This is a genomic window from Nitratireductor sp. J20-h4, assembly GCF_056780505.1.
In genome coordinates, this window is record NZ_CM165557.1 from 4343595 (window position 1) to 4401265 (window position 57671).

At 65.4% G+C, this 57671-nt stretch carries 49 protein-coding genes and 1 other annotated feature (2 of these 50 cut by a window edge); of the genes, 19 read left to right on the forward strand and 30 right to left on the reverse strand.

Translation table 11 applies throughout. The annotated features are described in order from the left end of the window. A protein-coding gene (locus ACT2B0_RS21020) for a cyclase family protein (RefSeq protein ID WP_473466155.1) crosses the window boundary here: on the forward strand, window positions 1–819 show its 3' portion. It extends 9 nt beyond the left edge of the window; the window shows 819 of its 828 coding nt (coding positions 10–828); its start codon lies beyond the left edge, outside the window; the stop codon is at window positions 817–819. 56 nt (window positions 820–875) lie between these two features. Here ACT2B0_RS21020 and ACT2B0_RS21025 read toward each other — a convergent pair whose 3' ends face one another. The 10 genes from ACT2B0_RS21025 to ACT2B0_RS21070 form a co-directional block, all read right to left on the reverse strand. Further along, window positions 876–2249: a cytochrome P450 gene (locus ACT2B0_RS21025; RefSeq protein ID WP_473466157.1), complete on the reverse strand. Its 1374-nt coding sequence runs from the start codon at window positions 2247–2249 to the stop codon at window positions 876–878. A gap of 102 nt (window positions 2250–2351) precedes the next feature. Further along, entirely contained in the window at window positions 2352–3857 is a 1506-nt protein-coding gene (locus ACT2B0_RS21030) for an FGGY-family carbohydrate kinase (RefSeq protein WP_473460197.1), read from the reverse strand. Continuing rightward, window positions 3850–5325, reverse strand: a complete 1476-nt coding sequence (locus ACT2B0_RS21035; protein ID WP_473460198.1) for a xylulokinase — start codon at window positions 5323–5325, stop codon at window positions 3850–3852. The genes ACT2B0_RS21030 and ACT2B0_RS21035 overlap by 8 nt, the downstream gene beginning before the upstream one ends. Continuing rightward, window positions 5318–6247: an ABC transporter permease gene (locus ACT2B0_RS21040; protein ID WP_473460199.1), complete on the reverse strand. Its 930-nt coding sequence runs from the start codon at window positions 6245–6247 to the stop codon at window positions 5318–5320. The genes ACT2B0_RS21035 and ACT2B0_RS21040 overlap by 8 nt, the downstream gene beginning before the upstream one ends. Then, on the reverse strand, window positions 6244–7224 hold the full coding sequence (locus ACT2B0_RS21045; RefSeq protein WP_473460200.1) for an ABC transporter permease: 981 nt from the start codon (window positions 7222–7224) through the stop codon (window positions 6244–6246). The genes ACT2B0_RS21040 and ACT2B0_RS21045 overlap by 4 nt, the downstream gene beginning before the upstream one ends. After that, a complete protein-coding gene (locus ACT2B0_RS21050) occupies window positions 7221–8723 on the reverse strand; it encodes a sugar ABC transporter ATP-binding protein (protein WP_473460201.1) in 1503 nt (500 codons plus the stop codon). Before ACT2B0_RS21050 ends, ACT2B0_RS21045 begins: the two co-directional genes overlap by 4 nt. A 165-nt stretch (window positions 8724–8888) precedes the next feature. Then, window positions 8889–9965: an ABC transporter substrate-binding protein gene (locus ACT2B0_RS21055; RefSeq protein WP_473460202.1), complete on the reverse strand. Its 1077-nt coding sequence runs from the start codon at window positions 9963–9965 to the stop codon at window positions 8889–8891. 178 nt (window positions 9966–10143) lie between these two features. Next, window positions 10144–11010, reverse strand: coding sequence for a MurR/RpiR family transcriptional regulator (locus ACT2B0_RS21060; protein ID WP_106570419.1), 867 nt, complete (start codon window positions 11008–11010; stop codon window positions 10144–10146). 48 nt (window positions 11011–11058) lie between these two features. After that, the gene (locus tag ACT2B0_RS21065) at window positions 11059–11787 is read right to left on the reverse strand and encodes a creatininase family protein (RefSeq protein ID WP_473460203.1); all 729 of its coding nucleotides are present in this window, start codon (window positions 11785–11787) and stop codon (window positions 11059–11061) included. A 35-nt stretch (window positions 11788–11822) separates the two neighbouring features. After that, complete coding sequence (locus ACT2B0_RS21070; RefSeq protein WP_473460204.1) at window positions 11823–12737, reverse strand: phosphotriesterase family protein; 915 nt, start codon at window positions 12735–12737, stop codon at window positions 11823–11825. Between the two features lie 160 nt (window positions 12738–12897). Here ACT2B0_RS21070 and ACT2B0_RS21075 point away from each other — a divergent pair, with 160 nt between their 5' ends. Then, a complete protein-coding gene (locus tag ACT2B0_RS21075) occupies window positions 12898–13872 on the forward strand; it encodes a phosphotriesterase family protein (RefSeq protein WP_473460205.1) in 975 nt (324 codons plus the stop codon). Between the two features lie 16 nt (window positions 13873–13888). Here ACT2B0_RS21075 and ACT2B0_RS21080 read toward each other — a convergent pair whose 3' ends face one another. Together ACT2B0_RS21080 and ACT2B0_RS21085 are read right to left on the reverse strand one after the other, a co-directional pair. Next, window positions 13889–14533, reverse strand: a complete 645-nt coding sequence (locus ACT2B0_RS21080; protein ID WP_473460206.1) for a 2-dehydro-3-deoxy-6-phosphogalactonate aldolase — start codon at window positions 14531–14533, stop codon at window positions 13889–13891. A gap of 311 nt (window positions 14534–14844) precedes the next feature. Next, the gene (locus ACT2B0_RS21085; RefSeq protein WP_473460207.1) at window positions 14845–16059 is read right to left on the reverse strand and encodes an MFS transporter; all 1215 of its coding nucleotides are present in this window, start codon (window positions 16057–16059) and stop codon (window positions 14845–14847) included. Window positions 16060–16180: 121 nt separating this feature from the next. Here ACT2B0_RS21085 and ACT2B0_RS21090 point away from each other — a divergent pair, with 121 nt between their 5' ends. Then, window positions 16181–16957 carry an AraC family transcriptional regulator gene (locus tag ACT2B0_RS21090; RefSeq protein ID WP_473460208.1) on the forward strand — a complete coding sequence of 259 codons (777 nt, stop codon included), beginning with the start codon at window positions 16181–16183 and terminating at the stop codon, window positions 16955–16957. A gap of 278 nt (window positions 16958–17235) precedes the next feature. Next, window positions 17236–17935, forward strand: a protein-coding gene (locus ACT2B0_RS21095; RefSeq protein WP_481658431.1) for an IS5 family transposase whose coding sequence is annotated in 2 segments (ribosomal slippage) — window positions 17236–17564 and window positions 17563–17935 — 702 coding nt in all. Because the reading frame shifts where the segments join, the coding sequence is not laid out codon by codon here. A 36-nt stretch (window positions 17936–17971) separates the two neighbouring features. Here ACT2B0_RS21095 and ACT2B0_RS21100 read toward each other — a convergent pair. Next, a protein-coding gene (locus ACT2B0_RS21100; RefSeq protein WP_348193786.1) for an IS3 family transposase occupies window positions 17972–19194 on the reverse strand; the annotation gives its coding sequence in 2 pieces (ribosomal slippage) (window positions 17972–18906 and window positions 18906–19194; 1224 coding nt in all). Beyond that, window positions 18797–18913: a sequence feature (AL1L pseudoknot), on the reverse strand. (Overlaps the previous gene by 117 nt.) 130 nt (window positions 19195–19324) lie before the next feature. After that, entirely contained in the window at window positions 19325–20269 is a 945-nt protein-coding gene (locus ACT2B0_RS21105; protein ID WP_348193784.1) for an IS481 family transposase, read from the reverse strand. A 231-nt stretch (window positions 20270–20500) separates the two neighbouring features. Between ACT2B0_RS21105 and ACT2B0_RS21110 the strand changes: the two genes are divergently transcribed. The 3 genes from ACT2B0_RS21110 to ACT2B0_RS21120 are packed head-to-tail and all read left to right on the forward strand — an operon-like array spanning window position 20501 to window position 24050. Continuing rightward, window positions 20501–21058, forward strand: a complete 558-nt coding sequence (locus tag ACT2B0_RS21110) for a hypothetical protein (RefSeq protein ID WP_348054128.1) — start codon at window positions 20501–20503, stop codon at window positions 21056–21058. Beyond that, complete coding sequence (locus ACT2B0_RS21115; protein ID WP_348054126.1) at window positions 21055–23541, forward strand: N-6 DNA methylase; 2487 nt, start codon at window positions 21055–21057, stop codon at window positions 23539–23541. Before ACT2B0_RS21110 ends, ACT2B0_RS21115 begins: the two co-directional genes overlap by 4 nt. A gap of 5 nt (window positions 23542–23546) precedes the next feature. Further along, window positions 23547–24050 (forward strand): PIN domain-containing protein, encoded by a 504-nt coding sequence (locus tag ACT2B0_RS21120; protein ID WP_473460210.1) that lies wholly within the window; start codon window positions 23547–23549, stop codon window positions 24048–24050. A gap of 531 nt (window positions 24051–24581) precedes the next feature. Here ACT2B0_RS21120 and ACT2B0_RS21125 read toward each other — a convergent pair. The 4 genes from ACT2B0_RS21125 to ACT2B0_RS21140 all read right to left on the reverse strand — a co-directional run bounded on the left by ACT2B0_RS21125 (window position 24582) and on the right by ACT2B0_RS21140 (window position 30160). Beyond that, window positions 24582–25684, reverse strand: a protein-coding gene (locus tag ACT2B0_RS21125) for an IS3 family transposase (protein WP_473458804.1) whose coding sequence is annotated in 2 segments (ribosomal slippage) — window positions 24582–25423 and window positions 25423–25684 — 1104 coding nt in all. Because the reading frame shifts where the segments join, the coding sequence is not laid out codon by codon here. A 175-nt stretch (window positions 25685–25859) separates the two neighbouring features. Further along, on the reverse strand, window positions 25860–26963 hold the full coding sequence (locus ACT2B0_RS21130; RefSeq protein WP_473460211.1) for a mandelate racemase/muconate lactonizing enzyme family protein: 1104 nt from the start codon (window positions 26961–26963) through the stop codon (window positions 25860–25862). An 89-nt stretch (window positions 26964–27052) separates the two neighbouring features. Further along, the gene (locus tag ACT2B0_RS21135) at window positions 27053–29464 is read right to left on the reverse strand and encodes an FAD-dependent oxidoreductase (protein WP_473460212.1); all 2412 of its coding nucleotides are present in this window, start codon (window positions 29462–29464) and stop codon (window positions 27053–27055) included. Between the two features lie 72 nt (window positions 29465–29536). Next, window positions 29537–30160: a cupin domain-containing protein gene (locus ACT2B0_RS21140; protein WP_473460213.1), complete on the reverse strand. Its 624-nt coding sequence runs from the start codon at window positions 30158–30160 to the stop codon at window positions 29537–29539. Between the two features lie 69 nt (window positions 30161–30229). Between ACT2B0_RS21140 and ACT2B0_RS21145 the strand changes: the two genes are divergently transcribed. Continuing rightward, on the forward strand, window positions 30230–31402 hold the full coding sequence (locus tag ACT2B0_RS21145; RefSeq protein WP_473460214.1) for an aromatic ring-hydroxylating oxygenase subunit alpha: 1173 nt from the start codon (window positions 30230–30232) through the stop codon (window positions 31400–31402). 54 nt (window positions 31403–31456) lie between these two features. On the opposite strand, the gene ACT2B0_RS21150 is transcribed toward ACT2B0_RS21145, so the two are convergent. Beyond that, window positions 31457–32683, reverse strand: coding sequence for a M24 family metallopeptidase (locus tag ACT2B0_RS21150; protein WP_473460215.1), 1227 nt, complete (start codon window positions 32681–32683; stop codon window positions 31457–31459). Between the two features lie 197 nt (window positions 32684–32880). Beyond that, window positions 32881–34446, reverse strand: a complete 1566-nt coding sequence (locus tag ACT2B0_RS21155) for an ABC transporter substrate-binding protein (protein ID WP_473460216.1) — start codon at window positions 34444–34446, stop codon at window positions 32881–32883. Window positions 34447–34667: 221 nt separating this feature from the next. Here ACT2B0_RS21155 and ACT2B0_RS21160 point away from each other — a divergent pair, with 221 nt between their 5' ends. The 4 genes from ACT2B0_RS21160 to ACT2B0_RS21175 all read left to right on the forward strand — a co-directional run bounded on the left by ACT2B0_RS21160 (window position 34668) and on the right by ACT2B0_RS21175 (window position 39595). Further along, window positions 34668–35624, forward strand: coding sequence for an ABC transporter permease (locus tag ACT2B0_RS21160; RefSeq protein ID WP_106573060.1), 957 nt, complete (start codon window positions 34668–34670; stop codon window positions 35622–35624). Continuing rightward, the gene (locus ACT2B0_RS21165; RefSeq protein ID WP_473460217.1) at window positions 35621–36544 is read left to right on the forward strand and encodes an ABC transporter permease; all 924 of its coding nucleotides are present in this window, start codon (window positions 35621–35623) and stop codon (window positions 36542–36544) included. Before ACT2B0_RS21160 ends, ACT2B0_RS21165 begins: the two co-directional genes overlap by 4 nt. Beyond that, window positions 36531–38171, forward strand: a complete 1641-nt coding sequence (locus ACT2B0_RS21170; protein WP_473460218.1) for an ABC transporter ATP-binding protein — start codon at window positions 36531–36533, stop codon at window positions 38169–38171. Before ACT2B0_RS21165 ends, ACT2B0_RS21170 begins: the two co-directional genes overlap by 14 nt. 143 nt (window positions 38172–38314) lie before the next feature. After that, window positions 38315–39595, forward strand: coding sequence for an MFS transporter (locus ACT2B0_RS21175; RefSeq protein ID WP_473460219.1), 1281 nt, complete (start codon window positions 38315–38317; stop codon window positions 39593–39595). A 27-nt stretch (window positions 39596–39622) separates the two neighbouring features. Here the strand turns inward: ACT2B0_RS21175 and ACT2B0_RS21180 are convergent, their stop codons facing one another. The 6 genes from ACT2B0_RS21180 to ACT2B0_RS21205 are packed head-to-tail and all read right to left on the reverse strand — an operon-like array spanning window position 39623 to window position 45691. Continuing rightward, entirely contained in the window at window positions 39623–40729 is a 1107-nt protein-coding gene (locus tag ACT2B0_RS21180) for an alcohol dehydrogenase family protein (RefSeq protein ID WP_473460220.1), read from the reverse strand. Window positions 40730–40745: 16 nt separating this feature from the next. After that, a complete protein-coding gene (locus tag ACT2B0_RS21185; RefSeq protein ID WP_473460221.1) occupies window positions 40746–41852 on the reverse strand; it encodes a mandelate racemase/muconate lactonizing enzyme family protein in 1107 nt (368 codons plus the stop codon). Then, complete coding sequence (locus tag ACT2B0_RS21190; RefSeq protein ID WP_106573055.1) at window positions 41849–42229, reverse strand: carboxymuconolactone decarboxylase family protein; 381 nt, start codon at window positions 42227–42229, stop codon at window positions 41849–41851. Before ACT2B0_RS21190 ends, ACT2B0_RS21185 begins: the two co-directional genes overlap by 4 nt. 15 nt (window positions 42230–42244) lie before the next feature. After that, window positions 42245–43693: an aldehyde dehydrogenase family protein gene (locus tag ACT2B0_RS21195; protein WP_473460222.1), complete on the reverse strand. Its 1449-nt coding sequence runs from the start codon at window positions 43691–43693 to the stop codon at window positions 42245–42247. Beyond that, window positions 43686–44789, reverse strand: coding sequence for an aromatic ring-hydroxylating oxygenase subunit alpha (locus ACT2B0_RS21200; protein WP_473460223.1), 1104 nt, complete (start codon window positions 44787–44789; stop codon window positions 43686–43688). Before ACT2B0_RS21200 ends, ACT2B0_RS21195 begins: the two co-directional genes overlap by 8 nt. Further along, window positions 44786–45691, reverse strand: a complete 906-nt coding sequence (locus ACT2B0_RS21205) for a MurR/RpiR family transcriptional regulator (RefSeq protein ID WP_481658432.1) — start codon at window positions 45689–45691, stop codon at window positions 44786–44788. The genes ACT2B0_RS21200 and ACT2B0_RS21205 overlap by 4 nt, the downstream gene beginning before the upstream one ends. A 64-nt stretch (window positions 45692–45755) precedes the next feature. On the opposite strand from ACT2B0_RS21205, the gene ACT2B0_RS21210 reads away from it, so the two are divergent. The 6 genes from ACT2B0_RS21210 to purU all read left to right on the forward strand — a co-directional run bounded on the left by ACT2B0_RS21210 (window position 45756) and on the right by purU (window position 53534). Next, window positions 45756–48233: an FAD-dependent oxidoreductase gene (locus tag ACT2B0_RS21210; protein WP_473460225.1), complete on the forward strand. Its 2478-nt coding sequence runs from the start codon at window positions 45756–45758 to the stop codon at window positions 48231–48233. After that, on the forward strand, window positions 48226–49524 hold the full coding sequence (locus tag ACT2B0_RS21215; protein WP_245414189.1) for an aspartate aminotransferase family protein: 1299 nt from the start codon (window positions 48226–48228) through the stop codon (window positions 49522–49524). Before ACT2B0_RS21210 ends, ACT2B0_RS21215 begins: the two co-directional genes overlap by 8 nt. 38 nt (window positions 49525–49562) lie before the next feature. After that, complete coding sequence (locus ACT2B0_RS21220; protein WP_473460226.1) at window positions 49563–50801, forward strand: NAD(P)/FAD-dependent oxidoreductase; 1239 nt, start codon at window positions 49563–49565, stop codon at window positions 50799–50801. Window positions 50802–50826: 25 nt separating this feature from the next. Further along, on the forward strand, window positions 50827–51576 hold the full coding sequence (locus tag ACT2B0_RS21225) for an electron transfer flavoprotein subunit beta/FixA family protein (protein WP_473460227.1): 750 nt from the start codon (window positions 50827–50829) through the stop codon (window positions 51574–51576). Window positions 51577–51739: 163 nt separating this feature from the next. Further along, window positions 51740–52669 (forward strand): electron transfer flavoprotein subunit alpha/FixB family protein, encoded by a 930-nt coding sequence (locus ACT2B0_RS21230; protein WP_473460228.1) that lies wholly within the window; start codon window positions 51740–51742, stop codon window positions 52667–52669. 10 nt (window positions 52670–52679) lie between these two features. Continuing rightward, window positions 52680–53534, forward strand: coding sequence for a formyltetrahydrofolate deformylase (gene purU, locus ACT2B0_RS21235; protein ID WP_348345091.1), 855 nt, complete (start codon window positions 52680–52682; stop codon window positions 53532–53534). Window positions 53535–53696: 162 nt separating this feature from the next. On the opposite strand, the gene ACT2B0_RS21240 is transcribed toward purU, so the two are convergent. From ACT2B0_RS21240 to ACT2B0_RS21250, 3 genes are all read right to left on the reverse strand, one after another. Continuing rightward, complete coding sequence (locus ACT2B0_RS21240) at window positions 53697–54395, reverse strand: IS6 family transposase (RefSeq protein ID WP_348345090.1); 699 nt, start codon at window positions 54393–54395, stop codon at window positions 53697–53699. Window positions 54396–54493: 98 nt separating this feature from the next. Then, entirely contained in the window at window positions 54494–55162 is a 669-nt protein-coding gene (scpB, locus tag ACT2B0_RS21245; RefSeq protein WP_348345089.1) for an SMC-Scp complex subunit ScpB, read from the reverse strand. A 52-nt stretch (window positions 55163–55214) separates the two neighbouring features. After that, complete coding sequence (locus ACT2B0_RS21250) at window positions 55215–56231, reverse strand: DUF1403 family protein (protein ID WP_348345088.1); 1017 nt, start codon at window positions 56229–56231, stop codon at window positions 55215–55217. 125 nt (window positions 56232–56356) lie between these two features. On the opposite strand from ACT2B0_RS21250, the gene ACT2B0_RS21255 reads away from it, so the two are divergent. Next, complete coding sequence (locus tag ACT2B0_RS21255) at window positions 56357–57577, forward strand: site-specific integrase (protein ID WP_348345087.1); 1221 nt, start codon at window positions 56357–56359, stop codon at window positions 57575–57577. Window positions 57578–57625: 48 nt separating this feature from the next. Here the strand turns inward: ACT2B0_RS21255 and ACT2B0_RS21260 are convergent, their stop codons facing one another. Beyond that, window positions 57626–57671 carry the 3' end of a type II toxin-antitoxin system VapC family toxin gene (locus ACT2B0_RS21260; protein WP_348345086.1) on the reverse strand. It continues 368 nt past the right edge of the window, so only the last 46 of its 414 coding nucleotides appear in the window; its start codon lies beyond the right edge, outside the window; it ends in the stop codon at window positions 57626–57628.

A 57671-nucleotide genomic window follows, 5' to 3' on the forward strand; every position in this document is an offset into this window, starting at 1 on the left:
CATTGCGTGATCGACAGCGTCAAGGACCGCATGCTTTCCCGGCGCGACTTCTTCAAGGGCGGCGCGGTCGCCGGCGCGGCCGCGGCCGCCTCGCTCGCGGCGCCGGCGCCGCTATTTGCACAAAAGGCGATGCCGACCAAAGCCGAGGATCTGACCCACGAGCTGTTCGAGGCGTTCCCGACCTTCTTCAACGAGCAGCAATTGTTCAAGAAGGTGGTGTTCAACTACGCCGAGCACAAATTCAATATCAATGAATGGCGCTTCAACGAGCATACCGGCACGCATCTGGATGCGCCGCTGCATTTTTCCGCCGACGGCAAATCGGTAGCCGAAATCCCCGTGGCGGACCTGGTCTGCCCGCTCGCCATTATCGACATCCGCCAGAAGGCGGCCGACAATGCCGACGCCCAGGTGACGCCGGACGACCTCAAGGCCTGGACGGACGCTAATGGCGATCTGCCCGAAGGGGCGTGCGTGGCGATGCTGTCGGGCTGGGGCGCGCATCTGGAGACGGGTAAATTCCGCAATGTCGGCGAGGACGGCAAGACCATGCATTTCCCCGGCTTCCACATCGAGGCCGCGCAGATGCTGATGGAAGCGCCGTCGGTCAAGGGCATCGCGGTCGACACGCTGTCGCTCGATCACGGCCCGTCGCCCGATTTCGCCGTGCATTATGCCTGGCTGCCGTCGGGGCGCTGGGGACTGGAATGCGTCGCCAATCTGGAGAGCCTGCCAGCGAGCGGCGCGACCCTGGTGGTCGGCGCGCCGAAGCTGCGCGGCGGCACGGGCGGCCCCTCGCGCGTCATCGCCATGGTCTAGCCGGCGGCCGATTTCGATCAGCCCGGCCCTGGCGCCCGCGGTCCCCCCGTGCGGCGTCAGCGCCGGGAAACCCGCATCGGCAGCCCGCCCTCGGGCTGGGTGGTGAGTTTCTGCACCGGCCACGGTCTGGTTTCGGCGACCGTGTCGAAACGGTAGCGCGACAACAGCACGCCGAGCGCGATCACCGCCTCCTGCATGGCGAAGCTGGCGCCGATGCACACCCGCGGTCCGGCGCCGAAGGGCAGATATTGATAGCGGTCGATGCGCTCGCGGTTCTGCGGCAGGAACCGCTCCGGCAAAAAGGCCTCGGGCTGGTCCCACAGCTTGCGGTGGCGGTGGATCGTCCACGGCATGACCTGGATCTGCGCGCCCTTGACGATCTCCAGATCCTCGAAGCGGTCCGGCTCGACCGCCTCGCGGCTGATCGAGGCCGCCGGCGGGTAGAGCCGCATCGCCTCCTCGAAGGCGGCGCGGGTCGCCGGCATCCTGTCGAGCCACGCGGCCGGATCCGGCTCGGCGGCAAGCACCGCATCGATCTCCGCCTCGACCCTGTCGCGTTCCCAGGTCGCTTCGGCGAGGCAATAAAGCGTCCAGCCCAGCGCCCGGGCGGTGGTCTCGTGGCCGGCGCCGATGAAGGTGATGATGTTGTCCTCGATCTCGGCCGCGCCGAGACCGTCCGGCCCCTCGGCGCGCAGCAGCAAGGTCAGGAAATCGTTCGGCACGCCATCGGGATCGTCGGCCATGCGCTGCTTGCGCATCGCCATCGTCTCGGCGACGATCTGGCGGAAAAAGGCCATCGTCTTGCGGCCGCGAATGCGGGTGAAGCGCGGCAGCCAGTCGGGCGCGCCCAGAAGATCGAGCGGATCGACCCGGCCCATGGTCTCGAACAGATGGTCGACCTGGCGCGCGAAATTGTCGGGTTCGCCGGCGATCTCGCCCGAAAACAGCGTTTCGGCCAGAATGTCGTAGGTCAGCATCGTCATGTCGCGGGCGATGTCGACCGGCCCGGCAGTGTCCTCGTAGCGGGTGGCGAAGGCTTCGCTCCTGGCCAGCATCGGCGCGGCGAAGCCGTGGATGTGGCGCGGCGTGAAGACCGGCGCCATCGCCTTGCGCGAACGCCGCCAGACCTGGCCCTCGGCCGTCAGCAGGCCGTCGCGCAGGATCGGGCGCAGGATTTTCTGGCGCACCCGCGCCATCTTGTAGTTCTTGGCGTTGTCGACCAGCACGTGGCGAATGAGGCGCGGGTCGTTGGCGATCACCAGCGGCCCGCCGATACCGGTGGAAATCGAAATCCACTTCTCGTTGTAGGAGGGCTCGCCCCACAATTCGAGCGGGTTCTTGTAGACGATGCGCATCATCTGCAGCGTCGAGGGCGGCTTGGTGCGCGGCTTCGGCGCGGGCGGAATGAAGGGAGCCGGCTTGATGTCCATGGTCTGGTGTCCGGTGAGCATGCTGCGTATTTCTACGAGATCCAGCGCAGAGTAGACCAAAGTCAGGCCGAATCACATCGATTCCGGGGCGCGGGCGCCGGCTTAGCGCCCGGGCGCGCCCAACAGCCTGTCGCGCGCGGCGCGGTAGCGCTCCAGAGCCGGCATCAGCGCCGCGCGCCGGGCCGGCTCGGGCTCGAAGCGGCGGGCAAGGCCGGAAAAGGCGGCGGACGCGGCGTGGACGGTGGCGAACTCGCGGGCGGCGGTGGCGGCAAGCAGCGCCGCGCCGCGCGCGCCGAACTGCGAACCCCGCGGAACCTCGACCGGCCGCGCGACGAGATCGCAGATCATCTGCGCCCACAGCGGATTCTTGGCCCCGCCGCCGGTCAGAACCAGCCGCTCGCCGTCGAAGGACAGCGCCTCCAAGAGGTCGAGCATGGCGAAGGCCACACCCTCGACCACGGCGCGGAACAGACAGGCGCGGTCATGGCGCGGGGTCAGGCCGCTGAACTGGGCGCGCGCGGCGGGATCGACGCGCGGCGCGATGATGCCGCTGTCGGACAGATAGGGAAGATAGGTCAGGCCGTGCGCGCCGGGCGGCGTTGCCGCCAGCATGCGGTCGAGCGCGGCGAAACGGTCCGGGCGCGAAGCAAGCTCGGGCGCGAGCGTGGCAAAGGCCCAGTCGAGATTGAGCGTGCCGGCGACGTTGAGCATCGCCCGGTACCAGCGATCGCCGGGCAGGGTGAACAAAAGCCCGATATCGACCGGCTCGAACACCGGACGGTCATGGGTGACACCGACCATGCAGGCAGTGCCGAGCACGGCCGTGGCAGTGCCGGCGGCAAGCCCGCCCGCGCCGATCACGGTCGCCGCGACATCGCCGGCGCCGACGGCGACCGGCAGGCCAGGGCGCAGGCCGGTCAGGGCGGCGGCCTCGGCCGTCAGACCACCGAGAAAGGTCTCCGAATCGGCGACCGGCGGCAAGAGATGCGCATGGTCGGCCAGGCCGAACAGGGCGATCATCGCCTCGGAACGGTTTCGCTCGCGTGCCGAGCCCGGCACCACCGCCGCCTCGCTGCGGTCGGTGGCGATCAGGCCCGTCATGCGCAGCCTGAGATAGTCCTTGAAGCTCAGCACATGGGCGGCGCGCGCCAGGACGGCCGACTCGTGGCGGGCAAGCCAGGCCATCACCGGCAGGGTGCAGCCCTGCTGCATGACCGAGCCGGAAGAGGCGAAGATGCGGCTTAGAAAGGCCGGGTCGGCGGCGACGTGCTCGTCGATCAGCGCCTGCGCGCGGCTGTCTTCCCAGGTGATCGCCGGGCGCAGCGGGCGGCCCTGCCGGTCGAGCACCCAGCCGCCGACCATGGCGGCCGAAAGCCCGATGCCGCCGATCGAGCCGGGGTCGACGCCGCTGTCGCGCACGACGCCGGCGACGACCTCGGTCGCCGCCGCCCAGGCCTCGCCGGGATCGATCTCGCTCCAGCCCGGCCGCGGCCGCTGTACGGCGGTCGGCTTTTCCGCGACCGCCATTTCGCGCCCGTCGAGATCAAAAATGGCCGCCTTGGTCAGCGACGTGCCGGCGTCGAGGCCGATATAAAGCCGGCTATTCAACCGCCCCTCCCGCATGACGGCAAAAACGCCGCCAGGCCGCGTCCATCGCCACGCGATGGGCGGGCTCGGGCCGGTGGACGCGCTCGATACGCACCGACCGCGCCACGATCGCCGCCAGATCGGCCTCCTCGATCGCCGCGCGCGCCAGGATCGCGGCGCCGACCGCCGAGGTGTCGCGCTCGGCCACGACATGGACCTCGCGATCGAGCGCGTCGGCGATGATCTGGCACCAGGCGGGCGAGCTGGCGCCACCCTCGGCAAGATGGATGCGCGAGAGGCCGACGCCCGCCGCCTCGAACGCGTCGAGACAGGCGCGCACGTTGAAGGCCACACCTTCATAGACGGCGCGCACCAGCTCGGCCGCGCCATGGGTGACATTGAGATTGGCGAGGCCGGCCAGACGCAGGGGATCGTTCCATGGCGTGCCGGCGCCTTCCAGGAAAGGCAGGAACGTCGCTCCGGCCGACCCCGCAGGCGCGGCGGCAAGCAGGCGCTCCAGCGCCTCGAAGCCCGTCGCCGTGCCGCCGAAGCCGGAGGCCAGGTTGCGCAGCCAGGCGATCGACAGGCCGCCGGCCGGAATCAGCCCGAGCCAGAGCTCGCGGTCGGCGCTGACATGGGCCATGCGCCACAGCCCGTTGACGGCGCCCGGCCCGCGATTGGGTACCGCGGCCACGACATGGCCGGCAGTGCCCAGCGTGACGGCGGCGATGCCGACCTCGTAGGCGCCGCAGCCGACAGCGAGCGCGCCGGTGTCGCCGGAGCCCGGCACGACCGGCACGCCCGCGGGCAGGCCGGTTGCGCGCGCCGCGGCGTCGTGGACATGGCCGGCGACGGCTGCGGAAGGACGGATCGGCGGAAGCTGGGCCGGCGCAAGCCCGGCCAGGTCGACCAGATCGTCCACCCAGGCACGGCGGCCGAGATCCATCAGCAGCGTGGCGGAGGCCTCGTTCGCCTCGGTCGCGACCGCACCGGTCAGGCGCCACAAGATATAATCCTTGACCTGGAAAACCCGCGCCGTCCGCCGCAGGGTCTCGGGTTCGTGGCGGGCGAGCCATTGCAGCTTGGGCAGCACGGCGATCGGCGAGATCGGCGAGGACGCCGTCTTGGCGAGCCGGCCGGCGTGACGCGTCTCGAGTTCCGCCGTCTCTTCCGCGCAGCGCTGGTCGAGCCAGATCAGGCTCGGGCGCAGCACCGCGCCCGCCTTGTCGACAAGCACGATGCCGTTCAACTGGCCCGACAGGCCGATTGCGCCGATCCTGGCGGTGCCGATCGCGGCCATGACGGCGCGCGCCACTTCGCCGAGCGCCCGCCACCAGTCCTGCGGGTCCTGCTCGGCGCGGTCGGGCGCCGGTTTGGCCGTCTGGTAGGCGGCGCTGGCGAGCGCGTGGACGCCGCCCGCGGCGTCGAGCGCGACCGCCTTGACGGCGGAGGTGCCGAAATCGATCCCGAGCGTGAGTGTTTCAGCCACTGCGGCGGCCCTGCTGGTAGATCACGGCGGCGACGGCAATCACCAGCCCCTGCACGATCAGCTTGCCCGGCTGGTCGACACCGAAGACGGTCAGCAGGTTGAGCACCATCACCAGGAGCGCGGTACCGAGCATGGTGCCGATGGCGCCGCCGGCGCCGCCGCCGAAGACCGCGCCGCCGAGAATCACCGCTGCGATCGAGCTCAAGATATAATCTGCGCCGAGATTGAGCGAGCCGACGCCGACGAGGCCGGACAGGAGCAACCCGCCGCTGGCGGCGAACAGTCCGCTCAACACATGCGAAATCAGCAGTGTGGTGTTGACGGGAATGCCGGAATAGGTGGCGGCGGAGGGGTTGTCGCCGGCGGCGAAGATGTAACGGCCGAGAGTCAGCCGGCGCAGCAGGACGAAGGCAACGATACCGAAGGCGGCCCAGACCAGACCGGAGACCGGAACCATGCCAATACGGCCCCGGCCGAGCCATTTGATTATGTCCGGCATGGCGTTGCCGGGCGCCCCGCCCGAATAGATGAAGCCGATGCCGGTGATGATCGCCGCCGTGCCGAGCGTGACCACCACGGCCGATGCGCGCAGGACCGTGACAAGCACACCGTTGACCAGCCCGATGACCAGCCCGGCCGACAAGGCGATCGCGATGACCAGTGCCGGCGGGTAGCCGTTCCACATGGCATGGGCGACGATCAGGTTGACGAAGGCGATGGTGGCCCCGACCGACAGGTCGAGCGAACGGTTGGCGACGACGAAGGTCTGGCCGAGCGCGACGATGCCGAGCGGCGCCGCCTGGCGCAACAGGATCATCAGGAAGGGCAGCGACAGGAATTGCGGCTGGGTGAAGGCCGCGAAGACGCAGACCGCGGCCAGGCCCCACAGGGCCGGCGGAAGGGCGGTGAGGATACGTTTCAAAGCCCGGCCTCCTTGCGGCGGAACAGGCTGACGGCGAGCACCAGCATCGATCCCTTCACCACGAACTGGTAGTAGGGCGACACGCCCGCGAGATTGAGACCGTTGTTGAGCACGCCGATGATGAGCACGCCCGCGATGGTGCCGATCGGCCCGCCGACGCCGCCCGAAAGCAGCGTGCCGCCGAGCGCGGCGCCCAAGACGCTGTCGAGGCCGAGCGCGCTGCCGACATTGGGATCGCCGGAGGCGAGCCGGCCGGTGAGGTAGGCGCCGGCAAGCGCGGCCATCAGCGACGAGATGACATAGGTCAGGATGCGGATCCGCGGCGCCTCGATGCCGCTCATCCACGCCGCCTGGGGGTTCTGGCCGGTCGCGTAAAGACGCACGCCATAGGTCGTGCCGTGGACGAGCCAGATCGCGGCGGCCGTGCCGGCGACAATCCAGTAGAAACCGGCGGGCAGCCCCATGAACGTGCCGGAGGCCAGCTGGACAAGCAGGCCGGGCGCGGCCCCGCCAGGGGTCGGCAACAGGATCAGCGCCAGCCCCTGCACGATCGAGCTGGTGGCCAGCGTCATGATGATCGGATGGACGCGCAGATGGACACAGCCCCAGCCATTGACGAGGCCGACCGTTGCGGCGGCCGCGAAGGCGAGCGGTATCTTGATCGGATCGGCGAGGTCGAGTGTGAGGATCGCCGAGGACAGCGAGATCACCGCGCCAACGGACAGGTCGAACCCGGCGCCCAGCAGCACGAAGGTCTGGCCAAGCGAGACCAGAAAAAGCGGCGCGAGCTGGCCGGCGAGATTGGACAGGTTGGTCGCCGAATAGAAGGTTCCCGGAACGACGGCCGCCGCCAGCGCCAACATCGCGGCAAGCACCGCGAAGGACAGGACCGCGCCGCGCTGGCGATACCAGAAAGCGTCCTGGCGGAACCGCGCGAGCAAGCCGGCGCGGCGGGGTTCGGCGGGCAGCGCGCTCATGCCGCCTCGCTTTCGACAACCGGCAGCGCGCTGCGCAGCAGGTCGTCCTCGGTTGCCTCGCGCGCCATCGTCTCGGCCACAAGTTCACCGTTGCGAATGACAAGCAGCCGATCGCACAAGCCAATCAGCTCCGGCAATTCGCGCGAGGTAACGAGAACGCCGCGGCCCTGGCCGGCGAAGTTGCGCAACTGGCGATAGATCTCGCGCTTGGCGCCGACATCGACGCCGCGGGTCGGCTCCTCGCACAGAAGCACGCGGGCTCCGGCCATCAGCCAGCGTCCGAGCACCACTTTCTGCTGGTTTCCGCCGGAGAGATCGACGACCGGCGTGCGGGCGTCGGGCGCCTTGACGGCAAGCTGGCGCATGATCTCGGCGGTACGCGCCCCCATCCCCGGCACCCAGCCGAGCAGCCGGCGCCGCGCGATCTCGGCCGTGGCCATGTTGCCCCCGATATCGAGCGACAGAAACAGGCCGTCATCCTTGCGGTTTTCCGGTACGAAGCCGATGCCGGCTGCCATCCGGCGCCGGGCGGACAGGCCTTCGATGCGCCTGTCGGCGAGCGTCAAGGCGCCTGCGCGCGCCGGGGCGAAGCCTGCGATCAGCCGCATCAGTTCCTGCTGGCCCTGGCCCTCGAGGCCGGCAATGCCGACGATTTCGCCCGCGCGGATTTCGATCGAAAGCGGCTCCCGCGCCTCCTCGCCCACGAGAGACTCCGCCTTGAGCAGAACCGGACCGAGCGTCTCGGCGCGCGGCTCGAACAGTTCCTCGATCGGCCGGCCGACCATACCCTGGATAACCTCGTCGACATCGGTTTCAGCCGTGGCAACGGTGCGCACGAAACGGCCGTCCTTCATGATGGTGATATCGTCGCAAATCGCGAAGATCTCGCTCAGGCGGTGCGAGATGTAGAAAATCACCTTGCCATTGCCGGCCAGCCGCCTGACCAGCGCAAACAACGTCTCGACCTCATGCGAGGCGAGCGCCGCCGTCGGCTCGTCGAAGATGAAGACCGAGGCATCGGCGAGCACGCCCTTGGCGATCTCCACCATCTGCTGGTGGCCGACGCTCAGCGAGCCGACGCGCCAGTCCGGATCGATGCGCAGGTCGAGCGCGGCCAGCGCCTCGCGCGTGCGGCGGCGTATCTCGGCGGCGCCAAGCCTGCGTCCGTCCTGGCGTTCCCGCCCCAGGAAGAGATTTTCCGCGACCGACAGGTTGGGCAGCAGGGAAAATTCCTGAAAAATCGTCGAGATTCCCGCCTTTTGGGCGTCACGCGGATGATGAAAGGCCATTTCGGCGCCACGCAGTCTGATCGAGCCGGAATCGGGCCGGAACACGCCCGACAGCAACTTCATCAGCGTCGACTTGCCGGCGCCGTTCTCGCCCATGACGGCATGGACCTTGCCGGCATACCCGGCGAGCGCCATGTCCTGGAGCGCGCGCACGGCCCCGAAAGACTTGCTGAGAGATTCGACCTCTATCAGGGGTGCGGTGGCCGTCATGACGTCTTTCACGCATCCTCGCTGCATAGCCATTTCCCTGCCGGGGAACTGCGATCGACTTTCGGGACCATAGCCCGTTTGCACTGCCCGCACATCCGGCCGCGCCGGACAGGATACGGGCCGGGCGGTCGAGCGACCGTCCGGCCCGATAGCGCTTTGCGCGGCTCAGTTGCCGTAAAGCTCCTTGAGCTTGTCGTCGGGCAGGATCGAGCCGACCCAGTAGGAATCGTTCAGGTCCGGACGATAGAGCGTATCCAGATCCTTGGAGGTATAGGGCTCGGCGACCACCTTGTACTGCGTGTAGATCTCCTGGCCGTTCAACACCGCCACCGCCGCGGCGACGCCCTCGGCAACCATCCAGGTCGGGTTTTGCGGGGCGATCGAATCGAAGCCGGCGTCCTGGTTCTTTTTCCAGGCTCCGAAGAAGCCGTTATTGGCCTCGCCGGTCATGGGTACGAGGTCGCGTCCGAGTTCGTTGAAGACTTCGATGCAGGCCTGGGTCATGGCGCCGCCCGACGACCAGACGCCGTCGATCTGCGGATGGGCGAGCGCGAGGCTCTCGCAGGCCTGGCGGCCCTGATCGTAGGCCCACTGCGCATAAACCTCGCCGACCACCTCGATGCCGGGATGCTTGGCGAAGACTTCCTCCGCGCCGGCCCAGCGATCGGTATCGACGGAGATGCCGGCAATGCCGCGCAGCGCGATGACCTTGCCCTCGTTGCCCATCGCCTCGGCGAGGAATTCACCGCCGTCGCGGCCGAACTTGACCTGATCGGCGAGAATGCGAACGGTCGCCTTGTCGGTCTCGGCGTCGGCGGCCACGATGATCACGGCGACGCCGGCGTCATAGGCCTTTTCCAGCACCGGAACGATCGCCACCGGCGATGTCGGATTGATGACGATCGCGTCGACGCCCTGGGCGAGCATATCCTCAACGTCGGCCACCTGCTTGGAGGGGTCGAAATTGGCGTCGGTCACGATGTAGCGCTCGATTTCCGGGAACTGCTCGGCGCGCCAGGCTGCCTCTTCCAGCAGTTGCACCACCCAGCTGTTGCCGGTGAAGACGTTGGAAAAGCCGATCGTGTAGGCGCCGTCGCGGCGCGCCTCGTATTTCGACACGTCGACGAGGGTTGCGCCCTCGGCGGGGCCCAGGCCCGAATGCAGCGTCACTTCTGTCTCGGCCTGCGCGGTCGAGGCGAGAAGAAGCGCCGTGAAAGCTGTGCAGATACCCGAAATTCTCATTGCCGTTCCCCTATGCGTTGGTCGGCCCCGCTGCGCCTGAAACGTTCAGAACAGCGCCGCGACCGGTTTCCATCGCGGCCGACTCTAGCATCACCTCCAGAAATGTAAAGATTTTCCTACAGGATCATGAATCTGCTAAGTAATTGATTTTACAAATTAAAAAAACTTGCAAATATTTTCATTGTGCGGATTCCGTGCTTTGCCCCGGCGCGAGCCCTGCCTTGATCTTGGCCAGCAGCGCATCCCGGTCGAGGTCGGACGACTGCCCGATATGAAACGCCAGCAGGCCGATGACGTAGTGATAGGCAAAGTGCGAGATCGACGGCGTGTAGATGTCAATCTCCTCGAAAACGGACAGTTCGAGCAAAATGTCTGCCTTACGCGACAACGGCGTGTGGGGCGCGGTGAGCCCGACAACCTGGGCACCTTGCCGGCGCGCCATGTCGGCGGCCTCGAGGACCTCCTGCGAGCGGCCGGTATGCGATATGCAGATCGCGACATCGCCGGCGCCGAGCAGGCTTGAGGCGATGCGCATGAAATGGGCATCGCCGACATAGCTCGCCTCCAGTCCCAGCCGCATGAACCGCATCGCCGTCTCGGACGCGATCAGGCCGGACACGGCCACGCCGAATGTACGGATGCGGCGCGCGGAGCGGATCGCGCGGATCGCGTCAACCAGCGCCTCGGCGTCCAGCCGGGAGAAGGTCGAGTTGAGCGCGGCGACGATCTGCTGGAGATAGAGATATTCAAGACGCCCCTCGGCGATCTCGATCTCGTTCAATGCCTGTACCGACTGGTGGTAATAGGGGCTCTGTGCGCTCTTGGCCTGCGCGACCGAGAGCTTGAGCTCGCGGAACCCCTCGACCTCGAGATGGCGGCTGAAGCGGGTCAGCGACGACGCGGACACGCCGGCCGCCTGCGCGACCTCGGTGATCGAGCCGCGCAGGAAGAAATCCGCGTCGGCCAGAATGAGATCGGCGATGCGCCTCTCCGCCTTCTTCAGGCTGGGATAGATCTTGCTGATACGGCTGAAGACGTCATTCATGGTCCATCCCGGCGGCTTCGTTTGGCGATGGAACCGGTATGAAGCAGGTCAGCCGTCCGCGCAAATCTCGCGCACGGCCCTTGCCATGTTCTCGACGAAGATCGCCAGCATCGCCTCGCCTTTTTCGGCCGTGGCGAGCGTGGCGTCGCCGAACACGCCACTGCGGCTGAGCTCGCCCATCGGACGCCCGCCCTGGAAGTAGCCGCGGTCGCGCTCGGGATATTCGCGCACCGCCTTGGTCATGTCGACGAGCTCGGGCGCGACGGCCAGCATCAGCGACGTCTCGAACTCGCAGGCGTGAACGATGCCCTGCCAGGTCGGGCTTTCGCAATGTTCGGCCATCACGGCGGCGAGATCGGGATAAAACAGCCGCCAGACCTTGACGTCGGCGTGGTCCCAAAGCCGGCGCGAGGCATATTTCATCGTCGCGCCGTTGGCTTCGTGGCCGTTGACGAGGAAGACGTGGCGCACGCCGTGGCGGGCGAGGCTTTCGGCCACCTGGCAGATCACGTCCTCGAGCGTGCGCGATTCGATGCTGACCGAGCCCGGATCGTCGCGCCACACCCAGGAATAGCCGAACGGCACGGCCGGCATCACCGTGGCGCCGGTCGCCTCGGCAATCCGTTTGGACAGCGCCTCGGCCAGGATGATGTCGACCCCGAGCGGCAGGTGGTGGCCATGCTGCTCGGTCGCGCCCAGCGGCAGGATGACCGCAGGCATTTTGGCGATGCGCTCGGCAAAGACATCGCGGCTCAGATATTTCGCTTCGACGGTCATGGGATCTCGCGGATCAGGGTTTCGGGGCCGATCGGTCAGAACCGGGCGAGCCAGCGCACGGGGTTGGCCTTGAAGATCGTGTCGATGACCGTATCGTCTATGCCTTCGCCACGCATGCGCGGGATGAATTTCGTCGCGATGAAGGCAAAGCCCGGCCCGCCGCCATACCCGGCCAGGTAGGACGCGCGGCCCATGTCTCCCGAAATCATCAGGCGCGACGCATGCCCGGCCTCGATCAGCGCCTTGGCGCAGGCGATGCGCGTGCTGTCGGGATGATACTTCACCTTCGCAACGCCATCGAACTGGACGGTGGCGCCGCGATTGGCGATCGCGGCGTGGTAATAGGGGTCGGGATTGCGGTCGGAATGGCCGACCACGACCGCCTCCAGGTCGACGCCCTCGTCCTCCAGGAGATCGAGCATTTCCAGCCCCATCGTGCCGGCCTCAGTGTGCAGCCAGATCGGCGCGCCGGTCTCCTTGTGCGCGCGGGCCACCGCGCGGGTGGTCTTTTCCTCGAGCGCGTGAATGAAATTATAAGAACCGCCGGATTTCAGATGGCCGGCCTTGTGCGGCCCGCCATCCATGCCCTGCGTCACGTCGCGCACGAGCTTGTCGGCGATCTGGTTGAGCGGCGTCGTTTCTACCCAGAGCGGGAAATAGGCGGCCTTGTTGAAGCCGCTGACCGCGACGACCGGCACGCCCGCCTCGGCCGACATGCGCGCCATGGCGGCCGGATCGCGACCGTAATCCAGCGTGGTCGCCTCGACCAGAAGCGTGCCGCCGCATTGCTTGAAAATTGTCAGTTCGCGCAGCGAGCATTCATAGCTCGACAGCTCGAGATCGCGATCCTTCTGGACGGCGGGAGGATAGGTGATGAGATGCTCGTGGGTATAGATCAGGCCGAGGCCATCGGTCTCGATATCGCCCAGCACCGTACGGATCAAAGCCATTAATGCCTCTTGCGGAGTGGCGCCAAAAGCGGCGCGTTTAGCCTAGGGTAGCAAATGCGCGGGCTATTGCAATTATTTTCGCGAAACTCTTTCTGACGTGCTTATGCGTGATTTTCTTGATATAATCACTATGAAAATCATTTTCATACGGAGCGACGAGATGGGTTTTGTGCGAACCGTTGACGGCGATATCGAGCCGGCAGAGATGGGCGTGACCTACGCCCACGACCATATTTACTGCATTCCGGCACTGTGGAAGGAAAAGGGCGACGTCGACCTGTTGCTCGACAGTCCCGAAGCGTCCCAAGCCGAACTGGAACTCTTCGCCAAGGCGGGCGGACGCACGATCTACGATGCGACCGCGATCGATTACGGCCGCGACGTCGCCACCGTGAAGCGCATCGCAAAGGCGGCCGGCGTGCAGGTGATCGCCACGGCGGGCTTCAACAAGGCGATCATGTGGCCGGGTACGATGCCCGGCACCGGCGCGACGTTTGCCCAATGGATCGCAGCAAAGAGCCGCGCCGAGCTCGCCCGCCATGTCGTCGCCGAGGTTACCGAGGGCATGGACGGCACCGACATCAAAGGCGGCGTGGTCAAGTTCGGCACCGGCTACAACACGATGAGCGAGGCCGAGACCAAGGTGCTGCTTGCCGTTCTCGACGCGCACAAGCAGACCGGCGCGCCGATCCATTCGCACACCGAGCTCGGCACGATGGCGCTCGAGCAGCTCGATCTCGTCAGGCAGGAAGGCGTCGATCCGGCCCGGCTGACGATCGCCCATCTCGACCGCAATCCCGACGCTTGGCTGCACCGCAAGGTCGCCGATAGCGGCGCCTTTTTCTCTTTCGACGGCATCACCCGGGTCAAATATTATCCCGAGGACGTGCGCACGCGCTGCATCCTCGACCTCGTCCGCCACGGCCACGCCGATCAGGTTCTCGTCGGCGGCGACATCGCCCGGCGCACCATGTTCGCCAGCTACGGGCAAGGCGGGCTCGGCATGGGCTACATCCTGGAAAAATGGGTGCCGCGTTTCATCGAGGAAGCCGGCGAGGCCGGTTTCGACGGCGAGGCGCTGGTGCACAAATTCCTGGTCGAGAATCCGCAGCGCGCCTTCGCCTTCAGCGGCTGAGGGTCAGCGTAGCCGTTCAGTTCCGGGCATAGACCGCGTCGTAGGCCGCAACGGCCCGCCTGGCGCGGTCGCGCACCGTATCGGCTGCGTCGCCCGGCCTGTAGAGGCCGGAGCCCAGGCCGAAGGCGCGCACGCCTATGCGGGCATAATCGGCGAAACTCGCCTCCGAAACGCCACCGACGGCGGCGACCAGCGCGTCGGCGGGCAAGATGGCCTTGATCGCGGCAATGCCCGACGGTCCGAGCGCGCCGGCGGGAAAGAATTTCAGGCCGGACGCGCCGGCGGCAAGCGCCTGCAGCGCCTCGGTCGGCGTAAAAACGCCCGGCATGGTGACCATGCCGCGCGCGCGGGCCGCACCGATGACGGCCGGATCGACATTCGGGCTCACCATCAGCCGCCCGCCGGCATCTGCGACGCGGCCGCAATCGGCCTCTGTCAGCACCGTGCCCGCCCCGATCAGGCAGCGCGCGCCGTGACGCGCGGCAAGCTTATCGATCGAGCGAAAGGGATCGGGTGAATTGAGCGGCACCTCGATCGCCTCGAAACCTTCCTCGACCAAGGCGTCGCCGATCGCCTCGATCTCGCCCGGCCCGACACCGCGCAGGATCGCCACGAGATCACGGGTGAGTTTCGGCCAGCTCGTTTCGGGATGCGCGTTCAAACCGGGTTCCTTTCGTTAGAATCGTCGGCCGCCCGGATAGCACCGATAAACGCCGTGACGCGATAGGCAATCGTCAGAGCCCGCGCCCCGGCGCCGGTCGCAGCCGCTCCCTGCCGAGCATCGAACCGCTACAAACTCGCGGCCGCAGCGGCCGGAACGGCTGCTACGCCAGTGTCTTGAAGGCCTGGCGCTGCCCCATGAGACGGGGAATGGCGAGCATGATGAGGACGAAGGCGCCGGTCAGGAACTTGAGGTCGCTTGGTTCGAGGCCGAACGCAAGCCCGGCATGTCGGCAGATGCCGGCGACGGTCTCACGAACGCCATCCTGTGTTGCGGCGCGTGCTACCTGCTCGACGCGCGGCGGGGCGACGGCCAACCTTTTCACTGATGCTTCCCGCACCGAGAACCGCGGAAGTCACGGCGAACGCGGCGGCGAGTCCAAACATGAGCTGCCAGGAGATACCCGCCGCCATCCCGGCCAACACCGCCCCAAAGGCTCCAACCCCATCCATGAGAACAAAGGCGAGGCCCAGGGTCTTGCCTTCGCTCCGCTCTGCGTGATCGACGGCGGCGGCCAACATCGCCGCGCGGATCGCATCGAGTGCGGCAACGGCGACTGCCATGAACGGGATCATGAGCCAGAAGGGCGGTCCGAATGCCAAGCCGGCGACGGCAAATGCAGCGGTTCCGTTGCCTAGGACGAGGACCGGACCGCGCCCCGCTCGGTCGGACAGCGATCCCGCCCACGGCTGCGCCAGCGCCCCGGTGATAAGCAGCGCCGCCAAGATGATGCCAATGCTGGCCGACGCGAGGTCGTGGACCGCCGCGAGGTAGAGCGGGATCATGCTGAGAAGCGCGATCAATGCCATGTTGTAGAGGCAGATCATTGCAACGATGCGCAGGCCGCGACCCGTCCGCCACGTCCGGATAAGGCCGGCGAGGTCTTTGCGAAGGGCCGTCTTCCTTTCGACCGCCGGAACAGCTCGCGCCACCCTGAGAAAACACAGCCCGCACAGGACGGTGGGACCCACTGAGATGGCCAATGCAGCGCGCCAATCAACGACCGACAAAAGAAACCCGACCGACAACGGGGCCAGCACCTCTGCGAAAGACCCGCCGATGGCGTGAACGCCCAAGGCCTTTGCCCGACCGTCCTTGTTGTCGTGCGTCAGCACGCCGGTTGCGATTGGATGCCAGGCCGCGTTGCCCATCCCGGCGACCGCGAGAAGCACGGCGAGGCTCCAGAACCCCGGTGCAAGGGCGGCCACTCCATACCCGACAGCGACCCACCAGAATGTTACGACCAGCAGACGGCCACGGTTCGAGACATGATCCGCCAGATACCCGGCCGGAATGTAGGCCAACGCACCGCCCAGGTTGAACAGCGTGAAGAGCAGGCCGACCTCGACGGGCGACAACCCCATGGACAGTCCGGCGGCGGGCACGATCAGCCAAAGGGCGGCAATCGGCCAGTCGTTGGCGAGGTGGCCCAGGGCGAACCATGTCATGAATGCGCGATTGTTCATCTGGCACTGCCGTCCGATGCGAAAGGCTGCACGCCCTGTCCGGTTTCCTGGCGAAGCCTACCCCTTCGCGGTATGTCATTCTGTCGAGGGTTAGCCTTCTAGCATCGAGGATTCGTCATTGATGAACATTGAGCCGCTTAGAACGGATCGACCGTCCTATCTCGGTGAAACGAACACACAGGATGCGGGGGCGAATTCCGACTGGCATTCGCATGAGTTCGGCCAGCTCATCTCGGCCGATTCAGGCTCGATGTATGTGGGAACATCGGACCGCGTTCTGCTCTTAAGCCCCGCCATGGCGGTCTGGATACCGCCAGACGCTCAGCACTGGTTGCGCTTTGGGTCCGAGAACGTGATGCGCTATGTCGATGTCAATCGCGATGAGGCGGAAAGGCTCGGGAACACTTGTCGCGTCTTCGCGATGACGCCGCTTCTGGGAGCGTTGTTTAGGGCGACCATGCCCGACGGCATCAAGGCCAGGACGGCCAAACACATCAGTGCCCTTTATGGGCTCATTCGGCACGAAATACTGTCGGCGCGGGATGTCCCGCTTTTCCTGGTGATGCCGCAAGACAATCGCATTCGCGGCTTGGCCGAGGCGGCGCTTGATGATCCGGGAAAGGTTCGGTCGGTCGAGGCATGGCTCGCTGACGCACCCGCGAGCCGCAAGACCATCGAACGTCTCTTCGTCTCCGAGACCGGGATGCCGCCGTCACGGTGGCTGCGGCATGCCCGCGTCTTGCATGCGGTATCGCTTTTGGCCAGCGGTCAGAAGGTGACAACGGTTGCCTTGGACATGGGGTACGAGTCGTCCAGTGCGTTCAGCTATATGTTTCGACAGACCCTCGGCGTCAGCCCACGCGAGTTTGTCGCGAAGCCGCCATTCGCTGCGCTTTAACGAGTGTGCAAATTGGGCTCAATTCGGCCAAGCGCTGCGCGTCGCGCGAATGCCCGCCGACGGTCCCGGCGCGGCCGCAGGCCCCATCGTCAACAAAACGAAAAACCATTGTCGAAAACGGGAGATCTATGTCTCCGGAATGGACCCTGGAATTTCTGGCGCGCCGCACCGGGTGAAGATGACAACTATACCTACGCCATAGCCCTCTAGGTCACATACCCATAAACGGGATTCCCAAGAGGATGCGGTTGTGATTCCCTTCCTGCCATTGGCCGGAGGTGAACATGGCGCGTTTTGATCTGACGGATTTCGAGTGGTCGGTGATCCAGCCGCTGCTGTCGACGAAGGTGCGCGGGGTGCCGCGCGCGGATGACCGCAAGGTTCTGAACGGCATCTTCTGGCGGCTTCGCACGGGAGCGCCCTGGGCTGACATTCCGGCGCGCTACGGTCCGCACACGACCTGCGTCAATCGCTTCAACCGATGGCGCAAGGCGGGGCATTGGGCGCGTATTCTTGAAGCTGTGTCAGAGGCTTACGACGGCGACGTGCAGATGATCAACTCGTCCTCGATCCGGGTGCACCAGCACGCCGCCAACGGCCAAAAAAGACGAACGATCCCGTTGCATGGGTCGCTCGCGCGGCGGCCTGACGACCAAGATACACGCGCTCGGTGACGCCGAGGGACGGCCGATCCGCCTCAAGCTCACCGAGGGCCAGGCGCACGACGGACGCTCGGCCGCCGACATGTTCGAAACGCTGGAGGCCGGGCACACCCTGCTCGCAGACCGCGCCTATGACAGCGACGCCCTGCGCGCCGCAATGGCCGAGCGCGGCACATGGGCCAACATCCGCGCCATGCCGAACCGCGTCAAAACCTTCCCGTTCAGCGCCTGGGTCTATCGACAGCGCAACGCTGTCGAACGCTTCTTCAACAAACTCAAACACTTCAGAGCCATTGCAACACGATACGACAAGTGAACCGCCCCGGGTTTGCCGGAGGCTGGTTGATATAAGCTACGAGGCCATTTCTGAAGTTTCCAGAGCTGCGTAGAAGCTTGCTTCGGCCTCTGCTGGCGGGATGTTGCCGATGGGTTCCAGCAGGCGGCGGTTGTTGAACCAGTCGACCCATTCGAATGTAGCGTATTCCACGGCGTCGAAGCTGCGCCATGGCCCACGGCGATGAATGACCTCTGCCTTGAATAGGCCGTTGATCGTCTCGGCGAGCGCGTTGTCATAAGAGTCGCCGACGCTGCCGACCGACGGTTCGATGCCGGCCTCGGCCAGTCGCTCGGTGTATTTGATCGACAGGTATTGCGATCCGCGATCCGAGTGATGCACCAATCCCGCTCCCGGCCGTCGTTGATGAACGGCCTGTTCCAGGGCATCCAGGACGAACCCGGCGTGGGCCGTGCGGCTCACGCGCCATCCGACAATGCGGCGCGCGAAGGCGTCGATGACGAAGGCGACGTAGACGAAGCCCTGCCAGGTCGCGACATAGGTGAAATCACTCACCCGAAGCATGTCCGGCGCCGGCACGCGGAACTGGCGGTTCACCTTGTCCAGCGGGCATGGCTGCGCCTTGTCGGGAAGCGTGGTCTTGATCTTCTTGCCGCGAATGACACCTTCGGGGCCCATGTCCTTCATCAGCCTCTCGACGGTGCATCGGGCCACGTTGAACCCTTCCCGGCGCATTTGGCGCCAAACTTTGCGCACGCCGTAGACTTGGAAATTGGCCTCGAAAACGCGCTGTATCTCGGGACACAGTTTGCCATCGCGCTTGCCCCGATCCGAGAGCCGTTCCGGATCGGCCAGCTTGGCCAGATGATCATAATAGGTGGACGGGGCAATCGGCAGATGCCTGCAGATCGGCTCGACCCCGAGTTCTCCACGGTGATCGTCGATGAAGGCGATCATGACTTCGGTCGGCGGTCGAGCTCCGCCAGAGCAAAATACGCGGACGCCTTGCGCAGGATCTCGTTGGCCTGTTTGAGCTCCCGGTTCTCCCGTTCCAGCGCCCTCAGCCGGTCGGCCATCTCCATCGTTACACCGTCCCGTTCACCGCGATCGACTTCGGCCTTCTTGACCCACTCGTTCAACGTCTGCGGCGCACAGCCGATCTTTGCCGAAATCGACAAGATCGCCGACCAGCGGCTGTCATGCTGCCCTTGGTTGTCCAGAACCATCCGAACCGCGCGCTCGCGGACTTCGGGAGAATACTTGTTCGTCGTCTTGCTCATGATGCTCCATCCTACTCAGGAGTTGGAGCCTCCGACAAACCCGGGGCGGTTCAAAGCGAGACGACGACTTCCTCGCCTCGGTCCAACTCGCTTCAATCCGCATCTGGTTGCGAACTTATAAGTCGGTCACCTAGCTGTGATTTCTCAGGAGGTCATTCACCCTTTGGAGGGGCGGCAGGCCGTTGAGAGCGGAGTGTTGTCTTGCCCGGTTGAACCAGTCAAGCCATCTGGGGAGGTCGGCGTTTCGGGCTTGCGATGTGGGATGGGCGAGGCCGTAGGCCCATTCACGCAGGAGGGTCTGGATGAAGCGCTCGGCCTTGCCGTTGGTCTTGGGCGTGTAGGGTCGGGTGAAGATGTGGCGGATACCCAGCCATCGCAGCGCCTTGGCGAAGCGGCGGGAGCGGTAGGCGCTGCCATTGTCGGTCATCACCCGCTCGGTCCGGATGCCGTGCGCATGGAACCAGCGCAGGGCGCGGATCAGGAAGGCGGCGGTGGTGTTCTGGCGCTCGTCGCCCAGCACCTCGACATAGGCCAGCCGCGTCGCGTCATCGACCGCAACATGGACGAAGTCCCAGCCCGCGCCCCGATTGCGGCAGCCCGTGCGTGTGCCGGTGACGCGATGGCCGGGCCGGTCGAACCGGCCGAGCTTCTTGATGTCGAGATGGATCAGCTCGCCAGGCCGGGCGCGCTGGTAACGCCGCACAGGCTCGGGCGGATCGAGCCGGGCCAGTCGCCCCATCCCCGCCCGTGCCAGCCAGCGCGCCACGGTCGAGCGCGCGAGACCCAGCCTGGCCGCGATCGCCGCCCCCGTCAGGCGCAGGTCGCGCCGCAGATGCAGGGCGAGCGCGACCAGGCGATCGGGCAGACGCCCGGCCACGCGGACGGGAGCACTTGCGCGGTTGGAGAGCGCCGCGCCCCCGCCCGCGCGGAACCGCGCCAACCACTTCCGAACGGTGCGGAGGGAAACGCCGAAGGCAGCGGCCACCTCGGCGGCCTTCTGTCCCGCGAGGACACGGGCCACGATCTGCTCTCGACTATAGACGGTCAGGCGGGCACCTTGGTGCGGGTTGTTCATCCTTCGGGATCTTCGGCTGGAGTTTGGCGATTGCAGCCTAACCCCGAACCGGGTGAACAACCTTTCGAGACTTCACAGCTAGAGCCGCCGGCCTTGTGAATTGCCGATGCGGCTGCACCTTCCTTTACAACTGCGCAGATGCAACGCGCTCCGCCCGGCAAATAGCTCACTGCAATCTGGCAGGAGGCACCGGCCCAGAAGGCTCATGAAAATCGACGACCTAGCGGCCAATTGCAGGTCGCCGGCCTTGCCGCGGAAAATGATCTAGTTTATCTTGTTGCTAGCAACAAGATGGTATTCGACTTCGTGACAGTACTCTATACCCCAGGCCAATTGCGAAGCGCTGTGTCTATCGCGCCGGAAACTTATCGGCATTGGAAAAAGGCGCTGGGGCCGCTGCGCCGCGCGCGTGGTCATAGCCCCTGCTTCAGATCTGGGGACCTTGTCGCTCTGGCCGTTATCAGGCTCCTCACACTGGATATGGGAATTCGAGTGGGTGCGCTGACGCCGATCGGGGAGGCTTTGTTCGATCTCTGTAATCGGTCGCCCTGGCCGGTGCTGGAGCGCTCTAAGCTGATCATTGATTTGCCGAACGCCGCGCTGCTGCTTCGCAGCGAATTGACGGAAACGCCGACTGACAAACCCTCTATTGTGATTCCGTTAGCACCGGTGATCTCTCAGCTTCGCGAGCAATTGCTGGCCGCTGGTAGCGAAGATGAGCAGCCTTCTCTGCGCTTCCCGCCGGTCGAAATTTCCCACGCTGTCGTCTCTCGTGGAGGTCGGCCGTGAACGCAATCGATCATATCGCCAAAGCGGCTCGCGACACCGGATATCGTTCCGAAGCTATCGTCATAGATTACTCTTTCGCTGACGTCCTGGCCGAGAACAATCCCACTCGAACCGTTCAACTTGCAGCCTTTACCCGCACGCCCCCCTCTTACCGGTCCGCAGCGCTAGCGGTCGTGCACGGCGAGGGGCGCAAAGCGATCGAGGTGGTCAGTCAGCATCGCGCTCTGGGCGCTCCCCTGCTGTTCGTCGTCAATCAAGATGACGTCACGGTATGGGAAGTTAGAAGCAAGGTTCCCCCACGCGCGATCGAAACCGTCGAACTCGCGGGTATCGAAGAGCTGTTCAAGCGCCACCGTGCGACTTGGCATCCAGACGCAATCCATCGCGCAAAGTCGGTTGGCCCCTCCGAAGATGGTTACCAGCTCGACTTCGTTGATTTGGGCCTGCTACCTGCGATCGAGGGTGAAATTCACATCAAACTGAGCCGTCTCCTCGTCGAGACGCTCGAACTGTCGCGAAAGGCATCTGAAGGTGAACCACTGGATGCGCGCACGCTTTTCCGTGTCGTCTTCCGGCTTCTCGCTGCCAAGGTTCTGGAAGACCGTTGCCATCCCTACGCGGCCGCGTGGAGCGCCGATGACCTTTCGTCGGTCCTCGCAGGAATTGAGACCTATTACTCGCTGGGACATATCGAGGGCCGCTGGGCGAACGAGTTGCCTGTTGTTTTTGATGCGGCATGGCGCCATTTGCGGGCCGGAATCAGCTTCTCCAATATCTCATCGGATGACCTGGCATTCGTTTACGAGAACACACTCATCACACCCGAGACCCGCAAGGTTTTCGGCACACATAGTACACCGCGGCAGGTTGCCGAGTATGTCGTTCAGAAGCTTCAACTCCACAATCACAAGCCCGAAGATCTAAAGATCTACGAGCCTTTCGCTGGTGCCGGCGTTTTCCTCGTTTCAGCTTTGCGCCACTTGCGCGACTTGCTTCCGGTTGAATGGTCGGACCAGCAGCGTCATGACTTTTTGATCAAGCACATTTCCGGGGATGAGGTCGACGCATTCGCATGCGAAGTCGCCACGCTTTCCCTTATCCTGGCCGACTACCCCAATCATAACGGCTGGCATGTCAAAGAAGCTGACCTGTTGGCCGGCACCACGCTCGCAGACCGGATCAGCGCTAATAACGTGATCCTATGCAACCCCCCCTTCGAAGCGTTCACCGAAGCGGAAAAGGCCCGGTATGAAATTGCGGGGACGACGCATTCGAAGGCCATTGCAGCGCTGAGCGCAGCATTGGACGCTAAGCCTCTCGCTTTAGGTTTTGTCCTGCCGCGCTCATTTATCCTGGAACGACAGTTCGCAGAGCAACGGCGACGGATCGAAAGTCTGTATAGCTCAGTGGAGGTACTCAAACTTCCTGATGGCATCTTCGGCGCATCAGATGTCGAAACGGCCGCAGTCATCGCCCGTGACCTGCGGCTCGCTCCGGCCGTGTCCATCTCCTTGCGGTCTACGGAGGTGGCAGAAAGGGACCGTTCGGCTTTCCTCAAGACCGGTCAGACAACGGTACATCGTGACCTCATCCGAGATGTTGCCGAAAAGCCTGACGGGTGCCTCTGGATTCCTCCACTCAACGCCCTCTGGGACTATCTGCGAGATGGTCCACGGCTTGGAACCCTCCTGAAGCCAAGCCTGGGCCTGCAATGGTATGACCAAGATCAGGGGCGTAGCGAGAACCCGAAACCTGGATACGAGCTAGGCTTTGCCAACGCCCGCCACCTTCAGCAATATAAGCTGCCCAAGCCGATGTGGTTGGACTTCCGGGAAGACCACATTCGTCGGGCTTTCGACCATGACTGGTCGAAGCCTAAGCTGATCGCTAGTGCAACGCGCCTGAGCCGTGGCGCTTGGTGCATTGGTGCTTTCGTTGATCTCGAAGGCGTTCTCTGTTCGCAACAATTTTTCGGCCTCTGGCCTGTCGAGCCGCTTACCAACAGTCAACTGTATGCGCTCTCAGCCGTTCTCAACGGGCCGATTGCGAATGCCTTCCTCGCTATGAATTCTCCAAAAGACCGGTTCCGGGTGTCAGTCGTCCGAGACATTCCAATTCCTGCCTTACTCCCTACAAAGCTCGCGGAACTCGCTGAAGAGTACATCACAAGAGTAAACGCCGCCTCGATCTTCGATCACACCGATGACGACTTAGCCGGGCAGCTCGCGCAGATCGATGCTGAAATCATGAGGGCCTACGATCTGCCACTAAAGCTAGAGCGGCAGCTCCTAGCCTATTTTGAAGGGTTTGACCGTCCCGTCGCGCATGCGTGGAAGCACTGGAATGATAGCTATCCAATTCCTGGCTTGAGTTTGGCGGAACGGCTGTCCGGACGTTTCAACGCCGGGGGTGACTGGGTCAAGAAGGTATTCCAGCCGCTACCCCAAAGTGAGATCGACTTGCTCCGCGATTATGTGGCGTAATCGAGATGGACGCATATCTCCTCGACACAACGGTCTTGTCCATTTATCTTGATCCGAACCATCTGCATCACGTTGCCAAAAGCCAGTCATTGGCCGCGCTACCGACAGACAGTCCTCGGTTCGTCTCTGCGGTCGCCTTGGCGGAGCTTGGCTTCGGAACAAACCTGGCAGCGCTGCTTGGAAAAGGAAATCTGACGACGCTGGACGCCATGCTCGTTCAGGCGAGGGCGTATGCGGTTCTCGACATCACGCACCATACTGCGTCGGTTTATGCCGAGGTGAAGTCGAAAGTTGCCCATAAATATTTGGTAAAAGCGCTGCGTAAAGACCGGCCAAAATATATCCAGGAGTGGGTCGATAGAGCCACAGACCAAAAGCTTGCCATTGACGAAAATGACCTCTGGATGTGCGCGCAAGCAAAGGAGCGGGACTTGGTCTTCGTCACCGCAGACGCACGCATGAAACGAATTCCGGATGCCGATCCGGACGTGCGCCTTCTCGTAGTCTGATTTCATGGCAGGCGTCACGCAACCGTTCGAACGCGAGTGCGGCGGAGATATTATCAGGCCCAGGCGGGCTCAGCCGCCAAAGCTCCGCCATCGCGCGAAGCATCACCTCGTTCGGCATCGGCGCTGCGTCCGCCGAAATGACCTGGCTGCCGACCTCTGCGGCCACATCCCCCAAACCCGACTTGGGATTGACGATAATCTCCTGGCCACAGCATTCCGATAGAGGCCGCCATGGCGGCTACGCCCTTGTCCACGGTGACTGACGTGCTCCTGACGTGCTCCCCTGGGATGTTCCCGATTTTGGGTTAGCCTGTTCCTCAATGAAGGAGACAGGCAATGAAGCGATCCAGGTTTTCGGAAGAACAGATCATCGGCATTCTGCTCTGAGACCGAACTTTGGAGCGCCGGTGGCTGGAGTTTTCCGGCTTTTGCTCTGAGACCGAACTTTGGAGCGCCGGTGGCTGGAGTTTTCCGGCTTTTGCTCTGAGACCGAACTTTGGAGCGCCGGTGGCTGGAGTTTTCCGGCTTTCTTCACGGTGACGGGCTGGCTTCGCCACCGGGATTTTGTAATGCGATCGGGACGTTGTATCCGATCGCCGAGTGAGGCCGAACCTCATTGTAGTATCTACGCCAATCCTCCAACTTTTCGCGGGCATCCGCAAGACTCAGGAACCAGTGTGCGTTCAAACACTCGGCCCGCAGCTTGCTGTTAAAGGCTTCGATGAAGCCGTTGTCCGTAGGCTTGCCCGGCCGTGAGAAGTCGAGGGTGACATCGTTCGCATAGGCCCACAGATCGAGGTCCCGGGAGATGAACTCGCTGCCATTATCGACCCTGATCGTCTTCGGATAGCCGATACGGCCACATACTCGCTCGAGCGTCTGGACGACATCCTCGCCGCGATAGGAGAAGCGCGGATCGACCGCTGGGCAATAGCGGGAATGAGTGTCGACAATGGTCAGGACACGGAGCTTCTTGCCGGTCGCGATCTGGTCATGGACAAAATCCATGGCCCACACATCGTTCGGTCCGATGGCCTCCTGGCGATCCTCCCTGAGCTTGGCCTTCACCCGTCGCTTGGGGTGCTTGTTCCTGAGCTGTAGTCCCAACTCATTGTAAATCCTACGGGTCTTCTTCATGTTGATCGTCCATCCCTCACGACGCAACAGCACGTGGACACGCCGGTAGCCGTAGCGAACCCGCGTCTCGCAAATTTCCTTGATCCTTCGTTCGAGCGCGGCCTGACCGGTGCGACGGGACTTGTAGTGGTAGGTGGAGGTCTCGAACTTCAGTGCCTTGCAGGCCCGTCTGATCGATATCCCCCAGTCCACCAGCATCCCGTCGACCAGCTTGCGCTTCCGGGCAGGCCTCAGAGCTTTCGGCGAATGACGTCCTGCAGCATCTCGCGATCAAGCGTCAGGTCAGCGACGATCTTCTTCAGCCGACCGTTCTCGTCCTCAAGGGCCTTCAGCCGGCGCATCTCATCTGGCAACAGTCCAGCATACTTCTTCTTCCAGTTGAAATAGGTCGCCTGGCTGATCCCGGCCTTGCGGCAGATCTCTGCCACGGGCACGCCGTCATCGCCCTGCTTCAGAATGAACGCCTTCTGCGCGTCCGAAAACTTCGATGCCTTCATCGCTCTCCGCTCCATTCCAGCCAGGGAAAACTAAGCGGAAAAATCTAACCAAAAGCGATCCAGTTTGTGGGGATCAGAGCAGTCGAGCACCGACATGTTCTCGCCACTGTGTTAGATATACCTGATCGTCGCCCAGCAGTGGAGCTCTTCTTCGCAACACGTGCACAGTGTCGTCCTAGCCATAGACGGCGACCGGTTCGCCGAGGCTGTCGAAATCCGGTTCCACGCCCAGGCCCGGCGCGTCGGGCGCGTATAGCCTGCCGTTCCGCGTGGGCGGCAGTGGCGTGCCTGTGCGGTTGTTGTTGTAATTGTGCAGGTCGGTGGTGTTGATCAGGAATTCCTGCGGCGTCGAGGCGGCGAAGTGAGCGAGCGCGGCGGTGGTGATCTCGCCGCCCCAGCTGTCCTCGGCGACCACGGGGATACGGTTGTCGATCAGCAGGTCGCGCATGCGCCGCGCCTTCGACAGGCCGCCCTGCTTGGAGATCTTCAGGCACACCACCTCGGCTGCGCGGTCGCGAATGACCCGCTGGACCATGTCGATCGTGGTGACGCACTCGTCGAGCTTCATCGGCAGGTCGATGCGGCGGCGCACCTGCAGACACTCCTCGTAGGTCTGGCAGGGTTGCTCCATCGTGTAGTCGAGATCGCGCGTGGCGCGCGCCACGCGGATCGCCTCGTCGACGCGCCAGCCCTGGTTGGCGTCGGCGAAGGCCTTTTCGCCCGGCAGCAGGTTCGGCACCGTGGCGCGGATGCGCTCGATATCCTCGACCCAGTCGGCGCCGACCTTGACCTGGAACTGGCGGTAGCCGGTTTCGCGCAGCGCATTCATCTCGGCCACCATCTGATCGGGCGCGTTCTGGGGAGCGACCTTGTAGAGCGGCGCGCCGTCGGTATGCCGGCCGCCGAGCAGCATCCACACCGGCTGGCCGGTCGCCTTGCCGAGGATGTCCCAGCACGCCGCGTCGAACGGCGCCTTGGCGTAGCCGTGGCCGCGAATGGTGTTGTCCATGAGGCGCTCGATCACGGATAGTTGGCGCGGATCCTGACCGAGCAGCGCCGGCGCGAGCAGCCGCGCGGCGGCTTCCGTGCCGTGGCCGAAGGCTTCCATATAATTGTCGCCGCAGGGGCAGAACTCGCCGGCGCCCGACAGGCCGGCATCGGTGTCGACGACGACGACGGTCGACGCGGCGACGGTGATCGCGTTGCCGCGTCCCCAGCGGTAGATACCGCCGACATAGGTGAGGTCCTTGCGATAGACGCGGATGCGCGTGATCTTCATGGTGTTGTGCCTTTTCCAAAAGACAGGGGGACTATCCGAGGGCGCGGGTTTGGGGGCGGTCGCCGTTGCCGCGCCGTCCGTGGCCGGCGCTATGCCTTCAAACGCAGATTGCCGGGATCGTAGGCGGGCTGCGCAAGCACGGTGGCGGCGCGCAGTTCGCCGAGCAGCGAGACGGTCAAAGCCGTGCCCGGCGTCGCCATGTCGGCCGCGACGAAGGCAAGCGCCAGGCTGCGGCCGACGCTTGGTCCGTAGCCGCCCGAGCTCACCGCGCCGACCCGCGCCGCGCCGCAGAACACCGCCTCGCCGCCGAGGACGTCGGCGTCGCCGGTGTCGATCTCGAGATAGGCGATGCGTGCGCCGTCCGTCTTGTCCATGCGCTCCATCAGCGCTCCGCGGCCGACGAACGGCTTGTCGAGCTTCACCAGCCGCATCATGTCGACCTCCACCGGCGAGACGTCATTGGCGAGTTCGTGGCCGCCGCGATAGGCCTTTTCGAGACGCAGCAGATCCAGGGCCTTGGCCCCGAAGGGGGCGATGGCGAAGGTCTCGCCCGCCGCCCACAGGGCGCTCCACAACCGGCCGAGCGCGTCGTTCGGCGCGTGCAGTTCCCAGGCCAGTTCGCCGGCGAAGGACAGCCGAAGCGCGATGACGGGAATCCCGGCGACGTCGATCTCGCGCGCGCGCAGCCAGGGGAAGGCGGCGTTGGACAGGTCGGCGCCGCTCACGCGGGCCAGAACGTCGCGTGCCCGCGGGCCGGCGAGCGTGAGGATGCCGATCTCGTCGGACCGGTTGACGATGGTCACCGCCTCGTTGCCGCGCTGGTGGACGGTCAGCCAGTCCCAGACCCGCCGTTCGGAGGGGGCACCGGTCACGAACCAGAAGCGCTCCGGCCCGAGTCGGGCGACGGTCGCCTCGCCCTCGAAAGTGCCGCGCCGGTTAAGGATCGCCGTCAGGCAGGTGCCGCCGACGGTCTTCGGCATCCGGTTGGCGCAGATCCGGTTCAGGAACGCTTCGGCCTCGGGGCCGGTCAGCTCGAACTTGGCGAAGGCCGAAAAATCGCCGAGCGCGACGCCTTCGCGCACCGCCAGCGCTTCCTTGTTGACCGTGTCGAAGGCGGCGGTGCGGCGCCAGCCGGCCGGTTCCCGGGGCGCGTAGAGGCGCGGCCGCTCCCAGCCGCCGGCCTCCTCGTAGACGGCGCCCAGTGCGTTCGTATGTGCGTGGGCGCCCGACAGGCGGATGTCGCGCCCCTCCCGGCGCTGGATCTGCGGGAACGGCATGGCCTGGCGCAGCGTGTAGTCCTCGGTTGCGCGCCGGCGGGCATAGCCGGCGTCGCTCCAGGCGCCGAAGCGGCGCGGATCGAAGGCGCGGGAGGAAATCTCGGCGCTGCCGTGCACGATCCACTGCGCCAGGGCGCGGCCGGCGCCCGGCCCCCAGGCGATGCCGACGGTCGCGCCGCAGGCGAGCCAGTAATTGGCGAGGCCGGGGGCGGGGCCGAGCAACATGGCGCCGTCGGGCGTGTAGGTGATGCCGCCGTTGACGATGCGCTTGATGCCGATATCGGACAGGGACGGACAGCGCTCGAAACAGCGCTCGAGCCAGGGCAGGATGCCGTCGAGATTGGGCTCGAAGAGCTCGTTTTCGGAATCCCAGGGACAGCCGTCCAGCCAGGCGGTCTGCGGCGCCTGCTTGTCGTAGAGGCCGATCAGCGCCGATTTCTGCTCGCGCCGGATATAGCCGCAGAAATAGTCGTCGCGGGTGACCGGAATCTCGTGGCCCATGGCGGCGAACGCGGGCACGTCGTCGGTCACCGCGTAATGATGCTGCATGGTGGTGATCGGCAGGTCGAGGCCCGAGAAGGCACCGATCTGCCTGGCGTGGTAGCCGCCGGCGTTGACCACATGCTCGCACACGATGCGGTGGCCCTGGTCGGTCAGAACCTCCCATTCGCCCGAGGCCAGGCGCGCGACGCCGGTGACGCGGCAGCGGCGCACGATCTCGGCGCCCATCATGCGGGCGCCCTTGGCCATCGCGAAGCAGGTGCCGGCGGGGTCGACATGGCCGTCGTCGGGCGTGTAGAGCCCGGCCAACACGCCCGCCGCCTTGGTGTCGTACAGGGGATTGAGGCGCGCGACCTCGTCCGGCGAGACGATCTCGGCCACCTGGCCGCGCGCCACGACCGTGTCGCGTATGTGCCGGATCCAGTCGAGATGGTCCGGCGAGGTCGCCACGCGCAGCGAGCCGCATCCGTGCCAGCTCACCGACTGCTCGGTCTCGGCCTCGATCGACTTGTAGAAATCGACCGCGTAATCGTGGATGGAGCCGAGCGCATGGCCGGCGACCATGCGGCTCACCAGCCCGGCCGCGTGCCAGGTCGCACCCGAGGTCAGTTCCGCCTTTTCCAGCAGCAGGCAGTCCGTCCAGCCTTCGCGGGCCAGATGATAGAGCACACCCGTGCCCATGTTTCCGCCGCCGATAACCACAACGCGGGCATGTTTGCGCATTCGTCCTGTTCCATCTTTTGCGAGGGGAGCTCCGGGCGGCGGGGACTTGGACCGTTCTTGGGAGCGGCGGTCCTAGCGCCTGAGCGAGATCGGCGTGTTGGCCCACACCACGACCGCGGTCACCTGGCCGGGATTTCGATAGCGGTGCGGAATCTTCGAGGGGAAGGAAAAACTGTCGCCGGGGCGCAGCACAAAAACTTCGTCGCCGAGGGTGAGTTCGATCTCGCCCTCCAGCACCAGGCCCGCCTCTTCGCCCTGATGGGCGTAAAGATCGTCGCCGGTGGACCCACCGGGTTCGTAGCGCGACATGCCCATCGCCAGCTCGCCGTCGAGATTGGCCGACAAAAGGTGATCCTGAAAGCCCATATAGTCCGTCGACGCGACGCCCGAATAGGTCAGGCGCCGGCGGCGGCCGGCGCGCACGACATAGGGGCGCTCATTTGCCGCCACCGGTCCCTCGGCTTCGAAGAACCAGCCGATAGGCACGCCCAAAACCTCGGCGATGTCCTGCAGCGCGGTGATCGACGGCCGCGCCAGGCCGCGCTCGATCTTGCTGAGAAAGCTCAGCGACTTGCCGCTTTTCTCCGCGAGCTGCTTCAGGCTGAGCCCGTGCGCCTTGCGCAGGCTCCTAAGCTCGCCGCCGAGGTGCTCGGCAGGCGTTTTTTGCCTTTTTGATGTTTGTTTTTTGCTTATCATGAAAATATTGACATCATAATTTTCATATGATGTCAATATGGCTGTTATTTTTGAAACGAGGCGAATGTCATGCAGCATTCCGAAGTGACGGCCAGGGTCAGAACCCTGTTGGGAGAGGAGGGGCTTGCGCAGGCCTTCGCGCCGATCGAGGAGGCGTCGGGCCTGCCGAACGCGGCCTACTGGTCGGAGGAATGGCTCGCCCTGGAACAGGAGCGTGTGTTTCGCCGCTCCTGGGTGTTTGCCGGCGCGGAGGCCGAGCTGGCCGAACCCGGCGCGATGAAACCGATCGAGATCGGCGGCGCGCCGCTGGTGGTGGTGCGCGGCCGGGACGGTATCGTGCGCGCCTTCCACAATGTCTGCCGGCACCGTGGCGCCCGGCTGGTCACCGAGCCGTGTCGCAAGTCCACCCTGACCTGTCCCTACCATGCGTGGAATTACGGGCTCGACGGCAAGCTGCGCGCCCGGCCGCATTTTCTCGGACCCGACCAGGTCGATCGGTTCGACAATGGCGGCGGCGACAAGCTCGATCTGGTGGCGGTGCGTACCGAGGTGTGGAACGGCTGCATCTTCGTCAACGTGTCGGGCGACGCGCAGCCGCTCGCCGACTGGCTGGCGCCGCTGCTGCGGCGCACCGGCTCCTACGATTTCTCGGCGATCCGCTGGGCCGGGAAGCTGGAATTCGAGGTGCGGGCCAACTGGAAGCTGGTCTACGAGAACTACATGGAGGGGTATCACGTCTTTGCCGTGCATCCGCGCCTGATCAAGTTCGCGCCGATGAACATCCGCTGGTCGGGCGAGTGGCAGGACCATGTCTTCTACAACGACTACGTCTTTCCGCAGGTTGAGGAAGGGCGCGGGGACGGGCTGCCGCATTATCCCGGCCTGCCGCCGGCGGACGCGCAGCGGGGCCTGTGGTTCCTGTGTTTTCCCCACTTCGCCGCCGAGGTCTATCCCGACCAATTCACCCTGCTGGTCTCCTATCCGGTCGCGCCCGACCTGACGCGCGAGGAACTGCACGTGTTTCTCGTCGGGGAGGCGGCGACGGCGGAAACCTTCCGAGAACCGCGCACGGCGCTGATGAAGATGTGGGGCGATCTCAACCGCGAGGACATCGGCGTGCTCGAGCTGCTGCAGCAGGGACGGCGGTCGCCCGCTTATGACGGCGGTCGGCTTTCGCCGCACTGGGAAGGGCCGACCCATCAGTTCGGCCGCCGCATCGTCGAGAAAGTCATGGCGCCATAACAACCTGGAAAGAGCTCGGCGGCAGCCGGTCGCGGCCGCCTGGCCGCGCCGTGGTCAGTCCAAAAGACAGTCTTCGAGAGGGTAGGTCGACAACAGCTCGTAACCGCCTTCGACCAGCAGCACCTGCTGTTCCAGCTTGATGCCGTCGCGCTCGCCGAGCGCGCCGACATAACTTTCCACGCACACCACCATGCCGGCCTCCAGCGTGCCGTCATAATGCGACGGCGTGCCGAACACAGGATTGACGCGCGGATACTCGTCCGCCATGCCGACGCCGTGGATCAGGCAGGTATAGGCGTTGGCGTGATACTCCTCCGGCAGCACCAGCGCCTGCTGTTGAAACTCAAAGAGCGTGAGGCCCGGGCGCAGCAGGGCGAGATTGTGGTCGATCTCGTCGACGGCGAGGCGGTAGAGCTGCTTCTGCCTCCTGGTCGGTTTGGCCGGCCCGCAATGAAAGGTGCGCGAGATGTCGGCGAAATAACCGAACGGGCCGATCATGTCGGTGTCGAAGCCGACAAGGTCGCCGGACTCCACCTGCCGCTGGGTCGCCTCCTGCAGCCAGGGATTGATCCGCGGTCCGGACGCCAGCATGCGACCGTCGTGCCAGTCGCCGTTATTGGCGAGATTGGTGTAGTTGAGCAGGCCCCAGAGCTGCAGTTCGGTGACGCCGGGACGAAGCGCCTGCTTCATCTTGGCGATGCCCAGTTCGGCCACCCCGATCGCCCAGCGCATGCAGGCGATCTCGTCAGCCGACTTGATGATCCGTGCCGCCTCCGAGACGGTGACGCCGTCGATCACCTCGAGCCCGCGCTGCAGCAGGGCCTGGGTGATGCTCGGGTTGACATATTCCACCGCCACGCGCCGGTTGTCGGTGCCGATCTCGGCCAGATAGCGCACCACGTCGTCGGCGAACAGCCGCGCCGCCTCGCTCAGCTCGTGGCCGCCGTCGAAGAAGTTGAGCGGGCGTGCCGGGCGCGTTTCGTCGACCATCGGCGGCGTGCCGTAGACGCCGTGGATCACCAACGGTCCCTCGACCGGCACGAACAGATAGGTGGTCGGCACATGCGACTGGAACAGCCCGTAGGTGCGATAGTCGACCGCGTAACGCAGGCTGATTGGGCTCACCAGCACGCAAAGTGCCGCGCCGGTCTCGCGCAGGGCGCCGCGCAGGCGCCCGAGGCGATAGGCATAGAGCCGTTCCATGTCGATGTCGGGCATGTCGCGATAGGTCCTGAGATCGCTCCACAGGTCGGCCGCGACGAGTTCGTCAGGGTAAGCCATGACACGCTATCCACTTCGTTGGATGATGAAAAAACGCGGCCGGCGTCCAAAACTGCTTTCAGACGCCGGCCGCCGAAGCGGGCCGGAAAAACCTGTCCACGACCGCTATGGCGCTCGGTCGAAACGCCCTCGCGGTCCAGCGCTCGGCATGGCGCGTGCCGACCCGAAAACCGGCACCCGGTTTTCGGGATCGAGCGCTAGTCGGCGAACCAGGCACGCTCGGCCAGGCGCGAGCCGAACATGGTGCGGACCAAGTCGGGTTCGACGCCGGCCACCCGGTCGCTGTAGCCGTCCAGCGCGGCCGGGAAGGCAAAGATGCAGTTGCCGCCTTCGTCGTGGCTCAGCGCCTGCATTTCCTGGTACATCCCGCGCCGCTTCTCGGCGTCGAGTTCGGTCTGCGCCGCCTTCAGGAGCTGGTTGAAGCGCTCGCCGCACCAGCGCGATTCGTTCCAAGGCGCTTCGCACTGGAAGGCGAGCGAGAACATCATGCCCGGAGTCGGGCGTACCCCCCAATAGGTCATGAAATAGGGGCGCTTCATCCACACATTCGACCAGTAGCCGTCGTCGGGTTCGCGCTTTACGTTGAGGTTGATGCCGGCCGCGCGGGCCTGCTCGCGCATCAGCACGGCCGAATCGACCGCGCCCGCAAAGGCGGAATTGGCGGCGCTCAGTTCCAGGTCGAGCGAGCTCAGCCCGGCTTGCTTGAGATGCCATTTGGCCTTTTCGGGGTCGTACTGGCGCTGGGCCAGGTCTTTGTTGAAGAACGGATCGTTGCTGGCGATCGGATGGTCGTTGCCGACTTCGCCGAAGCCGGAGAAGGCGCTGGCGACCAGCGCCTCGCGGTCGATGGCGTATTTGACCGCCTGACGCACGTCGTTGTCGTCGAACGGACCTTCGCGCACATCCATGCAGCTTGCCACGTAGGTGCTGCCGATCGTCTCGACGAGCTTGAGATTGGGCTGGCGCTGGATCAGGTTGACGATCTTCGGCTCGATCCGGTCTGCCGCGTCGACGGCGCCGGTGGTCAGCGCGTTGGCGCGCGCGGTGGCGTCGTTGATGAAGGTGAACTCGATGCCGTCGAACCAGGCGCGGTCGGGCTTCCAGTAGTTCGGGTTGCGGCGCGCCGACAAGGTCACGCCGGGCTGGAAGCGTTCCAGGATATAGGGCCCGGAGCCGATGAAGGTCGTCCAGTCGTTGAAGCCCTCGGGAATGATCTGCAAGTGGAAATCGGCGAGGATGACCGGAACGTCGGCATCGCCGGTCGCGTGCTCGACCACCACCACGTGGTCGCAGTCGGCGCGCACGTCGGAAATCCCCTCCAGCAGGCCCTTGGCGGCGGACTTCGAATCGTCCGTCATGTGCCTCTTGAGCGAATAGACCACGTCGGCTGCGGTGAGCTTCTTGCCGTTGGTGAACTCCACGTCCTTGCGCAGCACGAAGGTCCAGGTCTTGGCGCCGTTGCTGCCCTCCCAGCTTTCGGCCAGTTCGGGCATCGGGCTCTTGTCCGGCGCGAGCTCGACCAGATTGTTGCCGAACATCCAGCCATAGGCGTATTGCGGATCGGAGAAATAGGTCATCGGATCGAGACTGTCGCTCGTGCCGCCCTGCGAATAGCCCACGCGCAGGATTCCGCCTCGCTTTGGCGTCGCGGCCGCGGCGCGACCGGCAAGGCCCGGAAGGCCAATCGACGCAATGGCCGCCGCGCCGCCGCCCAGAAGGGCGCGCCGCGACAGGTTCCACGATTTCGACGGATCACGATTCATTCGAACTCTCCCTTTCGCCCCTCGTGCGGGCCGTCGCCGCCAGGGGCGGTCGGCAGCGACGCGTTCTCCCGGCACCGCGCGCCCGGCCCCGACCGCTCCTCGTTCGCGGCCTTTTTCGGGGACTGGCGCTGGTGTGCGTTTTGTTCATTGACGAGCGTACGATTGTTTTATTAACGTGTCTATAGAAAAACGATTGTATCATTCGGACAACCGGAAGCTCGATGGGGAACATACTGACGCTGGTCTTGAAGCGCCTGGCTTTGGGTGTGTTCGTGCTGTGGATCGTCTCGCTGATCATTTTTCTCGGCGTGTCGATGCTGCCGGGCGACGTGGCCACCGAAATCCTCGGCCGCTCGGCCCTGCCGGAGACGGTGGCGGCGTTCCGGCGCGAGCTCGGGCTCGATCTGCCTTTGCACGTGCGCTATCTCGACTGGCTCTCGGGGCTTTTGAGCGGCGATCTCGGCAATTCGCTCGCCAACGGGCGCGCCATATCCGAACTGATGGGCGAGCGGCTGGGCAACACCGTCTTTCTGGCCGCGGTCGCGGCCTGCGTCGCGGTGCCGGTCTCGCTGATGCTCGGCCTGTTGACGGCGCTCTATCGCGGCAGCCTGTTCGACCGTCTCACCAATCTGGTGACGCTGACCTGGATGTCGTTCCCCGAGTTCTTCGTCGCCTATATCCTGATCATGTTTCTGTCGGTGCAGCTCGGCTGGTTCCCGAGCCTGTCGACGATGCGGCCGGGCAACGGTTTTGGCGAGGCGCTGCACCTGGCCGCGCTGCCGGCGCTGACGCTGACGCTGGTGGTCGCCGCACACATGATGCGCATGACCCGTGCCGCGATCATCAGCGTTCTGGCAAGCCCCTATATCGAGATGGCACGGCTGAAGGGGGCGACGCGCTACAGCCTGATCGTCCGCCACGCCCTGCCCAACGCGCTGGCGCCGATCATCAACGTCGTGGCCGTCGACCTTGCCTATCTGATCGTCGGCGTCGTCGTCGTGGAGGTGGTGTTCGTCTATCCCGGCCTCGGGCAGCTGATGGTGGATTCGGTCCAGCGCCGCGACGTGCCGGTGGTGCAGGCATGCAGCCTGATCTTCGCGGCCACCTATGTGATGCTCAACCTGATCGCCGACATCCTGTCGATCCTGACCAATCCGAGGCTTTTGTATCCGCGATGAGCGATCCTTCCAGACCCTACGAGGCCGCGTCGCCGCCGGACAGCGGCAATGCCGGTCAACCGGCCGCCGGCGGCCTGCGCGCCGCAGCCGGCGCGTTCGCCAAGAGCCTCGGCGCGGCGCCGTGGAGCGCCTGGTTCGGTTTGGCCGTGATCGCGGTCTTCGTGATCGTGGCCGTGTTCGCGCCGCTGATCGCGCCCTATGGCGAAAGCGAGGTCGTGGGCGCGCAGTTCAGCCCGTGGTCGAACGCGTTCCCGCTCGGGACCGACAATCTCGGACGCGACACCTTCACGCGGCTGATCTACGGCGCGCGCAACACGGTCGGCATCGCGTTTGTGACCACCTGTCTGGCCTTCATCATCGGCGGCGGGGCCGGACTGCTGGCGGCCACCGTCGGACGCTGGCTCGATCAGTTTCTCGCCCGCGCCGTCGACGTGCTGATGGCGATCCCGCAATTGATTTTCGCGATGCTGCTTCTGACCATCTTCGGCACCTCGGTGCCGACGCTGATCGCCATCATCGCCGTGCTCGATTCCACGCGCGTGTTCCGGCTGGCGCGGGCGGCGGGCATGAACGTCGTGGTGATGGATTTCGTCGAAGTTGCGCGGCTGCGCGGCGAGGGGCTGGGCTGGATCGTGCGCCGCGAGATCCTGCCCAACATCCTGCCGCCGCTGATCGCCGAGTTCGGCATGCGGTTCTGCTTCGTGTTCCTCTTGATCAGCTCGCTGTCCTTCCTGGGGATCGGCATCCAGCCGCCGACGGCCGACTGGGGCTCGATGGTGCGCGACAACGCCATCCTGATCACCTATGGCGACATCACGCCGCTTCTGCCGGCCGCGGCGATCGCGCTTCTGACCGTCGGCGTCAACTTCGTCGTCGACTGGTTCCTGCATGAAACGAGCGGGCTGCATGATGAATCGTGAAAACATGTCCGACCCGCGGGACGACGTGGTGCTGGAAATGCGCGGGCTGCGCATCGAGGGCCAGAACGACGCCGGCTGGGTGGAGATCGTCAAGGGGATCGATCTCACGCTGAAGCGCGGCGAGGTGCTCGGCCTGATCGGGGAATCGGGCGCCGGCAAGTCCACGATCGGCCTGGCAGCGCTCGGCTACGCGCGGCCGGGTTGTCGCATCAGCGGCGGCGTCAGCCTGTTCGACGGCGCGGATCTCAACGTGCTGACCGAAGACGAGCTGCGCCGGTTGCGCGGCGTGCGCATCGCCTATGTGGCGCAGTCGGCGGCCGCGTCGTTCAACCCGGCCCATCGCATCATCGACCAGTTCGTCGAGGTGGCGACCCTGCACGGCGCCTGCGATGCCGCGACGGCGCGCCAGGAAGCTGTCGCGCTCTACCGCAAGCTGCGCCTGCCGGATCCCGAGACGATCGGCGACCGTTTCCCGCACCAGGTTTCGGGCGGCCAGCTCCAGCGCGCCATGGTGGCGATGGCGATGGCCTGCCGGCCCGACCTGATCGTCTTCGACGAACCGACGACGGCGCTCGACGTTACCACCCAGATCGAGGTGCTCGCCGCCATCAAGGACGTCGTGCGGGACTTTAATACCGCCGCGATCTATATCACCCACGATCTCGCGGTGGTGGCGCAGCTCGCCGACCGCATCATGGTGTTGCGCTATGGCGAGCTGGTCGAGGAGGGCGAGACGCGGCGCGTGCTCGAACGCCCGAACGCCGCCTATACGCGCGAGCTGTTGGCATCGGGCGCGGCGCGCCGGGCCGGCTCGCATGTCGGCCGGGCGATCCTCGAGATCGGCGATGTCAGCGCCGCCTATGGCGCGACCAAGGTGCTGCACGATGTCAGCCTGTCGGTGGCCGAAGGCACCACGGTGGCGATCGTCGGCGAATCGGGATCGGGCAAGTCGACGCTGGCGCGCGTGGTGACGGGCCTGTTGCCCTGCACCGGGGGAACGGTCCGCTTCGACGGCGAAGAGTTGAAGCCGACGCTGCGCGAGCGCAGCAGCGTGCTGCGCCGGCGCATACAGCTCGTCCACCAGACCCCCGACACCTCGCTGAACCCGCGCCAGCGGGTGGACGAGATTCTGGGGCGGCCGCTTACCTTCTTCCACGGCATGACCGGCGCCGCGCGCAAGGAGCGGATGGTCGAACTGCTCGACCAGATCGAGCTCGGCGAGGCCTTTCTGCAGCGCTATCCGGGCGAGTTGTCGGGCGGGCAGAAACAGCGCCTGTGCATCGCCCGCGCCCTCGCCGCCGAGCCGGACCTGATCATCTGCGACGAGGTGACCTCGGCCCTCGACCAGCTCGTCGCACGCGGCATCCTCAAGCTGTTGATGCGGCTGCAGGAGGAGTTGCGGGTGTCCTATCTGTTCATCACCCACGACATCGCCACCGTCAGGGCGATCGCAGACGAGGTCGTCGTCATGCATCAGGGGCGAGTGGTGGAGCAGGGACCGAAGGAGGAAATCTTCGTGCCGCCCCATCACGCCTATACCGAATTGCTGCTGGCCTCGGTCCCGCAAATGGACCCGGACTGGCTCGACACAATCCGCCAGACGCGCATGGCGCCGGCACAGTCATAAGCCGCGGCACCTCCCCCGGTTGACAGGCAGCCCGCTCATGCGCCACGTCGGTGGGTGAGACCGTTCGGGGGCGCGGCGTTTCGACGGCGCGACCCTGAGGGCCCACACGGGCACTGCCCTGAGCCGCGAAGTGGAGGACATGGATGCTTCTCGTGTTGGGCCGCGTGTGGGCATTGCTGTTCGGCATGACCCTGATCATGACAGGCAACGGCCTGCATGCGACCCTGCTGGCGGTGCGCGGCGGAATCGAGGGGTTCTCCTCGGCCGAATTGTCGGTGGTCATGTCGGCCTATTTCGTCGGCTTCCTGTCGGGTGCGCGTATGGCGCCGCGGCTAATCCGCCGTGTCGGGCATGTGCGCGTGTTCGCCGCCTTCGCCTCGTTCATGTCGGCCACGCTGATCGCCTTCCCGCTGGTCGCGGAACCGTGGGCGTGGGTTCTGCTGCGGGTGTTGTTCGGCTTCTTCATGTCGGGGGTCTACGTGACCGCCGAGAGCTGGCTCAACAACGATTCGCCGAACGACCTGCGCGGCAAGATCCTTTCCGCCTACATGCTGGCGCAGATGGCGGGCATGGTCGCGGCGCAATGGCTGCTCACAACGGCCGATACCGCCGGCGCGACGCTGTTCATCCTCGCCTCGATCCTGGTGTCGCTGTCGTTCGGGCCGATCCTTCTGGCGGCGACGGCAACGCCGGCCGCCGAAACCAGCAAGCCGATGAGCCTGCGCCAGCTCTACGAGAATTCACCGCTGGGCACGATCGGACTTTTCCTGCTTGGCGGCGTCTTTGCCGCCCAGGCCGGCATGGGCGCCGTCTACGGCACCCAGGCGGGTCTGTCGGAAACCGGCATCGCGCTGTTCGTGGCGGCGATGTTTCTGGGCGGTCTGGTGCTGCAATTCCCGGTCGGGTGGGTGTCGGACCGCATGGATCGGCGCCTACTGATCCTGCTTCTGGCGGCGCTCGGCGTGGCGGCCTGCGGGCTCGGCTTTTTCGCCGGCGCGACATTGGTACCGCTGCTGGTGGCCGCCTTTGCCATGGGCGGGGTGGCGAGCCCGCTCTATTCGCTGCTGATCGCCTACACCAACGACTATCTGGATGCCGACGACATGCCGGCCGCTTCCGGGGGGCTTGTCTTCATCTATGGGCTCGGTGCGATCTTCGGTCCCCTGGTCATCGGCGGCGCGATGGACAGGGCCGGCGCGCAGTCCTTCTGGCTCGTGCTGGCGTTGCTGTTTGCCATGGTGGCGTCCTACGCTTTGTGGCGGATGGCGCAGCGGCCGACGCCGCCGGTCGAGGAAATGGCGCCTTATGTGGGCGTGATGCCGGCCTCCACGCCGCTCGCCGTGGAGACGGCGCAGGCCTGGTCGAACGAATTGCAGGAGCGCGACGAGGCGGACGGAGCCGACGGGACGGACGCGCGGGATTGAGGCCCGCACGCGCCCGGTCGCCGTCCGTCACGCCATGGTGACGACGATGTTGCCGACATGCCGCTTTTGCATGAACGCTTCCTGGGCGGCGCCAAGCTCGCGCAGCGGATAGCGTTCGGCCAGCAGCGGCCGTAGCAGGCCCTGCTCGATCAGGCTGACCAGGCGCGTGGCGGTGCCCGGGGGCACGATGGTCGCGCCGGTGAGTTGCAGATCCTTGTAGATCAGCTGGCGCAGGTCGAACTCGACCACCGGACCGGCGATCGCGCCGGAACTGGAATAGCGTCCGCCATGGCGCAGGGCCTCGAGCAGGGGCGCGAAAAGACCGCCGCCGACCACGTCGAGGGCGACCTCGACGCCGCCGCCGGCCGCGGCGCGGATCGCCTCGGCCATATCGGGCGTCGCGCGGTCGATCACCTTATCGGCGCCCAGCTCTTCCAAGAGGCCGGCCTTGGCGCGCGAGGCGATCGCGATCACGCGGGCGCCGCGCAGCCGGCAAAGCTGGATCGCGGCCGAGCCCACCCCGCCCGAGGCGCCGGCGATCACCACGGTCTCGCCGGGTTTCAGCCCGGTCCGCGCGACCAGGTTTTCAGCCGTCGTGTAGGCGCAGGGAAAGGTCGCCAGTTCGGCATCCGACAGCGGACTGTCGATGCGCAGCGCATTGCGGGCCGGCACGGTCGTGTAGTCGGCGAAGCCGCCGTCGCATTCGGAGCCGAAATAGGCCGCGTTTGCGGTGTCGAGCCAGTCGCCCGGGCCGAGAAGCCAGGGGTCGACGATCACTCTTTCGCCGATCCGCGCGGGATCGACCCCGTCGCCGACCGCCGCGATCCGGCCGGCCACGTCGGCGCCCTGGATGCGCGGAAAGCGCAGCGCCGCGCTGCCCCAGCTGCCGGCCTCGGCCCCGGCTTCCTCGAAGCCGGCGCTGCCGCTCGTCGGCGTGATGCCGCCGCTGACGGCGCGGGAATACCAGGCTGTGCGGGTATTGATGTCGGTGTTGTTGAGCCCGCACGCCCCGACCCGGATCAGCACCTCGCCGGGCGCCGGATCCGGTACCGGCCAGTCCTCGCGATAGGCGAGCTTGTCGAGGCCGCCATGGCCGGTCAGGACGACCGCGCGCATTGAATCCGGCTGCTTCACGTCGTTCTCCTCGTCATCAGGAATAGATGGCGACCGGGTCGCCCAGTCTCTCGACATCCGCAGCGACGCCGAGGCCTGGAGTGCTCGGCGGGACGGCAAATCCATCGCTGTTGCGGGCGCCTTGTCCGGCCACCGGGTCGACGGCGAGATGATGGTGGCACAGCCAGCTCGCCAGCCGGTTCTCGGCCGGTGTCGACGAGGCCAGATGGATGGCGGCGGTGTCGGCGAGCGCCGAGCCGCCCAGGTCCTCGATATGCATCTGCCAGCCCACCGACACGCCGAAATCGCGGATCTGGCGGGCCTTGGTAAGACCGCCCACCCGGTTCGGCTTCACCTTGACGCCCTCGCAGGCGCCGAGCTTCCAGGCCTCCAGATGGTCCTCGAAGCTGTGCAGGCATTCGTCGAGCATGATCGGCTGGCGCACGCGGCGGGCGACCTGGGCGCATTGCGCCAGCGTCTGGCACGGCTGCTCGACCCAGCCGCGCAGGCCCACATTGTTGAGCACCTGGATCGCGATCGCCGGGGTCCAGGCGCGGTTGACGTCATAGGTGACCGTTTCGTCATGCTCGAGCGCCGCCTCGATCGCTTCGATCCGGGCAATGTCGCGCGCGGGATCGCTGCCGCCGACCTTGGCCGAATGGGTGCGGTAACCTTCGGCATAGGCGTCGCGGATCAACGCGATCATTTCCTCGTTGGACCCGGTCGAGATCGAGGAGTTGACGGCGACGGGATCGGCGGTCTCGCCGCCGAACAGACGCCATAACGGCATGTTGCTCGCCTTGCCGAAAATGTCCCAGCAGGCCATGTCGATCGCCGATTTGACGTAGGGATGGCCGGGCAGCGCGGTATCCATCGCCCGGTTGACGGCCTCCAGCGCGCACGGGTCGCGACCCAGCAGAGCCGGGGCCAGTGTCGCGATACCGGCGCGGATGCCCGGTCCGTGCGCGGGCAGATAGGTGTTGCCCCAGGGGCAGCCTTCGCCCCAACCGGACAGGCCGGCATCGGTGTCGATGCGCACGAACGTGCTGTCGAGCGCCTCGAATTTCAGCCGGCCACCGGACAGCCAATAGGGTTTCGTCAGCGGAAGGTCGAACCGCCAGACGCAGATCCGGATGATTTTCACAGCAGGTCGCGCTCCTCGAGCACCTTTCTGGCGACGCGGAAACATTCGAGCGCCTGCGGCACGCCGCAATAGATGCCGACCACATGGATCGCGGCGCGGATCTCGTCGGTGGACACGCCGTTGTTGAGCGCGCCGCGACAATGCGTCTCCCATTCGTGCATCTTGCCGAGCGCGCCGATCATGGCGAGGTTCATCAGCGAACGCGTCTTGGCGTCGAGCGTCTCGTCGCCCCAGCCGAAACCCCAGCACCAGGCGGTCATCGCCTCCTGAAAGGGGCGGGTGAAGGCGTCGGCCGCGGCGAGGTTCTTCTCCACATAGTCGGCCCCGAGCGTCGCCTTGCGCTTGGCGAGGCCCTTGTCGAACAGATCTTGCTTCACACGAAACTCCTGGAATTAAACCGCGATCGCGATGTTTTTGGTCTGCACATAGTTCCACAGGGCCTCGCGGCCCTTCTCCCTGCCGTAGCCGGATTTGCCGTAACCTCCGAACGGCGTCTCGACGCCGCCGGCGAACCATTCGTTGACGAAGACCTGGCCGGCGCGAAGCCGGGCGGCGCTCTTCATCGCACGGCCGACATCGGCCGTGAACACGCCGCCGACCAGGCCGTATTCGGTGGCGTTGACCAGACGTATCGCCTCGTCGTCGTCGCGGAACCTCAACACCGACAGGACCGGGCCGAACACCTCCTCGCGGGCGATCGTCATCTCCGGCGCGATGCCGTCGAGCACGGTTGGCTCGAGAAAATGACCGGGCCGGTTGAGCCGCCTGCCGCCAACGACGGCGCGCGCGCCCTGGCGCTCGGCCTCCCGGCACATCGCTTCGGCCCGGTCGCGCTGCGCGGCGGAAATCATCGCGCCCATATTGGCGCCGAAATCGGTCCGATCGATGCCGGGACCGGTCGAGATCGAGCGTGCCAGGTCGGCGATCCGGTCAACCACTTCGTCGTGGACGTCGTCGTGAACGATCAGCCTGGACATGGCCGAGCAGACCTGGCCGGCATTGAAAAAGATGCCCCAGCGCACCGAGGCGAGCAGCCGGTCGAGATCGGCGTCGGGCCAGGCGATCGCTGCCGACTTGCCGCCGAGCTCGAGCACGCAGGGCACGACATTGCCAGCCGCCGCCGTCGCAATGCTGATGCCGGTCGGCACCGAGCCGGTGAACACGATCTGGTTGACGTCGCGGTGGCCGACCAGAGCCGCGCCGGCCTCGCGGCCGAGCCCGCACAGAATGTTGACGGCGCCGGGCGGCAGGCCGGCATGCTCGGCCGCCAGGGCGATGAAGGCGCTCGACAGCGGATCGAGCTCGGGCGTCTTGAGGACGCAGGCATTGCCGGTGGCCAGCGCCGGGGCCAGCGAACGCGCGGCCATTTCCAGCGGGTAGTTCCAGGGGATCACCTGCGCCGACACGCCGTAGGGTTCATAGGTGGTGAAGTCGTAATAGGCCTCGCCAAGCGGGATCGAGCGGCCCTCGAGCGTTTCGGCCTGGTTGCCGTAATACTCGAAATAACGCGCCGCGCCCTCCACCTCCAGACGCGCCTCCCAAAGCGGCTTGCCGGCTTCGCGGCACAGCACCTCGGCGACGGTGTCGATCTCGGTCAGCAGATGGTCGCCCATGGCGCGGACCATGCGCCCGCGCAGGACCGGGCGCATCGCGGTCAGGACGCCGGAACGGTGGCAGGCCTTGGCGGCCGCGACCGCGCGCTCGACATCGCCGGCGTCGGCGCAGGCCTGCTCGGCGAGCGTGTCGCCCGTCGCCGGGTCGTCGACCGCGATCCTGCCGGCGCCGCCATCGACCCAGGTGCCGGCGATATAGTTTTGCCAGTACGCTCTCATGTCAGCCATCCACCCCTTCGCGTATCCATTGCTGCAGCACGCGCACCGAATGTTCGGAATTGACGCCGCATTTGGGGTCGATGACCAGCGGGCCGGGCTGGTAGCCGCGGCTCTTCAGACCGCGCTGGACGGATTCCACGATGTGGATGTCTTCCTCGACCGTGGTCGCCCGGTCCTGGAGCGCCAATTTGCGGATCACCTCCGAATCGACGCCGTCGATCGTGTACCAGCCGCGCCAGACCACCACTTCCTCGATGCTCTTGACGGTCCAGTGATAGGTGTTGAGCACGTTGCCCGGATAGACCTGGAAGGAGAAGGTGGGCCACAGGAACCAGGACGAATATTCGCCGGCGCGCGGATTGGCGGCCAGGTCGATCGGGTAGCTCATCTGCTCCAGGTTCTGGCACTCGGTGGTGTGCCGCAGACAATGGCCCTGGGGCTGGATGTCGTAGGTGTCCGGCTTGATCACGCCGGTGGCGAAGGTCTTGTGGTTGATCGGGCAGTGATAGCACTCGGAATAGTTCTCGACCGAGACCTTCCAGTTGCAGTTTTCCGGAATCTCGACCCATTCCAGCGGTTTCAGCCGCTCGATGTCGGGCACATAGTCGCGCAATTGCTCGCGCACGCCCGGAAACCACTCATCCATCGGCCTGGCGTCGGGGTCGAGATTGACGAAAATGAAGCCGCAGAAGAGCTCGGTGCGGACCGCGGGCAGGCAGATCGCGCTGCGGTCGAAGCCGGGCACGGCGCGGATGTTGGGGCCGCTGCGCAGCTTCCCGGTCAGTTCATAGGTCCAGGCGTGGTAGGGGCAGACCAGAAGCTTGGTGTTGCCGGTGCCGCGCAGCAATTCATGCGCACGGTGCTGGCATACATTGTAGAAGCTGCGCAGCTCGCCGTCGCGGTCGCGGATGCAAAACAGGTTCTGGCCGGCGATTTCGAAGGTGAAGTAGTCGCCGGGCTTGTCCACGAGCGAGACGTGTCCGGCGAATTGCCATGTCTGCGCCAGCAGTCCCGCCTGTTCCTTGGCGAAAACCTCCGGATCGGTGTAGTAGCGGGCGTCCAGGGATCGCAGGGGCGCGATCGGCGGCACGGCGGGTGCGTTCATCGTGGTTCCTCACTCCAGTAGATGCCAAGCTCATGACGTCGCCGGTGAAATCGCTCGATATTGCTGACGGCCTCGGGGCCGGCCTCGGCGACGACAAAAGCCATGATCGTTTCGAGAAGCGCCGTCAGGGCGACGGTCGAGGTGAAGAATTGCGGGGTGTCCATCGGCACCACGAAGCGATGCCTGGCCTTGGCCAGGATCGGCGAGGCCGGGCTGTCGGAAATGCCGATGACCTTCATGCCGTGCGCCACCGCGACGTCGACGGCCTCCACCACCTCGCGGCGATAGGGCTTGAAGGTCATGGCCATCAGCACGTCGTTTTTGTCGGCCCTGACCAGCCCGTCGACCGGCAGCGAGCCGTCGCGCGGGATGGCCACGACGCTGCCGACGGCCATGCCGGCGAGATAGGCGAAGTTGCCCGCGATCACGTTGGCGATGCCGACGCCGAGCACATAGGTGGTGCGCGCCTTGATGACGGCGTCGGCGGCCGCCTTGACGCTCTTGGCGTCGGTGTCTGAAAACAGGCTTTCGATGTTCTCGATCGAGGCCGCCGCCATGTCGGCGTAAAGGCTCGCCAGCTTGCCGCCCTTGGACAGCGACTGCAGCCATCGGGCGCGGTCGGGAAAGTCCTCGCGGCCGCGAATGACCTGCTCGCGGAACGGTTTGCGGAAATCCTCGTAGCCCTCGAAGCCCAGCGTCCGCGCCATCCTGACAAGCGTGTTGGGTTTGACGTCGGCATCCTGGGCCATTTTCCGGATCGAGCTGACGCTGACCAGGTTGGAGTTTTCCAGAATGTGGGTGGCCGCCTTCTGCAGTTCCGGCGTGAAGGACGACAGCCGGTTGGCGAGCTCGGCAAGGACCTCGGCGGGTGATTTCGGTAATGGTACATTCATTTGTTTCATCGTTGACAACCGTACATTTGTTCGATAGCCATGTCCATAGGCTGTTTTCATCGGAGAGACGATCATGAGTGTAACCCACGCCCGGGTGGTAATCATCGGCGGAGGCGTCATGGGGTGCGGGCTGGCCTATCACCTCGCGCATGAGGGCTGGACCGATATCGTCTTGTTGGAAAAGTCGGAGCTGACATCCGGCTCGACCTGGCACGCGGCCGGCCAGATCACGCATTCCACGTCCAGCTTCTCGCTCGGCAAGTGCGTCGGCTACAATATCGACCTCTACTCCCAGGTGCTGGAAAAAGAGACCGGGCAGTCGGTCACCTGGCACGGCTGCGGCTCGTTCCGGCTCGCCTATACCGAGGACGAGTTCGACTGGCTGCGTCAGACCATGAGCGTCGGCCGGGCGCTCGGTTTCGAAATGGAACTGGTCGGGCCCGAGCGGGTGCGCGAGCTGCATCCATTCTACAATCTCGAGGGCGTGCGCGCGGCGCTCTATACGCCCGACGACGGTCATGTCGATCCCGCCGGCGCCACCTTCGCGCTCGCCAAGGGCGCGCGTCAGCTCGGTGCGACGATCACCCGTCACTGCCGGGTGGTCGACGTGAAGCCCGCGCCCAACGGCGAATGGCGGGTCTATACCGAGCAGGGCGAGATCGTGTGCGAGCACGTCGTCAATGCCGGCGGCACCTATGCGCGCCAGGTCGGCAAATGGGTCGGGCTCGACGTGCCGACCACCTCGATGACCCACCATTATCTGATCACCGACACGGTTCCCGAATTCATGGATCTGGAACGGGAGCTACCGGTGGTGCGCGACGACCGGCTGGTCTCCGGTTATATCCGCATGGAGCAGAAGTCGGGCCTGATCGGCATCTACGAAAAGGCGAATCCGAACACGGTCTGGGTCGACGAATGCCCGTGGGAGGCCGAGCACGAGCTGTTCGAGCCCGACTACGACCGCATCATGCCGTGGCTGGAAAACGCCATGGGGCGGATGCCGGTGCTCGCCGAACTGGGCATCAAACAGGCCATTCACGGTGCCATCTCGCACCCGCCGGACGGTAATCCGCTGATCGGGCCGGCGCCGGGACTGCGCAATTTCTGGCTGAATTGCGGCTGCCAGATCGGCATCGGCTGGGGGCCGGGCCTGACCCGCGAGCTGGCGCGCTGGATGGTGCACGGCGCCGCCGACATCAACATGCGCGACTACGACCCGCGCCGTTACGGTAAGTTCGCCGACCAGGATTATCAGGTCACGAAGGCGAAGGAGGACTATCTGCTTCGCCACGAGATTCCCTTCCCGCATCTCAACCGCACCGCCGGACGCCCGGTCAAGCCGAGCGCGCTCTACGACCGGCTGAAGGACAAGGGCGCCGTGTTCGAGGAGGTCTATGGCTGGGAGCGGCCGCGCTGGTTCGCACGCGGCGGGCTCGAGCAGCGCGACTATTATTCGTTCCGCCGTCCGGCCTGGCACGATCTGGTCGGCGAGGAGGTCCGCGCCGTGCGCGAGCGCGCCGGTTTGGTCGATATTTCCGCCTTCACCAAGGTCGAGGTGTCGGGACCGGATGCGGCCGGCTTTCTCGACCGGCTGGTGCCGAACCGGCTGCCGTCCAAGCCGGGGCGCATCGCGCTGACGCATCTGCTCAACGACACCGGCCGCATCGAGCTTGAAACGACGATCGTGCGGTTTGCCGAGGATCGGTTCTATTTCACCTGCGCGGCCTTCTTCGAACAGCGGCTGCTCGACCATCTGGCGTTCAGCCGCCGGCCGGACGAGGCGGTGACGATCACCAATCTTTCCGAAGAGTGGGGCGCGGTAGCGCTGAACGGGCCGCGTGCGCGCGACATTTTGTGTGCCTGCACGGACGCAGCGCTCGACAATGCCGCGTTTGCGTGGCTGACGGCGCAGCCGATCGCGGTGGGGGGGCAAAAAGTGTGGGCGTTCCGCATGTCCTATGCCGGCGAACTCGGCTGGGAGCTGCACGGTCCGCGCGACAGCCTGCCCGTGCTCTACGACACGCTGCACGAGGCCGGCGCCGCGTTCGGCCTGGCCGATTACGGCTCGTTCGCGATGAACGTCATGCGGCTGGAAAAGATGTTCAAGGGCGCCGGCGAACTCACCAACGAGGTGACCCTGCCCGAGGCCGACGTGATGCGCTTCGTGAAGATGGACAAACCCGATTTTCGCGGCAAGCGCGCCACCGAGGCCGCGTTGGCGGAACCGCCGCGATGGCTGTGCGCCTATCTCGAGATCGAGGCCGAGGGGATCTGCGACGGCAATGGCGGCGAGGCCGTGGTGCTCGACGGGCGGGTGGTCGGCTCGGTGACGTCGATCGCCTATGGCGGGTCGGTGGGCGCGATCCTCGCCTTCGCCTATATCGCGCCGCAGGCGGCCGTCCCGGGCACCGAGCTCGACGTCATCATCATGGGCGAGGCGCGCAAGGCACGGGTTCGCGATGAACCGGCCTACGACCCGCAAAACCGCCTGCCGCGTACCGACGCGGAGCCCCTTGACCTGAACGGAAAGGCGATCGCCAATGCTTGACAAGACGAGTGGGACGGCGGGCTCGATGCAGGACGCGTGGCTGAACAGGGCGAAGGCGGTGTTGCCGGCCGGCGGCTTCGGGAACTTCGATCCGTCGATCGTCGTCCGCGAGGGGCATGGCGCGCGTGTCTGGGACGAGAACGGCAAGGAATATGTCGACTATCTGATCAGCTCGGGCCCGATGATCCTCGGACACGACCATCCCGAGGTGATCGAGGCGGTCCGCGAACAGCTCGGCAAGGGCATGACGTTCTTCGCCAGCAATGCGCGCGGCATCGAACTGGCCGAAGTGATCTGCCAGGCCGTGCCCTGCGCCGAACAGCTGCGTTACCTGTCGACCGGCGGCGAGGCGGACATGTATGCCCTGCGCCTGGCGCGTGCGCATACCGGGCGCGACAAGATCCTGAAATTCGAGGGCGGCTATCACGGCATGTCGGCCGAGGCGATGATCAGCATCTTTCCCGACCGGCTCGAGAATTTCCCCAACGGCATCGCCGATTCGGCCGGCCTTCCCGCCGGAGTGCGCGAATCCGTGCTCGTCGCGCCGTTCAACGACGAGGCGTTCGTGCGGCAGATTCTGGCCGAGCACGGCGACGAGATCGCCGCCGTCATCGTCGAGCCGCTGCAGCGCCTGGTGCCGCCCGAGCCCGGCTTCCTCGAGGCGCTGCGCGAGGAAACGTCGAAGCGCGGCATCGTGCTGATCTTCGACGAGATCGTGACCGGCTTCCGGCTCGCCTATGGCGGCGCGCAGGAGCGCTACGGCGTCGTTCCCGATCTGTGCACGCTCGGTAAGATCGTCGGCGGCGGATTTCCGCTCGCCGTGGTTGCCGGCAAGGCCGAGATCATGGCGCATTTCGACAAGGCGGCGGTCGGGCGCGCGGGCTTCACGCCGCAGATCGGCACGCTGAGCGGCAATCCGGTCGCCGCCGTCGCCGGCTTAAAGACCCTGGAGATCCTGCGCCGCGCGGGCAGCTACGAACAGATTTCCCGGCGCGGCGAGGCCGTGATGGCGATGCTGCGCCGGGCGTTGGATCCGCTCGGCGTCGCCTACCAGATCGTCGGCGACCCGGTGCTGTTCGACGTCGTCTTCAGCGCCCGCCCGGTGCGCGACTATCGTGGCGTGGCCGGGGGCGACCAGGCGTTGAGCGCCCGCTTCAACGCGCTCTTGCGCGAGCGCGGCATCCTCAAGCCGGCCAGCAAGATCTATGCGTCGCTGGCGCTGACGGAGGCGGATATGGCCTGGACCGAGGACGCCATCGCCCACGCGGCGGCCCATCTGCTGGACAGCTGACACCCTGAAACGGCGACCCGACCCGCCAGAGGTGCGAATTGCGCGACGATATTGTCATTGTCGGAGGCGGGCAGGCGGCGCTGTCCTGTGCGGCGCGCCTGCGCGAGGGCGGGCACCAGGGCGCCGTGGTGATGATCGGCGCGGAGCCTTGGCTGCCCTATCAGCGTCCGCCGCTGTCGAAGGCCTATCTGCTCGGCAAGACCGAGGCCGGGCGGCTCGGGCTGCGGGCGCCTGAGTTTTTCGACACGCAGCGTATCGCTGTGCGCACGGGCACCCGGGTTCATCGCATCGACCGCGCCGGGCGCGCCGTTGAACTCGCCGACGGCGAGCGGCTCGAGTATGGCCGGCTGGTTCTGGCCACCGGCTCGCGGGCGCGAACCCTGCCCGAAACCGTTGCCGGCGGGCTGGACGGGGTCTTTACCTTGCGCGGCATTGACGATGCCGAACGCCTGCGCGCGGCGCTCGCCGATGCCGGGCGGGTGCTGGTGGTCGGCGGCGGCTATATCGGCCTGGAAGTGGCGGCGATCGCCGCGCAGACCGGGCGTGCGGTCACCGTCGTCGAGCAGACCGACCGGCTTTTGCGGCGTGTCGCCTGCGCGCAGACCGCCGCGGCCGTCGGCGCGCTGCATGGCGCGCACGGCGTCGATGTCAGGACGGGCGCGAGCCTGGCGCGGTTGATGGGCGACGGGTCGCGCGTGCGCGCGGCCGTGCTCGACGACGGCAGCACGGTTGCGGCCGATCTGGTGCTGGTCGGCATTGGCGGGATCGCCAATGACGATCTGGCGGCCGCGGCGGGGCTTGCGGTCGATGGCGGCATCTTGGTCGACGCGTCCTGCCGGACCAGCGACCCGGCCATCTTCGCGGCGGGCGATTGCGCGGTCTTTCCGTTCGCCGGGCGGCGGGTGCGGCTGGAATCGGTTCAGAACGCGGTCGACCAGGGGATCGCGGTCGCCGACGCGCTGCTCGGCCGCGATGTCGCCTACGCGCCCGTACCCTGGTTCTGGAGCGATCAGTACGACGCCAAGCTGCAGTCGGTCGGCCTGGCGCTGGACTACGACCGGGTGATCCCGGTTGCGGCGGCGCGCGCAGGCGGGTGGGCCTTCTGGTATTTTCGCGCCGGCACGGCGGTCGCCGTCGACACGATCAACGACGCCAGGACTCACATGGCCGCCAGGCGCCTGTTCGCCTCGGGGGCGGCGCTGTCGCCCGACCATCTTCTTTCATCTCAGTTCGATCTGATGCAATACGTGCGCGCGGATGCGCGGGCCGCCTCGTGATCTCGACCCATTTGGAGCAAAACGCATGAAAGTCCTCGTCCCGGTCAAGCGTGTGATCGACGCGAATGTTAAGCCGCGTGTTAAGGCCGACGGCTCGGGCGTCGAGCTTTCGAACGTGAAGATGTCGATGAACCCTTTTGACGAGATTTCGGTCGAGGAAGCGATCCGCCTGAAGGAAGCCGGCACGGTTTCGGAGATCGTGGCGATCTCGGTCGGTCCGCAGCAGGCTCAGGAGACGATCCGCACCGCGCTTGCGATGGGCGCGGACCGCGGCATCCTGGTCAAGACCGACGAGGTTATCGAGCCGCTTGCCGTCGCCAAGATTTTGAAGGGGATCGTGGAGGAGGAGAAGCCGGAGCTGGTGATCCTGGGCAAGCAGGCGATCGACGACGACAGCAACCAGACCGGCCAGATGCTGGCCGCGGTGTTGGGCTGGAGCCAGGGCACGTTCGCCTCCAAGGTGGAGATCGCCGACGGCAAGGCGACGGTGACGCGCGAGGTCGACGGCGGGCTGCAGACGGTGGAATTGTCACTGCCGGCGATCGTGACGACGGATCTGCGCTTGAACCAGCCGCGCTACGCGTCGCTGCCCAACATCATGAAGGCAAAGAAGAAGCCGCTGGACGAGAAGGCGCCGGGCGATTACGGCGTCGACACCGCGCCGCGGCTGAAGGTCCTGAAGACCGAGGAGCCGGCCGGACGCAAGGCGGGCGTGAAGGTAAAGGACGTGGCCGAACTAGTCGACAAGCTGAAGAACGAAGCCGGCGTGCTGTAGTGAATTCGCTTGAGGCCGGGCTGCAAGCGGCCGGTCTCTGTGCTTCCGGTGCTGACGTATCCAACCACGTACCGCGCCGGCTCTCGAACCCAACCGCTTTCGCCACGGCCTGATCCGAATTCGGACCGGGGCGAGTGGGACAAGCAAGGCAAGGACGACGACGATGGCCACTCTTTTGATTGCCGAACATGACAATGAAACCCTGTCCGATCAGACCGCCAAGGCCTTGTCGGCCGCCGCCGGGCTCGGCTCGGATGTCGATATTCTGATCGCGGGCAAGGGCGCCAAGGCGGCTGCCGACCAGGCGGCCAAGCTTGCGGGCGTGCGCAAGGTTCTGCTTGCCGAGGCCGACGCGCTCGCGGAGCGGCTGGCCGAGCCGCTTGCGGCCACGGTCGTCTCGCTGGCCGACGGCTACGACGCGCTCGTCGCGCCGGCCACGACGATGGGCAAGAACGTGATGCCGCGGGTGGCGGCGCTGCTCGACGTCATGCAGCTCTCCGATATCGTCGAGGTGGTCGACGCCAAGACATTCAAGCGGCCGATCTATGCCGGCAACGCCATCCAGACGGTGGAGTCCGGCGATGCCACGAAGGTGATCACAGTGCGGACCGCCGGCTTCCAGGCTGCCGCCGGCGGCGGCTCGGCCCCGGTCGAGACCGTCGAGGCGGCCGCCGATCCGGGTCTGTCGCGCTTTGTGGAGAACAAGCTGTCGGAAAGCGACCGTCCCGAGCTGACATCGGCCAAGATCATCATTTCAGGTGGGCGGGCGCTCGGCTCGGAAGAAAAGTTCCAGGAGGTTATCCTGCCGGTCGCCGACAAGCTCGGCGCGGCCGTGGGCGCTTCGCGGGCCGCCGTGGATGCCGGTTACGCGCCCAATGACTGGCAGGTCGGCCAGACCGGCAAGGTTGTCGCGCCCGAACTCTATATCGCCGTGGGCATTTCCGGCGCCATCCAGCACCTGGCCGGCATGAAGGATTCTAAAATCATCGTCGCCATCAACAAGGACGAGGAGGCCCCAATCTTCCAGGTCGCCGATTACGGCCTCGTGGCCGACCTCTTCACAGCAATCCCAGAGCTCTCCAGCGCCGTCTGATCGACAGTCCATGCCACAGATTCACATTCTCACCCTGACTTGCGACGACCGCCCGTCGATCGTCGCGGCCGTGACGACGGAACTCGCCGCGCTCGGCGCCAACATCACCGAAAGCAGCCAGTTCTGGGACCGCGCCAGCAACCGTTTCTTCATGCGCCTCGCCGTCGAGAGCGAGGACGGGCTCACCGCCGCGCATGTCGAGCACGCCCTGAAATCGCCGATCGAGCGTTTCGGCCTGCGGGTCGACATCGCCGACGCGCAGCGCCGGCCGAAGATCGTCATCATGGTATCGAAATTCGACCACGCAATGCTCCACCTGCTCTACCAGATCAAGGTCGGCTGGCTGAACGCGGACGTCGTCGCGATCGTTTCTAACCACGAAGACAGCCGGGGCATTGCCGAGTGGGAGGGGATCGCCTATCATTGCTGGCCGGTGTGCAAGCACAACAAGGCCGAGCAAGAACAGAAGTTGCTGGGTCTCGTACGCGAAATTGGCGCGGATCTCGTTATCTTGGCCCGATATATGCAAGTCCTGTCCGACGACTTATCGACCCGGCTGTTCGGCAAGATGATCAATATCCACCATTCCTTCCTGCCCTCGTTCAAGGGTGCCAAGCCCTACCACCAGGCGTTCGAACGCGGGGTGAAGCTGATCGGGGCGACGGCCCATTACGTGACGCCTGATCTCGATGAGGGGCCGATCATCGAGCAGGAAACCGAGCGCGTCACGCACGCGATGAGCGCGGAGGACTTCGTGGCGACCGGCCGCGACATCGAAAGCCGCGTTCTTGCCCGGGCCGTCAAGCTGCATCTGGAGCGGCGGATTTTGCTTAACGGAAACAAGACAATCGTGTTCTCAAGTTGACTGAGACGGCGTGATGAAAACCGCTTCCGAGCGCCGGGCGCATATTTTGTCAGAGTCCGGGCCGAAATTGCTGATGATTGGCGTGCGATGCGTCTGACGAGGATCATGGGCTCTGTTGCAAACTTCGAAGCGGTCGGGAGCGCGACTTTGTCCAAACGGATTTCAGGCGGCGATTGCCTCGAACTGCTGCTTGAGAGAAGGAACAGGGTTGTAGGCGAAGCGGCCTTGACGCTTGCGCATCATGTGAACCATTTCGATGCCCGACAGGGCAACGGCGGCCGAGGAGAACGACTTGAAACCCAGCATCGGCCGCACCCTGCGCTTGATGCGCCGGTGATCCTGTTCGATCCGATTGTTCAGGTACTTGCTGCTGCGGATACGGATCGCCTTCAATTTTCGCCGCGACCGGTCCTGCAAGCGGTTCTCGGCATCGCAGGCGATGATCGCCTCCCGGTTGGTTTGGCTTCCATCAATGACAATGCGATCGGGTCGGCCATGGCGATGCAATGCCTTGCGCAGAAAACGCTTCGCCGCTTGCAAATCACGATGTTCGCTGAACCAGAATTCAACGGTGTCGCCGACGCTGTCGATGGCTCGATAGAGATACATCCACTGGCCACGGACCTTGATGTAGGTCTCGTCCACATGCCACTTGCCCGTCACCTTGCGCTTGCGCAGATTGAAGCGCTCAGCCAGCTTCGGCGTGAAGTGGATGACCCAGCGGTGGATCGTCGAATGGTCGACGCGGACGCCACGTTCAGCCAGCATTTCCTTCAGATCCCGAAGGCTGAGATCGTAGGCAAGATACCACCGGACGCACAGCAGGTTGATTGACGGGTCGAAATGACGACCTTTGAACATGACGGGCGCTCCAATGATGAACCCGCCTCATGCCATGTAGAAGGTTGCCGAAAACTTTGCAACAGAGCCCTCTGAATAGGCTACGCGCCAACGCCGGTTCAGGAAACCTGATTCTCGACGACATCGGCATCTGGCTCTTCTTCGCCGTCCCCCTCCCCGCTCGCCAATCCGGCCGCAACATCTCCCGCCAGCAGCTTTTCCTTCGACAGCAATCCAGCGTCCTCGAGCGCCTCGAAGTCGGGCAGATCGCGCAGCGTGTCGAGACCGAACTCGAGCAGGAACGTTTTTGTCGTGACATAGGTGTAGGGCGCGCCGGGCGTGGGGCTGCGAGGCCCGGAGGCGATCAGCTTCGCGCCGCGCAGATGGCCAATCAGATCGCGGCTAATCTCCTTGCCGAAAAACGACGACAGTTCTCCGCGCGTGATCGGCTGGAAATACGCCACACACATCAGAACGAGTACTTCGGACTGGCTAAGGTCGGTCGCCGTCTCATTGCTGCCGACTGCGGCGCGGATAGCGTCGGCATAGGCTGGCCGGGTCAGATGCTTCCAGCCACCGGCGACGGCGATCAGGTCGTAGGGTCTGCCGCGCAGCTCCTCGCGGATGTCGTCGATCAAGAGATCGATGCTGCAGCTTTTTCCCACAATCCGGGCGAGCGTTTCGCGGCTGACCGGATCGCTCGCGGCAAAAATCGCTGCTTCGACGCGGTGCATCCATTCGCGCCAGCGCGCCTCCGGTGGCAGATGATCCAGATCCCGATCAAACAAATGGTCACCTGCCGGCTCCGCCCTCGTCTGCGCGCTGCCTCCGCCATATTCGTCAGAGCCCGTAGATGCGGAAGGACGGGCGGCCCGACAGCTCGCGGACGGCGCCGAGCTCAACCAGCCTGTCGAACAGCCTACGCAGGCCGCGATCGCTCATGCCGGCAAACTTTTCCGAGGCGACGATCGCGTCGTCGGACAAGAGCTTATCGACAACAACGTCCGCCGCTTTGGCCCTGAGTTTCGGAACGACCGCGAGCAGCCGATCCGCGCGGCGCCCGAGTTCGGCCGACAGGTCGATCGCGCGCAACGCGGCACGGGCCTGACCGGCGAGCAGGCCTTTCACCTGGGAGTTTCCATCCTCGACGCTCGCCACGACGGCGGTTCCGGATCGGCGCGGCTTACCGGAACCATTGCCGCCGGCAGCTTCGCCGCCGAACAGCGGCACCGCGTGCGTCCAGCCCAGCCGCTGTGCCAGCAGCGCGTCGGCGAACCAGGACCCGACAGTGCGTGGAAGGCCTCGGCGCTCGACGGCCGCGAAGACGCCGACCAGCGTTCCGACTGCTCCTTTGGTCGCCGCAAGATGCGGAAGCTCGTCGACCAGGTCGGCCGCCGTCTCGTCATCCCGGGCGAGCCCCAGGGCATCGAAAACTCCGGCGATGCTCGCCTCCGTCAGCAGGTCCTCCGCGGGCCGGACCGCCAGCCGGCGCCAGGCCAGCAGCATCGATCCGGCCGGGCCGACGTCGTCACCTGCCCTTGTCAGCAGTACGGCGTCGCGCAGCGCGTTTTCATCCTCGACACGCCCCGCGTGTCTGGTCGTCACCGCAGCGGCGGAAAGCGCCAGGCGCTGCCGCCAGGCACCGGCCCACCGCTCCTGCCGGCGGACCAGCGCATCAAGCGCGCCGATGGCGGCGCCGGCGGCGAGCGCCACATCGTCAATATCTTTTCCCGCAAGACTTTGCGCATCGGGGACTGCGCGGCGCAGCCATGTCGGGACGAGAACCGCTGGCGTGCCGGTCGTCGCTCCAGGAAGCGTGGCGTGGTGGCGCGGAGAGGGTTTAAGACGCAGAATCATCTAAAGCAGGAGGAATCACGGCGGCGCTTTTGGCAATAGAAATGGACAAAAAGCGCTGCGCCTGTCAGGAACCTAGAACGAATGATAATGTTGCATTATCGCTCGTTTTGCTCTTTATAGTGAGTATGGCCCAAAACGTCGAGCAGAAGCCCGAAAATCGCCTCGCGCGACCCTCCGCACCGCCCCACAGCACGGGGCTGATGGACGATGTTTCAGCCGCGCGGCCGTCGGCCGAGCTCGACGCACCGATTGCCGACGATCTCCCGGATATCATCGACGTCGTCATGGAGATGGGAAGCACACCGGAAATGCCGGGCGACGCCCCCTCCCCTCTCCCGGCCGTCGCCAATCCGCGCCTACCGGCGCATCTCGACGCGCTCGCCGGGCGCGCCCGCGACTATGTCGAAGCGGCGAGCTCCGCCAACACCCGCCGCGCCTATGCCGCCGACTGGAAGCATTTTTCGAGCTGGTGCCGTCGCCAGGGCGTCGAGATGTTCCCGCCCGATCCCCAGGTCGTCGGCCTCTACATTACAGCTCAGGCCTCTGGCACGGCGACCGGCGACAAGAAGCCGAACTCCGTGTCGACGATCGAGCGCCGGCTCTCCTCGCTGTCCTGGAACTATGCGCAGCGCGGCCAACCGTTGGATCGCAAGGACCGGCATATCGCCACGGTGATGGCCGGCATCCGCAACAAGCACGCCGCCCCGCCCCGGCAAAAGGAAGCCATCCTGCCCGAGGATCTCATCGCCATGCTGGAAACACTCGATCGCGGGAGCCTGCGCGGCCTGCGGGATCGTGCCATGCTGCTTTTGGGCTTTGCCGGCGGTCTGCGCCGCTCCGAGATCGTCGGTCTCGATGTCGGTCGCGATCAGACCGAGGACGGCCGCGGCTGGATCGAGATCCTCGACAAGGGCATGCTGGTCACCTTGCGCGGCAAGACCGGCTGGCGTGAGGTCGAAATCGGCCGCGGCTCGTCCGACGCCACCTGCCCGGTCGTGGCGCTGCAGACTTGGCTTAAGCTCGGCCGCATCGCCCATGGGCCTCTCTTCCGGCGCGTCACCGGCCAGGGCAAGGCGGTCGGCGCCGAGCGGCTCAACGACCAGGAGGTTGCCCGGCTGGTCAAACGTGCGGCGCTTGCCGCTGGCGTGCGTGGCGATCTGTCGGAAGGCGAGCGCGGTCAAAAGTTTGCTGGCCACTCGCTGCGCGCCGGCCTCGCCTCCTCTGCCGAAGTCGACGAGCGCTACGTGCAAAAACAACTCGGCCACGCCTCGGCGGAGATGACGCGAAAATATCAGCGCCGCCGTGACCGCTTCCGGGTCAATCTCACAAAGGCCTCCGGATTGTAGGCCCCTGCAAGGCCCCCTCCCCTGCCCCCGGCCGGCATTTGCAAAGCGTTAGAAGTCCCACGGAGACGTGAGGGCGAGGCCCGTCGTCTCGAAG

Coding starts and splice junctions, on each gene's coding strand:
- ACT2B0_RS21025 (WP_473466157.1), bottom strand. CDS start 2,249: ATGGACATCAAGCCGGCTCCCTTCATTCCGCCCGCGCCGAAGCCGCGC.
- ACT2B0_RS21045 (WP_473460200.1), bottom strand. CDS start 7,224: ATGAGCGCGCTGCCCGCCGAACCCCGCCGCGCCGGCTTGCTCGCGCGG.
- ACT2B0_RS21050 (WP_473460201.1), bottom strand. CDS start 8,723: ATGACGGCCACCGCACCCCTGATAGAGGTCGAATCTCTCAGCAAGTCT.
- ACT2B0_RS21055 (WP_473460202.1), bottom strand. CDS start 9,965: ATGAGAATTTCGGGTATCTGCACAGCTTTCACGGCGCTTCTTCTCGCC.
- ACT2B0_RS21060 (WP_106570419.1), bottom strand. CDS start 11,010: ATGAATGACGTCTTCAGCCGTATCAGCAAGATCTATCCCAGCCTGAAG.
- ACT2B0_RS21065 (WP_473460203.1), bottom strand. CDS start 11,787: ATGACCGTCGAAGCGAAATATCTGAGCCGCGATGTCTTTGCCGAGCGC.
- ACT2B0_RS21070 (WP_473460204.1), bottom strand. CDS start 12,737: ATGGCTTTGATCCGTACGGTGCTGGGCGATATCGAGACCGATGGCCTC.
- ACT2B0_RS21075 (WP_473460205.1), top strand. CDS start 12,898: ATGGGTTTTGTGCGAACCGTTGACGGCGATATCGAGCCGGCAGAGATG.
- ACT2B0_RS21085 (WP_473460207.1), bottom strand. CDS start 16,059: ATGAACAATCGCGCATTCATGACATGGTTCGCCCTGGGCCACCTCGCC.
- ACT2B0_RS21090 (WP_473460208.1), top strand. CDS start 16,181: ATGAACATTGAGCCGCTTAGAACGGATCGACCGTCCTATCTCGGTGAA.
- ACT2B0_RS21105 (WP_348193784.1), bottom strand. CDS start 20,269: ATGAACAACCCGCACCAAGGTGCCCGCCTGACCGTCTATAGTCGAGAG.
- ACT2B0_RS21120 (WP_473460210.1), top strand. CDS start 23,547: ATGGACGCATATCTCCTCGACACAACGGTCTTGTCCATTTATCTTGAT.
- ACT2B0_RS21130 (WP_473460211.1), bottom strand. CDS start 26,963: ATGAAGATCACGCGCATCCGCGTCTATCGCAAGGACCTCACCTATGTC.
- ACT2B0_RS21135 (WP_473460212.1), bottom strand. CDS start 29,464: ATGCGCAAACATGCCCGCGTTGTGGTTATCGGCGGCGGAAACATGGGC.
- ACT2B0_RS21140 (WP_473460213.1), bottom strand. CDS start 30,160: ATGATAAGCAAAAAACAAACATCAAAAAGGCAAAAAACGCCTGCCGAG.
- ACT2B0_RS21145 (WP_473460214.1), top strand. CDS start 30,230: ATGCAGCATTCCGAAGTGACGGCCAGGGTCAGAACCCTGTTGGGAGAG.
- ACT2B0_RS21150 (WP_473460215.1), bottom strand. CDS start 32,683: ATGGCTTACCCTGACGAACTCGTCGCGGCCGACCTGTGGAGCGATCTC.
- ACT2B0_RS21155 (WP_473460216.1), bottom strand. CDS start 34,446: ATGAATCGTGATCCGTCGAAATCGTGGAACCTGTCGCGGCGCGCCCTT.
- ACT2B0_RS21160 (WP_106573060.1), top strand. CDS start 34,668: ATGGGGAACATACTGACGCTGGTCTTGAAGCGCCTGGCTTTGGGTGTG.
- ACT2B0_RS21165 (WP_473460217.1), top strand. CDS start 35,621: ATGAGCGATCCTTCCAGACCCTACGAGGCCGCGTCGCCGCCGGACAGC.
- ACT2B0_RS21170 (WP_473460218.1), top strand. CDS start 36,531: ATGATGAATCGTGAAAACATGTCCGACCCGCGGGACGACGTGGTGCTG.
- ACT2B0_RS21175 (WP_473460219.1), top strand. CDS start 38,315: ATGCTTCTCGTGTTGGGCCGCGTGTGGGCATTGCTGTTCGGCATGACC.
- ACT2B0_RS21195 (WP_473460222.1), bottom strand. CDS start 43,693: ATGGCTGACATGAGAGCGTACTGGCAAAACTATATCGCCGGCACCTGG.
- ACT2B0_RS21200 (WP_473460223.1), bottom strand. CDS start 44,789: ATGAACGCACCCGCCGTGCCGCCGATCGCGCCCCTGCGATCCCTGGAC.
- ACT2B0_RS21205 (WP_481658432.1), bottom strand. CDS start 45,691: ATGAAACAAATGAATGTACCATTACCGAAATCACCCGCCGAGGTCCTT.
- ACT2B0_RS21210 (WP_473460225.1), top strand. CDS start 45,756: ATGAGTGTAACCCACGCCCGGGTGGTAATCATCGGCGGAGGCGTCATG.
- ACT2B0_RS21215 (WP_245414189.1), top strand. CDS start 48,226: ATGCTTGACAAGACGAGTGGGACGGCGGGCTCGATGCAGGACGCGTGG.
- ACT2B0_RS21225 (WP_473460227.1), top strand. CDS start 50,827: ATGAAAGTCCTCGTCCCGGTCAAGCGTGTGATCGACGCGAATGTTAAG.
- ACT2B0_RS21230 (WP_473460228.1), top strand. CDS start 51,740: ATGGCCACTCTTTTGATTGCCGAACATGACAATGAAACCCTGTCCGAT.
- purU (WP_348345091.1), top strand. CDS start 52,680: ATGCCACAGATTCACATTCTCACCCTGACTTGCGACGACCGCCCGTCG.
- ACT2B0_RS21240 (WP_348345090.1), bottom strand. CDS start 54,395: ATGTTCAAAGGTCGTCATTTCGACCCGTCAATCAACCTGCTGTGCGTC.
- ACT2B0_RS21250 (WP_348345088.1), bottom strand. CDS start 56,231: ATGATTCTGCGTCTTAAACCCTCTCCGCGCCACCACGCCACGCTTCCT.
- ACT2B0_RS21255 (WP_348345087.1), top strand. CDS start 56,357: ATGGCCCAAAACGTCGAGCAGAAGCCCGAAAATCGCCTCGCGCGACCC.